Source organism: Paracraurococcus ruber, from assembly GCF_004353985.1.
In the GTDB taxonomy this organism is placed as follows: Bacteria; Pseudomonadota; Alphaproteobacteria; order Acetobacterales; family Acetobacteraceae; genus Paracraurococcus; species Paracraurococcus ruber.
In genome coordinates this window covers 1-45526 of sequence record NZ_SMOA01000025.1, presented here as the reverse complement: position 1 = coordinate 45526, position 45526 = coordinate 1, and the positions used below count along the sequence as shown (strand labels likewise).

42 protein-coding genes and 1 tRNA gene are annotated in these 45526 nt (G+C 73.2%); 18 read left to right on the top strand and 25 right to left on the bottom strand.

The features are described 5' to 3' along the window. Positions 1-114: 114 nt before the first annotated feature. The 6 genes from E2C05_RS07605 to E2C05_RS07580 form a co-directional block, all read right to left on the bottom strand. Positions 115-702: a TorD/DmsD family molecular chaperone gene (locus E2C05_RS07605; protein ID WP_133219012.1), complete on the bottom strand. Its 588-nt coding sequence runs from the start codon at positions 700-702 to the stop codon at positions 115-117. Positions 703-848: 146 nt separating this feature from the next. Continuing rightward, positions 849-1544, bottom strand: coding sequence for a DUF3306 domain-containing protein (locus tag E2C05_RS34160; RefSeq protein ID WP_200305271.1), 696 nt, complete (start codon positions 1542-1544; stop codon positions 849-851). Further along, positions 1541-2065: a DUF3305 domain-containing protein gene (locus E2C05_RS07595; protein ID WP_133219011.1), complete on the bottom strand. Its 525-nt coding sequence runs from the start codon at positions 2063-2065 to the stop codon at positions 1541-1543. The genes E2C05_RS34160 and E2C05_RS07595 overlap by 4 nt, the downstream gene beginning before the upstream one ends. Beyond that, the gene (locus E2C05_RS07590) at positions 2062-3081 is read right to left on the bottom strand and encodes a DUF6352 family protein (protein WP_133219010.1); all 1020 of its coding nucleotides are present in this window, start codon (positions 3079-3081) and stop codon (positions 2062-2064) included. Before E2C05_RS07590 ends, E2C05_RS07595 begins: the two co-directional genes overlap by 4 nt. After that, positions 3078-3605 carry a DUF6505 family protein gene (locus tag E2C05_RS07585; RefSeq protein WP_240046639.1) on the bottom strand — a complete coding sequence of 176 codons (528 nt, stop codon included), beginning with the start codon at positions 3603-3605 and terminating at the stop codon, positions 3078-3080. The genes E2C05_RS07590 and E2C05_RS07585 overlap by 4 nt, the downstream gene beginning before the upstream one ends. Before the next feature lie 89 nt (positions 3606-3694). After that, complete coding sequence (locus tag E2C05_RS07580; RefSeq protein ID WP_274607240.1) at positions 3695-4348, bottom strand: biotin/lipoate--protein ligase family protein; 654 nt, start codon at positions 4346-4348, stop codon at positions 3695-3697. A 216-nt stretch (positions 4349-4564) separates the two neighbouring features. Between E2C05_RS07580 and E2C05_RS07575 the strand changes: the two genes are divergently transcribed. Then, positions 4565-6625 (top strand): 4Fe-4S dicluster domain-containing protein, encoded by a 2061-nt coding sequence (locus E2C05_RS07575; RefSeq protein WP_133219007.1) that lies wholly within the window; start codon positions 4565-4567, stop codon positions 6623-6625. Between the two features lie 180 nt (positions 6626-6805). Here E2C05_RS07575 and E2C05_RS07570 read toward each other — a convergent pair whose 3' ends face one another. From E2C05_RS07570 to E2C05_RS07540, 7 genes are all read right to left on the bottom strand, one after another. Beyond that, positions 6806-7231, bottom strand: a complete 426-nt coding sequence (locus E2C05_RS07570) for a GFA family protein (RefSeq protein ID WP_133219016.1) — start codon at positions 7229-7231, stop codon at positions 6806-6808. Between the two features lie 84 nt (positions 7232-7315). Continuing rightward, on the bottom strand, positions 7316-8647 hold the full coding sequence (locus E2C05_RS07565) for a dihydroorotase (RefSeq protein ID WP_133219006.1): 1332 nt from the start codon (positions 8645-8647) through the stop codon (positions 7316-7318). Between the two features lie 251 nt (positions 8648-8898). After that, positions 8899-10659 (bottom strand): asparagine synthase (glutamine-hydrolyzing), encoded by a 1761-nt coding sequence (asnB, locus tag E2C05_RS07560; protein WP_133219005.1) that lies wholly within the window; start codon positions 10657-10659, stop codon positions 8899-8901. Next, entirely contained in the window at positions 10659-11720 is a 1062-nt protein-coding gene (locus tag E2C05_RS07555; RefSeq protein ID WP_133219004.1) for a glycosyltransferase, read from the bottom strand. Before E2C05_RS07555 ends, asnB begins: the two co-directional genes overlap by 1 nt. Positions 11721-11848: 128 nt before the next feature. Further along, entirely contained in the window at positions 11849-12865 is a 1017-nt protein-coding gene (locus tag E2C05_RS07550; RefSeq protein ID WP_133219003.1) for a glycosyltransferase, read from the bottom strand. A gap of 10 nt (positions 12866-12875) precedes the next feature. After that, the gene (locus E2C05_RS07545; RefSeq protein WP_133219002.1) at positions 12876-13700 is read right to left on the bottom strand and encodes a glycosyltransferase family 2 protein; all 825 of its coding nucleotides are present in this window, start codon (positions 13698-13700) and stop codon (positions 12876-12878) included. A 94-nt stretch (positions 13701-13794) separates the two neighbouring features. Continuing rightward, a complete protein-coding gene (locus E2C05_RS07540) occupies positions 13795-14718 on the bottom strand; it encodes a glycosyltransferase family 9 protein (protein ID WP_133219001.1) in 924 nt (307 codons plus the stop codon). A gap of 78 nt (positions 14719-14796) precedes the next feature. Here E2C05_RS07540 and ygfZ point away from each other — a divergent pair, with 78 nt between their 5' ends. Genes ygfZ through E2C05_RS07525 form a run of 3 tightly spaced genes read left to right on the top strand, consistent with a single transcriptional unit; the run spans position 14797 to position 16540 of the window. Beyond that, on the top strand, positions 14797-15624 hold the full coding sequence (ygfZ, locus tag E2C05_RS07535) for a CAF17-like 4Fe-4S cluster assembly/insertion protein YgfZ (RefSeq protein ID WP_240046635.1): 828 nt from the start codon (positions 14797-14799) through the stop codon (positions 15622-15624). Between the two features lie 27 nt (positions 15625-15651). Further along, on the top strand, positions 15652-16086 hold the full coding sequence (locus E2C05_RS07530) for a DsrE family protein (protein ID WP_133218999.1): 435 nt from the start codon (positions 15652-15654) through the stop codon (positions 16084-16086). A 19-nt stretch (positions 16087-16105) separates the two neighbouring features. Next, a complete protein-coding gene (locus tag E2C05_RS07525; protein ID WP_133218998.1) occupies positions 16106-16540 on the top strand; it encodes a methyltransferase family protein in 435 nt (144 codons plus the stop codon). Positions 16541-16940: 400 nt separating this feature from the next. Here E2C05_RS07525 and E2C05_RS07520 read toward each other — a convergent pair whose 3' ends face one another. Further along, entirely contained in the window at positions 16941-17669 is a 729-nt protein-coding gene (locus E2C05_RS07520) for an HAD family hydrolase (RefSeq protein ID WP_133218997.1), read from the bottom strand. Beyond that, positions 17633-18304 (bottom strand): phosphoribosyltransferase, encoded by a 672-nt coding sequence (locus tag E2C05_RS07515; protein ID WP_158291995.1) that lies wholly within the window; start codon positions 18302-18304, stop codon positions 17633-17635. Before E2C05_RS07515 ends, E2C05_RS07520 begins: the two co-directional genes overlap by 37 nt. A gap of 504 nt (positions 18305-18808) precedes the next feature. On the opposite strand from E2C05_RS07515, the gene E2C05_RS07510 reads away from it, so the two are divergent. Next, positions 18809-19426 (top strand): WcaF family extracellular polysaccharide biosynthesis acetyltransferase, encoded by a 618-nt coding sequence (locus E2C05_RS07510; RefSeq protein WP_200305432.1) that lies wholly within the window; start codon positions 18809-18811, stop codon positions 19424-19426. Continuing rightward, a complete protein-coding gene (locus tag E2C05_RS07505; protein WP_133218995.1) occupies positions 19423-20316 on the top strand; it encodes a glycoside hydrolase family 16 protein in 894 nt (297 codons plus the stop codon). Before E2C05_RS07510 ends, E2C05_RS07505 begins: the two co-directional genes overlap by 4 nt. 126 nt (positions 20317-20442) lie before the next feature. Here E2C05_RS07505 and E2C05_RS07500 read toward each other — a convergent pair whose 3' ends face one another. Beyond that, positions 20443-21345, bottom strand: coding sequence for a hypothetical protein (locus tag E2C05_RS07500; RefSeq protein ID WP_133218994.1), 903 nt, complete (start codon positions 21343-21345; stop codon positions 20443-20445). 218 nt (positions 21346-21563) lie between these two features. Here E2C05_RS07500 and E2C05_RS07495 point away from each other — a divergent pair, with 218 nt between their 5' ends. The 4 genes from E2C05_RS07495 to E2C05_RS07480 all read left to right on the top strand — a co-directional run bounded on the left by E2C05_RS07495 (position 21564) and on the right by E2C05_RS07480 (position 29159). Next, positions 21564-22994: an oligosaccharide flippase family protein gene (locus E2C05_RS07495; RefSeq protein ID WP_275670494.1), complete on the top strand. Its 1431-nt coding sequence runs from the start codon at positions 21564-21566 to the stop codon at positions 22992-22994. A 111-nt stretch (positions 22995-23105) separates the two neighbouring features. Then, the gene (locus tag E2C05_RS07490) at positions 23106-26228 is read left to right on the top strand and encodes a family 16 glycosylhydrolase (protein WP_133218992.1); all 3123 of its coding nucleotides are present in this window, start codon (positions 23106-23108) and stop codon (positions 26226-26228) included. A 171-nt stretch (positions 26229-26399) separates the two neighbouring features. Further along, positions 26400-27677, top strand: coding sequence for an ATP-binding protein (locus E2C05_RS07485; protein WP_133218991.1), 1278 nt, complete (start codon positions 26400-26402; stop codon positions 27675-27677). A 294-nt stretch (positions 27678-27971) separates the two neighbouring features. After that, a complete protein-coding gene (locus E2C05_RS07480; protein ID WP_133218990.1) occupies positions 27972-29159 on the top strand; it encodes a glycosyltransferase family 4 protein in 1188 nt (395 codons plus the stop codon). A gap of 28 nt (positions 29160-29187) precedes the next feature. On the opposite strand, the gene E2C05_RS07475 is transcribed toward E2C05_RS07480, so the two are convergent. The 4 genes from E2C05_RS07475 to E2C05_RS07460 all read right to left on the bottom strand — a co-directional run bounded on the left by E2C05_RS07475 (position 29188) and on the right by E2C05_RS07460 (position 34378). Further along, positions 29188-30315 carry a hypothetical protein gene (locus E2C05_RS07475; RefSeq protein ID WP_133218989.1) on the bottom strand — a complete coding sequence of 376 codons (1128 nt, stop codon included), beginning with the start codon at positions 30313-30315 and terminating at the stop codon, positions 29188-29190. Between the two features lie 7 nt (positions 30316-30322). After that, entirely contained in the window at positions 30323-32464 is a 2142-nt protein-coding gene (locus E2C05_RS07470; RefSeq protein WP_158291993.1) for a GumC family protein, read from the bottom strand. A gap of 82 nt (positions 32465-32546) precedes the next feature. After that, positions 32547-33233 carry a sugar transferase gene (locus E2C05_RS07465; RefSeq protein ID WP_133219014.1) on the bottom strand — a complete coding sequence of 229 codons (687 nt, stop codon included), beginning with the start codon at positions 33231-33233 and terminating at the stop codon, positions 32547-32549. Between the two features lie 89 nt (positions 33234-33322). Next, positions 33323-34378 carry an NAD-dependent epimerase/dehydratase family protein gene (locus E2C05_RS07460; protein WP_133218987.1) on the bottom strand — a complete coding sequence of 352 codons (1056 nt, stop codon included), beginning with the start codon at positions 34376-34378 and terminating at the stop codon, positions 33323-33325. A 495-nt stretch (positions 34379-34873) separates the two neighbouring features. On the opposite strand from E2C05_RS07460, the gene E2C05_RS07450 reads away from it, so the two are divergent. Continuing rightward, complete coding sequence (locus E2C05_RS07450; protein ID WP_133218985.1) at positions 34874-36001, top strand: hypothetical protein; 1128 nt, start codon at positions 34874-34876, stop codon at positions 35999-36001. A gap of 489 nt (positions 36002-36490) precedes the next feature. On the opposite strand, the gene E2C05_RS07445 is transcribed toward E2C05_RS07450, so the two are convergent. After that, a tRNA-Ala gene (locus E2C05_RS07445) sits at positions 36491-36566 on the bottom strand. A 138-nt stretch (positions 36567-36704) separates the two neighbouring features. On the opposite strand from E2C05_RS07445, the gene E2C05_RS07440 reads away from it, so the two are divergent. From E2C05_RS07440 to E2C05_RS07415, 6 genes are all read left to right on the top strand, one after another. Continuing rightward, entirely contained in the window at positions 36705-37016 is a 312-nt protein-coding gene (locus E2C05_RS07440; protein ID WP_133218984.1) for a YggT family protein, read from the top strand. 35 nt (positions 37017-37051) lie between these two features. After that, positions 37052-37318: a DUF167 domain-containing protein gene (locus E2C05_RS07435; protein ID WP_240046632.1), complete on the top strand. Its 267-nt coding sequence runs from the start codon at positions 37052-37054 to the stop codon at positions 37316-37318. Next, entirely contained in the window at positions 37315-38166 is an 852-nt protein-coding gene (gene folD, locus E2C05_RS07430) for a bifunctional methylenetetrahydrofolate dehydrogenase/methenyltetrahydrofolate cyclohydrolase FolD (RefSeq protein WP_133218982.1), read from the top strand. The genes E2C05_RS07435 and folD overlap by 4 nt, the downstream gene beginning before the upstream one ends. Positions 38167-38287: 121 nt before the next feature. Beyond that, positions 38288-38578 carry a hypothetical protein gene (locus tag E2C05_RS07425; RefSeq protein WP_133218981.1) on the top strand — a complete coding sequence of 97 codons (291 nt, stop codon included), beginning with the start codon at positions 38288-38290 and terminating at the stop codon, positions 38576-38578. A gap of 266 nt (positions 38579-38844) precedes the next feature. Continuing rightward, entirely contained in the window at positions 38845-39720 is an 876-nt protein-coding gene (locus tag E2C05_RS07420) for a DMT family transporter (RefSeq protein WP_133218980.1), read from the top strand. A 107-nt stretch (positions 39721-39827) separates the two neighbouring features. Beyond that, the gene (locus tag E2C05_RS07415) at positions 39828-41909 is read left to right on the top strand and encodes a methyl-accepting chemotaxis protein (protein ID WP_133218979.1); all 2082 of its coding nucleotides are present in this window, start codon (positions 39828-39830) and stop codon (positions 41907-41909) included. 79 nt (positions 41910-41988) lie between these two features. On the opposite strand, the gene E2C05_RS34580 is transcribed toward E2C05_RS07415, so the two are convergent. The 3 genes from E2C05_RS34580 to E2C05_RS07400 all read right to left on the bottom strand — a co-directional run bounded on the left by E2C05_RS34580 (position 41989) and on the right by E2C05_RS07400 (position 43357). Then, positions 41989-42183 carry a calcium-binding protein gene (locus tag E2C05_RS34580; RefSeq protein WP_133218978.1) on the bottom strand — a complete coding sequence of 65 codons (195 nt, stop codon included), beginning with the start codon at positions 42181-42183 and terminating at the stop codon, positions 41989-41991. Between the two features lie 145 nt (positions 42184-42328). Continuing rightward, positions 42329-42964 (bottom strand): FMN-binding negative transcriptional regulator, encoded by a 636-nt coding sequence (locus tag E2C05_RS07405; RefSeq protein WP_133218977.1) that lies wholly within the window; start codon positions 42962-42964, stop codon positions 42329-42331. A 162-nt stretch (positions 42965-43126) separates the two neighbouring features. Next, a complete protein-coding gene (locus tag E2C05_RS07400; RefSeq protein ID WP_133218976.1) occupies positions 43127-43357 on the bottom strand; it encodes a hypothetical protein in 231 nt (76 codons plus the stop codon). Between the two features lie 187 nt (positions 43358-43544). On the opposite strand from E2C05_RS07400, the gene E2C05_RS07395 reads away from it, so the two are divergent. Further along, a complete protein-coding gene (locus E2C05_RS07395) occupies positions 43545-44510 on the top strand; it encodes a Bug family tripartite tricarboxylate transporter substrate binding protein (protein WP_158291992.1) in 966 nt (321 codons plus the stop codon). A gap of 135 nt (positions 44511-44645) precedes the next feature. On the opposite strand, the gene E2C05_RS07390 is transcribed toward E2C05_RS07395, so the two are convergent. Further along, on the bottom strand, positions 44646-45526 hold an 881-nt coding region (locus tag E2C05_RS07390; protein WP_205082759.1), incomplete at its 5' end, for a potassium channel family protein.

Sequence of the window (45526 nt, the reverse complement as noted above, 5' to 3'; positions counted from 1 at the left end):
GCGCCGCCGGCGCCGGCCGCCGCGGCCGCGGTGCCGATGCCCAGCGCCCGCAGCAGGCCCCGCCGCGCCGGCGCCCGATCCTCCCTTTCCTTGCTCATCGTTCCTGGTCCCCGGTCATGGCGGCAATTCCGCCGCCGCTTGTTCGATCTCCACGGCCAGCCGCCCCAGCCCGCCCACGGCGCGGTAGAACCGGGCGGGCGCGGCGCCTTCCAGGTCGGCGAAGAACCGGCCGGCCCAGGGGCGGAGATGGCGCTGGAAGAAGGGCCCGGCCGCCGCGGGGTCGCCGAAGCGGCCGGCGATCAGCCCCGCCAGCGTCTCGCAGAGGAAGGCGATATGGTCCTCGGGCTCCGCCACGCCCTCGCCCCGCGCCACGCCCAGGCGGCCGAGGTCGCCGCGCAACTCGGCCAGCGGGCGTTCATGCAGGAAGCCGGTCAGGTAGTAGGAAGCGTAGGGGAGCAGTTCGCCGCGGCCGACGCCGATGAACAGGTCGAAATGCTCCCGCTCCACCGACACCGGGTCGGTCGCGCCGGCGGCGGCGGCCAGCGCCTGGATGGCCTGCCCGACCGGGTTGGGATTGCCGGCAAGCGCCGCCAGCCGCCGCAGCAGGTCCTGCTCCGGCGGGGCGGCGAGCAGGCGGCCGAGCAGGGCGAATAGTTGCGCCCGCTCGACATCCACCAGATCGATCTGTGCGTCCCCGGTCATGGTTCTTTCCCGATCCTGATACCTGACGTCACCGCTTGGGCTTGGCAAGACGCTTCTTCACGGCCCCGCGCGGGCCGGGCGACCGAAGGGTCCGTCGGGCGCCGCCCCCTTCCCGGGCCTGCGGCGCGGGATCCTGGCACGGCGTCTCAGGCGGGGCGTGCGCTGCCATGGCGGCGGGGGCGCGGCGGTGGCGGCTCCGGTTCCGGCGTCCCGACAGGGTCGGCCATCGCCTGCGACGGGACTGCGGCAGCGGCCGGACGCGGCAGCGCCGGGTCGGCCAGGGGCGATGCGACCTGCAGCGGCGCCGGCGTCGGCGCGGCCTCCGCCTCGGTCGCTTCGGGCATGGCAGCCGGCTCGGCCGGCGGCTCCGCTGCCTCGGGCGTGGCCATGCCGACCGCCTGGGCCAGCAGCCGCGTCAGGTCGCCGCCCAGGGCATGGGCGAAACCCGGCACACCATCGGGCGCATTGAAATCCCAGGCATAATCGGCCGGGCCGACATAGCTGCGGATGACCGGGTCCAGGCTCCAGGCCCGCCGCAGCGCGGCATGGCGCAGCGCGGACGGCACCTCCGGCCGGAGGAAGGCGGCGATGTCGCTCTCGGCGGTCAGGCTCTCGACCGGCGGCAGGCTGTCCGGGTCGAATGCCGGCTCCGGCAGTGGTGGTTCGGCGGCCGGTGCGGCGGCGACCGGCGGCGGATGCGGCCCGTCCACGGGCCGCGGCGCCGGCGCGAGGTCGGGCGCCGGGGCGGCGACCTCCTCCACCGGCAGGCCCGCCGCGGCGGCGCGCTTGCGGCGGGACCAGCGGCCGAAGAACCCCTCGCCCGGGCGCTCCTCCTCGCTCATCCCTCCCCGTCCCCGCCGCCGCGACGGCGCGACATCGCCTGCGGGTCCAGCCGGTCGCGGCGCCGCTTGTGGAAGCCGCGTTCGACATGATGCTGCGCGACGAACGTCTCCGCCGCGGCGCGCAGGCCGGGCGGCAGGGGCAGGCTCTCCAGCAGGTCGTTGCCGGATTCCGCGTAGGTCTCGGCCTCCCCGGGGTCGAGCGTGACCAGGTGCAGGTCGAACCCCGGCTCCCCCGGCCCGGGGCGCAGCACCACCCAGACCAGGGGCGGCGTGGCGGCCAGGTTGTCGCGGTAGTTGGCGGTGTCGGTCGGGTGCAGCGTCACCTCCGCCGTGCCGGCGAAGAACAGGCTGCGGCCGGCTTCCTCCCGCAGCAGGGTCCAGGGCGGGACCGGCGGCGCCTCCTCCAGCACCTCCACCGCCCGCCAGGACCATTCGGCCCAGGGGGTCACGCCCGGCCGGCGCTCCGCCAGCACGGCGACCGGGATGCGGAGGGTGCCGGGGACTTCCAGGCGGCCGGTCATGCGCCGGCCTCCGCCGCGACCAGGGGCAGGCCGACCAGGTTCTGCGGCTTCATGCGCACGCGCTGCGCCGCATCCATCGCCAGCGCCAGGTAGACCGGCCGGCCGGCGGCGCGCGGCAGCACCCGCGTCGCATCGGCGAATTCCAGCACGCCCAGCCAGAGGATGCGCGCCAGCCGCGCCTGCGCCACCGGCCGGCCATGCCACAGGTCGTTGGCGATCGCCGTCGCCTCGGTGTCCAGGCCGACATGCCAGGTCCAGGCCGGATCCTCGATCACCGGGGCGGGGCGGATCGTCACCGCCTCCCCGAAGACATGCCCGATGAAGCGCTCCAGCGCGCGGGCCATGCCATGCTGGCCGGGCCGCCCCTCGGCAATGTCGAGGGCGAGGTCATGCGCGTCCGAGCGGGCGCGGTAGCCTGGCGCCAGGGCGTCGGAGAGCACATCCAGCTCCACCGTCCGAGGCGGCGCCCCGGCCTCGGTCAGCAGCCGGCCGATCGTGCCCAGGTCGCCATCGGCGGCGCGGGCATCGAGATGCTCCTCGTCGGCCAGCAGGGTCGCACCCTGGTGGATGGCGGCGCGCTGCGGCCGGAACAGGAGTTCGCCGGCGCGCAGGGTGTAGGCGTCGCTCTCCCCCTCCAGCGCCGCGCGGGCGATCAGGTGCGTCAGCATCTGCAGGAAGAGCGGCGGGATGCCCGCGACGTTCCCGCGGAACAGCGACAGCCAGGCGGCTTCCAGGCTGGCCTGGGCCTGCACCCGGTCGCGGAACCCCAGGAAAACCTGCCAGTTCTCCCGCGCATCCGCGTCGGCGAGGGCGGCGAGCTGCGCCGGCGGCACCGGCCGCAGCGGGTCGGCGAGAAGACCGGTGTGCAGGGCCAGTTCGGCATCGCAGGCCTCCTCCGGCGGGAGGAGCTCCGGCCGGGCGAGGAAGGCCCGCCAGAGATCGGGCGTCGGCACCAGGCGCCCGGCGGCGTCGCGGTCGCAGAAGAGGTGGCCGGAGGCGACCCAGAAATCACTCATCGCGGGGGCAGGCTCGTCAGGTCGGGATGTTCGGGCGCCTCGCCCTCGCTCTCGAGGATGGCGAAGACCGGCAGGCGGCCGAAATCGCCGTGGGGGGTTTCGCGGCGGTGCAGGGTGCGGAAGCGCTCGCGCACGGCACCGTCCTCCATGCTCCGGGCCAGGGCGAGGACGGTGCCGGGCGGATGGCCGCAGAGGGAGGCGGCGAAGGCGATTTCCTCCTCCGCCGCGGCGCGGGCGGTGGCGGCGTCCGGCGCGCCATAGGCGGCGCGGATATGGGCGGCCAGCGCCGCGGTGGCGGCCTCGCGGTCTTCGGGCGTGGCCTCGGCCACCTCGACCAGGGTCGAGAAGCCGAAGCTGCCCAGGCCGAGGAAGCCGGCGCGGAATTCCTGCCGGCGCTTGCCGGTCAGGGCCTCCGGGTCCTCGTCCCAGAAGTCGAAGCCGCCGGGCACCGCCCATTCGCCCGGTTCGGCGGCGCGGCCGAACACGACGAGGTCCGAGGGATCCAGCCGGATGGTGCGGGGCAACCGCGAAAGGGGGGGTTCCAAGGGGGGCTTCGCGCCCTTTGCGGGATTGGCGGCACCGCCGCCGATGGGCGAGCCACGGTCTCGCGTGGTCATGGTGTCAGGCCCCGGCGGCTGGTGGCGCCGTCCCGTTCGATGACCAGTTCGCAGGTGTTCGGGTCCACCCCGCGCCGGGCGTCGCTCGCGTCGAGAAGCCGCGCGAGGTAGCGCTCGATCAGCCGCTTCGGCCCACGGGCCTGCCAATCGTCCAGCGCGGCCATCAGGTGGCGGGCCCAGCCGGCGGTGAGGTCGGGCACGCTCAGCCCCTCCCATCCCTCCTCCGCCAGGCCGGTCAGGTCCGGCACCTCGCCGGGTTCCATCGGCAGGGTCAGCGTCACGCGGGCCTCCATGCCCAGCACCAGCCAGTCCGGCACCGCGTCCTCCGCGGTGCCGGGCGGGGCGGCCAGGCGCACCACGCCGCAGCGGGCGCCGTTCACCAGCAGGATGCCGGGCCAGGCGAATTGCACCGGGATCTCGGGCGGGCCTTCGGCGGCGAGCGCATCGGCCAGGGCATTGGCGCCGGCCAGCAATGCCAGGCGGGCGGCGGCCAGCGGCAGCTCGGGTTCCAGCACCACCGCAGCCTCGGCCCGGACGGAGGAGCGCACCCAGGCGAGCAGCCCCGCCCCGCGCTCCGGCGCCAGGGCCTGGGCACGGGCCATGGCATCGCCGCCCTCCCGCAGCGGGAAGGAGGCGAAGACGGTCGGCAGGGGCGGCAGGTCCGAGATCGGCGCGGCTCCGTCGGGTGGGTCGCAAGGGCAGGGTGGCGCGCATATATGGGCTGCGGCCCGCCGCGCCCAGGCGCCCCGGCATCCTGGCGCGCGGGCCGGCGGAGGGCGCGCGCCCTTCCCCACCCTCCCCCATTGGACGGGCAGGCCAGCCGCGCCGACCGGCATGGCAGCGGCCGCCCGAGGACCACAGGCTGCATGAGCGAGCGGGACGCCAGGATCGAGTTCGTCTGCAGCTGCGAGGACACGATGGTCCTGGACGGCAAGGCGCTGGCCCGCGGCTGCGCGGCGCGCGGGACGGAGCTGCGCATGGCCGAACAGCTCTGCCGGGCACAGCTGGACCGCTTCCTGGTGGCGCTGGGGGAGGGGCGGCCGGTGACGGTCGCCTGCACGCAGGAAGCGCCGCTCTTCGGGCAGGAGGCCGAAGCGGCCGGCGCCACCGCGCCGCTGGCCTTCGTGAATGTGCGGGAGACGGGCGGGTGGGCGAAGGACGGCGCCGCTGCCGGCCCGAAGATGGCGGGGCTGCTGGCCGCCGCCGCGGTGCCGCTGCCGCCGACGCCGGTGGTGCCGCTGCGGAGCGAGGGCGTGGCCCTGGTGCTGGGTCGCGACGCGACGGCGCTGGCGGCGGCGGAGCGCCTGGCGGACCGTCTCGACCTGACGGTGCTGCTGACCGGGACGGAGCCGGTGCAGCCGGCGCGCGCGGCCGCCTTCCCCGTGCTGCGCGGCAGGGCCCGGACGGCGACCGGGTATCTCGGCCATTTCGAGGTGGTGGTGGATGGCTATGCCGCGCCCTCCCCCGCGTCCCGCGCCGCCTATCACTGGGGCGCGGCGCGGGACGGGGCGACGAGCCGCTGCGACCTCCTGCTGGATCTGACCGGCGGCCCGCCGCTGTTCCCGGCGGATGCGGTGCGGCCGGGCTACCTGCGCGCCGATCCCGCCGATGCCGCGGCGGTGGAACGGCTGGTCGCCGAGGCGTGCGGGCTGGTCGGCGAGTTCGACAAGCCACGCTTCGTGACCTTCGATGCCGGGCTTTGCGCGCATAGCCGCAACCGGCGGGTGGGCTGCACCCGCTGCCTGGATCTGTGCCCGACCGGGGCGATCACGCCCGGGAAGGACAGCGTGGTGATTTCCGCCGAGATCTGCGCCGGCTGCGGCGCCTGTGCCGCGGTCTGCCCGACCGGCGCGGCGACCTATGCCCTGCCGCCGCCGGCGACGACGCTGGCACGGCTGCGCGCCCTGCTGCTGGGCCATGCCGAGGCGGGCGGGCGCGACGCCGTGCTGCTGCTGCACGATGCCGGGCATGGGGAGCCGCTGATCGACGCGCTGGCGCGGCATGGCGACGGCCTGCCCGCACGGGTGCTGCCGCTGCGGGTGAACGAGGTCTCGCAGCTGGACCTGGCGACCTTGGCGGCGGCATTTGCCTGGGGCGCCGCCGGGCTGCGGGTGCTGCTGCCGGGCCGGCGCGCGCATGGGACGGAGGGGCTGCGCCGCAACCTCGACTATGTCGGCGCGGCGCTGGATGGGCTGGGGCTGGCGGCGGCGCTGCCCCGGGCCGCGACGGTGGAGACCGACGATCCCTTCACCCTGGCCGAGGCGCTGGCCCCCGCCCTGGCGCTGCGCGCGCCTGGGGCGCCGGCGCAATTCCTGCCGCTCGGCACCCCGCGGGAGGTGCTGCGGCTGGCGCTGCGCGGGCTGCATGCGGCGGCGGGGGCCGCGGCACCGGCGGTCGTGCCGATGCCGGAGAAGGCGCCCTCCGGCCTGGCGCGCGTCGCGGCGGAGGGCTGCACGCTCTGCCTCGCCTGCACCATGGTCTGCCCGACGAGCGCGTTCTCGGCGAACCCGGAGACGCCGCAGCTTCGCTTCCTGGAGGATGCCTGCGTGCAATGCGGCCTCTGCGCCGCGACCTGCCCCGAGAAGGTCATCACGCTGGAGCCGCGGCTGAACTTCGCCGAGACGGCCGCGCAGCCGCAGGTGGTGAAGGAGGAGGAGCCGGCGCTCTGCACACGCTGCAGCAAGGCCTTCGGCACGCGCAGCAGCATCGACCGGGTGAAGGCGAAGCTCGGCGCCGGCGGGCACTGGATGTTCGCGGACCCGCAACGCCTGGCCGTGCTGGACATGTGCGAGGATTGCCGCGCCATCGAGGCGACCTTCGGCGGGCTCGACCCCTATGCCGGCCCGCCGCGGCCGGTCACCAAGACCACGGAGGACTGGCTGCGGGAGGCGGAGCGGGCCCGGGCCGCCGCCGCCCGCGAGGAATAGGGCGGCCGCGCGGTCCCTTGGACGCGCAAGCCCCTCGCCGTTGCGGATTGCGGCGCGGACGCATGCGATCCGGCCTGCGATCCGCGCGGCTCACCCCCCGCCGACGGGCCTGTGCCATCGCGGCACGTGCTCGCCTGACGACACGCGCCTCGCCGCAGCCGCCCGCGGCCAAGGGGGACGCTACTCCGTCGCCATCTCGCCGGAGCCGCCGAACTCCTTCGGCACATCCAGGAATTTCGGCAGGCCGTCACGGATGGGCAGCACCGTCTCGGCGTAGAAGACGTGCAGGCCCGGCTTGAAGGGCAGGTCCGGAATGGTGGCGGCATAGACATCCACCAGGTTCATCGGCGGGTGCCGCGTCATCAGGTGGCCGCCGCACTGCGTGCAGTATTGCCGATGGCTGTTGTCGGTCTTGGCGAAGGTGCCGATCTGCGCTTCCCCCTTCGTCACCGTCACGGCCTCCGGCGACCACAGGGTGAAGGCGTTCACCGGGCCGGCCGACCAGGACCGGCAGGACCGGCAATGGCAATAGCCCATGCCATGCGGCTCGCCGGTCACCTCGATCTCGACCGCGCCGCAGAAGCAGGCGCCCTTGTAGCTCGGCATCGTGTCCACCCCCATCGCTGGCGGCGCAGCCTGGACCGCGCCGGCGGCGCGGCCAAGCCATGCGAAAGCACAGGGCCGTGACGGTCAGTGGCCGCGCGCGTCCAGATACGCCACGCCCTGGCCGCTGGGGCTGCCGAGCACCGCGTCCTCCCGCATCGCCACCTGGCCGCGCAGCACCGCCATCGCCGGCCAGCCGGTGCAGCGATGCCCGGCGAAGGGCGTCCAGCCGCAGGGGGAGACGATCCAGCTTTCCTCGATGGTCCGCTGCTTCCGCATGTCCACCAGGGTGAAGTCGGCGTCGTAGCCGGCCGCCAGCCGGCCCTTGCCCACCACGCCATAGACGCGTGCAGGGCCCGCGCACATCAGGTCCGCGAGGCGGGAGAGCGAGAGGCGCCCGGCGCTGACATGGTCCAGCATCAGCGGCACGATGGTCTGCACGCCCGTCAGCCCCGCCGCGCCGTCCGGCCAGGGGCGTTCCTTGGCCGCGCGGGAATGCGGCGCATGGTCGCTGCCCACCACATCCACCGTGCCGTCGCGCACCGCCGCCCAGGCGGCGTCGAGGTGGCGCTGGTCGCGGATCGGCGGGTTCATCACGGCATAGCCGCCAAGGCGGTCATAGGCCTCGTCGGTCTGGGTCAGGTGGTTCAGCAGCACCTCCACCGTGCAGACGTCGCGGTAGTCCCACAGATACGCCAGTTCCTCGGCGGTCGAGACATGCAGGATATGCGCGGGGCGGCCGGTCTTCCGGGCCAGCGCCATCAGCCGCCGCGTGCCGAGCAGGGCGCATTCCACGTCGCGCCAAACCATGTGGTTGCGGTGCGGCATGCCGGACGTGAATTGCGGCTTGCGTTCCTGCAGGCGGTACTCGTCCTCCGAATGGTAGCAGATGCGGCGGCGGCCGCTGCGCATCACCGCTTCCAGCGACGCATCGTCCTCCACCAGGAGATCGCCGGTGCTGCTGCCGGCGAAGACCTTCACCGCGCAGACATTCGGCTGCAGTTCCAGCGCCGCCAGTTCGGCGATGTTCTTCTTGCTGGCACCGACATAGAGGCCGACATCCACCCAGGCGCGGCCCGCCAGGTAGTCGCGCTTCCAGTCCAGCCTCTCCCGGTCGGTGATGCTGGGCGCGGTGTTCGGCATGTCGAACACCGCGGTCAGGCCGCCGAGCAGCGCGGCCTTCGTCCCGGTCTCCAGCGTCTCCACGGCCGCATCGCCCGGGTCGCGCAGATGCACATGCGCGTCGATCAGCCCGGGCAGCACATGCAGGTTGCGGCAGTCGATCTCCTCGGCGGCCGTGGCCAGGCGCAGGTCGCCCAGGGCGGCGATCCGGCCGTCCCGCACGCCGATATCGGTGGTCTCCACGCCCCAGGGCAGCACGCAGGCGCCGCCGCGCAGGATCAGGTCGTAGGATGCCATGGGCGGGGTCCTCCTCGGGGCCGGGTTCCGCCTGTCCTATAACAAGCCGCGCGCAGGCCGACGATGCCGCCCCCGGCGGCCAAGGCGGCCGGCACGCTGCCGTCGGCGCAGGATGGCCATCGTCGCCAGGAAGCCCGCCCAGGTCGGGCAGCCACGGCCGGCCGCGGCACGCCGCGTGCCCGGCGGCAGCCTAGCCGCGCGGACGCGAAGGGCGGCACGCGCCTGGCCGGGCGCGCCGGTGCGTCGCGTCGTCAGCGCGCCGCCAGCACCTCGAACACATCCCCGGTGCCGCGCCGCCCCTCGACATGGCGGCGGTGCCAGAGCGCGTAGAACAGCAGGTGCCAGGCGGCGAAGCCGCGATGCTTCTCGCCGCCGGCATGGCGGAACAGGGCCGCGACCCGGTCGGGCCGGGCGATCTCCGCGACGCCTGGCTGCGCCGCGACCAGGGGCCCCAGCCGGTCTCCCACGCGCTCGATCCAGGCGCCGATCGGCACGGTGAAGCCCTGTTTCGGGCGGAAGGGCTCGGCCGCCGGCAGGCGCTGGGCCAGCCATTGCCGCAGCAGCCACTTGCCGGTGTGGCCCTGCACCTTCAGCGCATCCGGCAGGCGGAAGGCGGCGGCGGCGATGCCGGGGTCCAGCAGCGGGGTACGCCCTTCCACGCCATGCGCCATAAGGCAGCGGTCCAGCTTGATCAGCAGGTCGTTCGGCAGCCAGTCCGCCACGTCCAGCGCCTGCGCCGCCTGCAGCCGCGTGCGGCCGCCGGTCGCCGCCGCGGCCTCGGCGGCGCCGATGCCGTCGCGCCAGCCGGTCGGCGCCTCCCGCAGCACCTGCAGCCGGTCGAAGCTGCCGCGGGCGCGCGGCGCCTTGCCGCCCAGCCACCAGGGCCGCATGGCGGCGCGATAGCGGCCATAGCCCCCGAACAGCTCGTCGCCGCCCTCGCCGGAGAGGACGACCTTCACATCCTCCCGCGCCCGGCGCGCCAGGAACCAGGTGGGGATGATGGCATAGTCGGCGGCCGGGTCGTCCATGGCGCCGACGATCTCCGGCAAATGGCGCCAGACCATCTGCTCGGTGACCGCCACCGTCACGTGCCGCGCGCCGGTCGCCGCCGCCAGCGCCGCCGCCTGCGCACGCTCATCCGCCGCGCCGGGCACGTCGAAGCCGGCGGTGAAGGCCAGCACCGGGCGGTCGTTCAGCCGCGCCATCATGGCCAGCACCGTGGCGCTGTCCACGCCGCCCGAGAGGAACATGCCATAGGGCACGTCGCTGCGCTGGTGCAGCAGCACGCTCTCCTCCAGCGCGGCGTCCAGCCGGGCCAGCGCCTCGGCCTCGGTCGCCGCTTCCGGCCCCCCTTCCGGCAGCGCGGCGCGGTGGCGGCGTTCGGTCACGGCGCCGTCCGCGATCACCACCGTCTCGCCGGGCAGCACGCGGCGGATGCCTTCGAAGATCGTCTCCGCGCCGGTGGTGAACTGCAGCTGCAGCAGCTCGGCCCGCGCCGCCGCGCGCACCCGCGGCTGCACCAGGCCGGCGGCGATCAGCGCCTGCGGCTCGGACGCGAAGGCGATGCCGCCCGCCACGTCCGCGATGTAGAGCGGCTTGATACCGAAGGGATCCCGCGCCAGCACCACCTGCCGCGCCGCACGGTCGGCCAGCGCGATGGCGTACATGCCGCGCAGCCCCTCGGCGAAGCCGATGCCGTCGCGCCGCCACAGATGCAGCGGCGGCTCGCAATCGCTGTTGGTCGTGCAGCGCAGCTGGTTGGCCTCGCGCAGTTCCCGGTAGTTGTACACCTCGCCATTGGCCACCAGCGCCGCCGGGCCGGCGAACAGCGGCTGGTCGCCGGTGACGAGGTCGATGATCGCGAGGCGGGTATGCGCCAGCGCGACGCTGCCCGCGACATGGTGGCCGGCGCCGTCCGGGCCGCGATGCGCCAGCGCGCGTGCCAAGGCCTCCAGCACGGCGGTATCGGGCTTCTCGCCCTGGCGCAGCGCGAGGCCGGCAAGGCCGCACATCAGCGCGCCTCCCCATGGATCGGCACGCCGTCCGGCGCATCATCGGCCCGCGCGCCTTCCGGCGCGACGGAACGCAGGAATTCCCGCCAGCGCGCGAGCACCGGCGCCTCGGCATGGGCGCGGGCGAATTCGGCGCGGCCGGCCGCGGCCAGGGCGGCGGCGCGGGCAGGATTCGCCAGCAAACCGGCGATGGCGGTGGCGAGCGCGGCCGGATCCTCCTTCGGCACCAGCAGGCCGGTCTCGCCCGGGCGGATCAGCTCCACCGGGCCCTGCGCCGCGGCGGCGACGACGGGCGCGCCGGCCGACCAGGCTTCCAGCACCACATTGCCCAGCGGTTCGTGGCGGGACGGGCAGACGAAGACATCGCAGCCGCGCAGCAGCGCCCCCGCATCCTGCCGCCAGCCGAGGAAGGTCACGCGCTCCGCCACGCCCAATTCCCGTGCCAGATGTTCGAGCGAGGCCCGCTCCTTCCCCTCGCCCGCCAGGGACAGATGCGCCCCGGGCAGCCGGGCCAGCGCGTGCAGCAGCAGGTCGAAGCCCTTGTTCGGGTGCAGCCGGCCCAGCGCCAGCAGGCGCTGGGCGCCGGGCAGCGCGACGGGCGCCACCCCGGCATAGTCATGCGCGAAATTCGGCACGTAATGCGCCCGCGCCGCCGGCCAGCCCTGGCGCACCAGCCAGTCCCGCAGGTCCTGCGTGTTGCCGACCAGGTGGTCGCAATGGCGGTAGTATTTCAGGTCGTAGTAGCCGCCGAGCCGGCCCACCAGCGTCCAGGGCGCGCCGCGCCGCTTCACCGCGCCGGCGAAGCGGCCGGCACGGTTGGCCCAGGCGACGACGACCCGTGGCGCGAAGGCGGCCAGCGCCCGGCACAGGCGCGGGCGGGTCATCAGGTCGAAGGGGCCGCCCATCGGCAGTTCCACCGGGTCGAGCCCGCCGGCGCGAAGCCGGGCGGCGCGGCCGGGCTCCGCCCGGATCACCGCCAGCACCTGCTCGCCGACCGCGTGTTGGGCCAGGGTCAGGCGTTCGTAGAAGGCCTCGGCGCCGCCGACGACCGCGCCGGCCATCACATGCGCGACGCGGAGGGGCCGATCGCGGAGGACCCTGCCCTCCGCAGCATCGCCGGCGGCGGCGCCGATCGACCCAGGGCCAGGGGGCCCCTGGACCCCTCGGGCCTGGCTCGGGCCGGGGCGGCTCATGCCAGCGCCTCGAAGCAGGCGGCGACCGCGTCCCAGGTCGGGCCGGGGCCGCGCGCCAGGGCGGCACGGTGCATGGCATCCCAGGCCAGGCGGTCCGACAGCAGCCGCAGCGCGGCCTCCGCGAAGGCGCCGTCGTCTTGCGCCACCACGCCCGTCACGCCATCCGCCACGCGTTCCGGCACCGAACCCAGCGGCGTCACCACGGCCGGCAGGCCCAGCGCCTGCGCCTCCGCCACCGCCAGGCAGAAGGTCTCCCCGGGATCGCCGCGATAGAGCATCACCCGCGCCGCCCCCAGCCTTGCGGCGAGCAGCGGGCGCGGCAGCGGGTCGAACAGGCGTACGCCCTGCGCGGCCAGGGAGGCGGCCCGGGCCAGCACCGGCGCCGCGCGGGTGGCGAGGCGGGCATCGCCGCCATAGGTGGCCGCGCCGGCATAGAGGTGCAACTCGGCCGAAGGAAGGAGCGGTCGGATGCGCCTGGCCCAGACATCCAGCAGCCAGTCCAGCCCCCGCAGCGGGTTGGAGGCGAAGACGGCCACCGGCGGCGGCGCCGGCCGCGGCGCGGGCGGCGCGTCGAAGGGCGGGGCGAGGGCGAGCGGGATCTCGATGGGGCGGAAGGGCAGGATGCGCGGCAGGCTGGCGCTGTGCGAGGGCCCGAGCGTGACGAGGCGCGGCCAGGCCGCCAGGAGCGGCAGCAGATGCCGCGGCTTGCGCAGGTAGCCGCCGGGATTGTGCAGCCAGAGCACGCGGCGGCCCGCCGGCAGCGCCCGGAACAGCCGCGGCAGGCGATTGGCAAGGACGAGATCACAAGCCGCGCCGCCGGTGGCCAGCGGGGCCCAGCGCAACCCGTCCCGCGTCTCGGGCGGTCCGTCGCCGGCACGCAGTTCAAGGTCGTGCCCGCGCCGGACGAAGGCCTGTGCCAGGAGGGCAAAGGCGGTCTCGACCCCGCCCAGCGGTCGCGCCGCCAAGTCGCCGGGCCCGAGACGCGGCCCCTCCGTCGCCATCAGGATGCGCAAGCCGCCCCGCTCATCCCGGCGGCGCCGGGCGGTGGCGCTCCGGCTCCAGCCGCGCCTTCAGATGCGACAGCAGGGGGAACAGCCCGGCGCAGAGCGCGATCAGCAGGCCCCAGCCGCCTTCCCTGTACCCCTTCCGGCCGATGTAGCATTTGACGATGCGGGAGGCGCAGCGGCGGAGATTGTCGGGCAGCGAGCCGATCCGCCCTTCCGCCAGCAGGTCCGCCGCCTTGGCCGAGGAATAGCGGTCCAGCCGCCGCAGCATGTCGGAGATGTCGCGGTCCACCTCGTGCCGGATGCCATGCGCGGTCAGGCGCTCGCCCTCGGTGCCCGTCCAGTCCAGGCCCGGATGCACGCGCTGGCCGCGCCAATGCTTGGCGCCCTTCCGGAACAGGATGGGCTTGAGCGTCGTGCCGAAGCTGCCGCCCCAGCCATGCAGGATCAGCCGGTCGCCCACGTAATTGTCGATGCGCACGCGGTGGTACTGGTGCGCGGAGGCGGCGATGACGCGCCTGATCTCGTCCCACAGGGCGGGTGGCACCCGCTCATCGGCATCGACCTCCAGGACCCAGTCGCCGGTGCAGGCGGCGATCCCGGCATTGCGGCGCGCCCCTTCCAGCTCCCAGCCGCCCTCCAGCACCCGGGCGCCCTGGGCGCGCGCGATGTCGGCGCTGGCATCGGTGCTGCGGTCCAGCACCACCAGGATCTCGTCCGCCGGCGCCAGGCTGACGAGGCAGGCGGGCAGCCGCGCGGCCTCGTTGCGGGCGACGACCAGGGCGGACAGGCGCGGGGCGGCCGCCGCGCGGGCCGGCGCGGCGACGGTCGCGGTCGTGCTCATGCCGCTGCCCTTGCCGCCGGCAGGGGGCCGGGGGACGGCAGGGGCAGGCCGCGGCGACCCCGGCGCGCTGCGGGGGATGTCGGGCCTGGCATGGTCACGCCGCCGCCCGCCTGTCGAGCAACCCCTGCGCCGCCGCCAGCGCCGCCTCCAGCGTCAGGCCCGGCATGGAATCCAGCGCCGGGCTGCCGGGCGCGACGGCGGTCGCGGTGCGGCGGCCGGCGGGGGCGTATTCCTCGACGCGCGAGGGGCCGAACAGGCCGAGCGTCGGCGTGCCGGTCGCGGCCGAGAGATGCATCAGCCCGCTGTCATTGCCGACGAACAGGGCGCTGCGGGCCAGTACCGCCGCCACCTCGGGCAGGGAGAGCCGGCCGACCAGGTCCACCGCGCGGTCGCCCAGCGCGGCCAGCACCGGTGCGGCCATCGCCGCCTCCTGCGCGCCGGGCCCGCCCAGCACCGCGGCGCGGGCGCCGGCCAGCGGCGCGCCGGGCGCGGTCAGCGCCCGGAACAGGGCGACGAAGCGGTCCGCCGGCCAGACCTTGCGGTCCCAGTTGGCGGTGGGGCCGAGGGCGATCCAGAGCCCCCCCTCGCCGGGCAGCAGCGCGGCGGCGCGCGCCCGGTCGGCGGCGTTGAACCAGGCGACCGGCAGGGGCGGCGGGTCGAGGCCCAGCAGCGCCCCGAGATGCGTCAGCCGATGCCCCTTCTGCCGGCCGCCGCGCATGACGAAGCGCTGCCCTGCCCGCAGCATCCAGGCGAAGGCCGAGCCGCGGAGGTCGACCACGATGTCCCAGCGCTGGCGCCCGACCTCCCGCCACAGCTCCCACCAGTGCAGCCGGAAGCGGCGCTTGGCCAGCACGATGGTCCAGGCGCGGTTCGGCATGCGGGCGAAGACGCCCTCCGCCGCCGGGCCGCAGGCGACCGCGACCTTGGCATGCGGATGGGTGCGGATCAGGTGGTCCAGCAGCCCGGTGGACAGCACGGCATCGCCGATCCGGGTGGAGGAGATGAAGAGGATGCGCACGGCCCGGCGGCTGTAGCATGTCCGCGGCCCGCGCCCTACCCGTTGCAGCGCCGCCCCCGCCGCCCCCATCTTCCCGCCATGCCGATTGCCGATCTTCCCGACCGGGGCGTGGTGGAGGTGGCGGGCGAGGACCGCGTCGCCTTCCTCCAGGGCCTGCTCTCCAACGATGTCGCCCTGGCCGCCCCCGGGCGGGCGGTCTTCGCCGCGCTGCTGACCCCGCAGGGCAAGTGGTGGGCCGACATGCTGGTCCTGGCGGCGGATGACCGCCTGCTGCTGGATTGCGAGAGGGCGCAGGCCCCGGCCCTGGCGCAGCGGCTGGCGCGGTTCCGGCTGCGATCCAAGGTCACGGTCCACGATGCCTCCGGCGCGTTCACCGTGCAGGCGGGCTGGGGCGGCGCGCCGCTGCCGGCGGGCATCCCGGCCGCGCCCGACCCGCGGCTGCCGGAGGCCGGCTGGCGCGCCCTGTCGCCGGCGCCGCTGCCCGCCACCGACGCGACTGCCGAGGATTGGGACCGCCACCGCCTCGCCCTTGGGCTGCCCGACGGGTCGAAGGACCTGGTCCCGGAGCAGACCGTGCTGCTCGAGGCCGGTTTCGACGAGCTGCACGGCATTTCCTGGACCAAGGGCTGCTACATGGGCCAGGAGCTGACGGCGCGGACCAAGTATCGCGGACTGCTCAAGCGCCGGCTGGTGCCGGTGGCGGTGGACGGGCCGCTGCCGGGGCCCGGCACCCCGGTGCTGGCCGGGGAGGCGGAGGCGGGCGAGATGCGGTCCGGCCGCGACGGCATGGGCATTGCGCAGCTGCGGCTGGAGGCGCTGGACGGCCGCCCGCTGCGCTGCGGCGACGCCGCGCTCCTGCCGCGCATCCCCAGCTGGATGATGCTGCCGGCGCGCGAACCGGCCTAGGCTGGCGCGGCAGGAGGGAGGATCGCCATGCAGCGCCGGGGGCTCGCCGCCGGGATCGCGTTCGCCGCCGCCGGGCCGGCCGCCGCCGCCCCGGCGCGGCAGAGGGTTGTCTACCATGTGGGCGATGAGGGCGGGCCGGAGCATGCCGCCTGGCGCACCGCGCTGGGCAACATGCGCAACCACCTCGACGCGGTGGGCGACGCCCGGCTCGACCTCGCCTGCGTGCTGAACGCGACCGGCGTGCGGCTGCTGCTGCGGGCGGCGGAGGATGCGGCGATGGCGGCACAGGTCGCGGCGCTGCGGGCGCGCGGGGCGCGCTTCCTGGTCTGCGCCAACAGCCTGCGCGGCCAGTCCCTGGCGCGGGAGGCCCTGTTCGCGGTGCCGGAGGCGGATGTGGTGCCGGCGGGGGTGGTGGAGCTCGCCCGGCTGCAGGCGGAGGGCTATGCCTATATCCGGCCCTGAAGACAGGCATGGCCCGGGCGTGCGGGTGCCGCCGCCGCTGCTGGTCGGCGGGCTGGTGCTGCTGGGCTGGCTGCTGCGCGGCCTGGCGCCGCTGCCGGCCGGGGCGCCGCAGCCCGGCCTGGCCTTCGTGGTGATGGGCCTCGGCCTCGCGCTCTCGGTCTGGACCGTCGCGGTGATGGTCCGCGCCGGCACGGACCCCATGCCGCACAAGCCGGACCAGGCGCTGGTGGAGCGCGGCCCTTTCCGGCTTTCCCGCAACCCGATCTATCTGGGCTTCCTGCTGGTGGCGGCCGGCATCGCGCTGCGGCTGGGCGATCTCTGGCCCTGGCTGGCGGTGGCGGCGAGCTTCCTGGTGCTGGACCGGCTGGTGGTGGCGCGGGAGGAGGCCTATCTGCGCCGCCGCTTCGGCCCGCCCTACGAAGCCTATCTCGCCCGGGTCCGTCGCTGGATCTGATGCCGCCGTCCTGACGTCGCCATGCCGGTCTCGCGCGCCGTGGCGCCGGCGCGGCAGGCACGCCGTTATGCCGGGCGGCGTGCCGCCAGGGTGGCCCAGCTTCCGTAGCGAATGGCCGCCGCGCAGGCTTTGCCCGTCAGGCGCGGCGGCTGGCACGGACGGCCATCGCAGCCCTGACCATGGCATGCCGCCGGGCGCGGCGCTGGCGATCCTGCCGCATGCCAGGGTCTTGGTCGGCTTCCCCGCCTGATCGAGGTGCTGCGGCCCGCGCCAGGGTGGCCGGCCGCAGGGAGCCTCGGCCGAAGCCCCAGCGCGCGGCGGCCCGGGATGCAAACGCCACGCCGATGCCGGCGCATGGCCGGCAAGGCCCCCGCTGCCACACGGCGTTGCGGGGGCATCGTCACGCCGGATCGCCCCTGCGCCGGGCGAAGGCCTGTCGCAGATGCCGCATCACCATCCGCGCCGCGTTGAAGGCGTGCAGGCTTTCCTTCCGGGTATGGAGCCCGGTGCGGCGCCAGGGCGCGACATCGTAGCAACGCCGCGTCAGAGCCACGCAGGCCGGGCCATCGCCCGCCGATTGCCAGTGCCGGATTGCCGCGACGGCATCCGCGACGTCGAAGCTGACCATCCGGGGACCATCGGCGACGAAGCCCGATGGCGCGTGCAGCCGCAGGCCGACGCCATGCCGCCCGAGTGCGTCCAGATTGTCCACCCGATCATCGATGAACGCCATGCGACCGCGGGGCACGCCATGCCGTGCCTCGACAACCGGCAGGATCCAGCTCTTGCAGAGGCCGCGCCGCAGCAACTGCATCGGTCCCCCGGTCCGCATCGCCGCCAGCAGAAGGTCCTCGGCCGCCATGATGTCCTGGACGGGTCCATCGGGTCCGAGGACGCCCGCGGCCGCCAGGATCCGGCGGGCCTCCCGCCGCGAGCGGTGGGTCAGGACGACGATCGGACATCCGAGATCGCGGAGCGTCTCGCGCAGGTTGTCGTGCAGCAGGAGGATCTCCCGCTCCCGGCTCTCCGGCGGCATTGCCTCGTAGACGACCACGCCATCGAGGTCGAGCAGCAGCAGGGACGCATCCCCTTTCATTGCCAGAGCACCAGTCCGTTGCGGCGCAGCCACGCCTCGAATTCGGCATAGTGCGGGCTGACATTCGACCAGGGATAGTACTGATCCTTCCTGTGCAGCCAGATGTCGGGCTGCCAGGATCCGGAATCGCCTTCCCCCTGGTACCAGCAGATGACCGCCGTCCGGATGCGGCGTGCCCCGGCATCCTGGATCCGCTGCCGCACATACCGGAGCGAGGCGCCGGTATGGATCGCATCATCCACGATGACGACATCCCGGCCCGTCACGTCGAAGCCGAAGCCGTCCTGGCTGACCTCCAGGGTTTCGTGCCGGGTCTGCAGCAGCCGCCACAGCGGCATCAGCACCGGCAGCGTCACCAGCCAGTTCGGCAGGCCGAGCATCTGCTTCAGGCGGAAGAGATACTGCTTGTAGCGGCTGCCGATGCGCCTGACCTGCACGATCTCGAACGGCACGCCGAGCTGCCCGGCGACGATCTTGGCGGGGACAAGGGCACCATTCGCCAGCCCGACGACGAGATCGGGCACGCCGCCGGCCGCAGCGATCTCGGCCGCCAGATCCTCGGACAGGCTGACCGCTTCCGGCATGGTCATGTAGATCTTGTCCCGGGCCGCGGCGTACTTCCCGTAAGCGGGGGAGCGTTCGCGTTCGAGAATGGTCGAATGAGCCATGTCGAAGATCCCTGTTGCAAATCGGGCGCGTCGCAGCAGCCGCCGGCAGGCGTGATCCGACCCCCGGCTGCATGGGCCCGGATGGCGGCCGCTACCATGTCGGCGTCCCCTCGCCATCGTGCCGCAGGCTGCAGGAAACTGCCGCGTCCTGCAGACACATCGCGCCATCCCGTCGGCGATGGCAGCCGGACCGCAATGCCCCTGTCGCATGCCAGGACGCGACGCGCCATCGCCGTGCCGACGCGCATCGATACGCGATGCCGCCATTGGCGATGAGAACCCGCATCGCGCGCGGAAGGCTTTCTTCCCGGCGGGATATTCAACCCCCGTCCTGCGCCCGCCTGGCTAAGGCGTCGCCAGGTGCGGTCCTGCATCGAGGGCGCCGGGGCGCGGACGCCGCGATGACACGGCCTCCGTCACAGCTTCGTTGATCGGGACGCCACCGCCTTTCCATCCTCCGGTCTCGATGGCCACCTTGGCCCTGCCACGGCCAGGGACGGCATGATGCTCGCACGACCGGACAGCGAAACCGCCGCGCCGCCAGCGCCGCAGATGCCCGGCGATGCCGCGGTGCAGGACCTGTCGCGCTTCGTTCTGCCGCGTGGCTTCCGCGGCCGCTCCGCCGTCTATGTCCAGTTCTGGTGGATCATCCAGTCGCTGCTCTTCCGGACGTCCCCGCAGATCTGCAAGGGCTGGCGGCGGTTCATCCTGCGCTGCTTCGGCGCGGAGATCGGGCCGCGGGTGCAGGTCCGCCCTCGCGTCCGCGTCACCTATCCCTGGAAGGTCCGCATCGGCGCGCATGCCTGGGTGGGCGACGACGTGGAGATCTATTCCCTCGGCCCGATCAGCATCGGCCGCAATGCGGTGGTATCGCAGGGCAGCTATCTCTGCGCGGGAACGCATGACCATCGCGATCCGACCTTTCCCATCCGCGGCGAACCCATCGTGATCGAGGATGAGGCCTGGGTGGCGGCCGGCTGCTTCATCGGCCCCGGCGTCACCATCGGCCGCGGCGCGGTCGTCGGCGCCCGTTCCGTCGTGCTGTCGGACATCCCGCCGGGGATGATGGCGGCCGGCCATCCGGCCCGCGTGCTGGGCCCCCGCATCCCGGCCGGCCGATGACGGGCGCTGCCGTCGGCGGCATCCCCCGCCGCGCGCTCGGCGCGCTGCTGGCCGGCAGCGGCGCGGCGCGTGCGGCGGAGACGGCACCGCGCAGAGGCGCTTTGCGCTTCGCCATGGAATTCGACGATCCGCGCCGACCGCTGCTGCGCCGCCAGGGCGGGCCCTTCGATCCCTATCACGCCTATTTCAGCGCCGTGCCGGATCGCTACTGGGGCGAGGAATCGACGGTTGCGACCGACCCGTCCTTCGAGCCGGCGCCGGTCAATCCCTTCACCGTGGCCCGCGGCTTCCTGCGCATCGAGGCGAAGCCGGTGCCGCCGCGCTACGCCGCCACCTCACCCAAGCCCTATGTCGGCGGCGTCCTGACCACCGCCAACGGCCCGCACTGGGCCCGCACCACCGGCGGGTTCGAACAGAAATTCGGCTTCTGGGAGGTCCGCTGCCGCATGGCGCGGACGCGCAGCTTCTGGAGTTCCTTCTACCTGAACGGCGGCATCCGCCATGGCAGGGACCTGACCTCGGGCGAGATCGACATGTTCGAGTGCCTGGGGCACCAGACCCGCTCGGTCTACCAGACCGCGCATGACAACTGGTCCAAGCCCAAATGGACCAACCACCAGGAATGGCACGCGCCCTTCGACTGGTCGGAAGGCTTCCATACCTACGGCCTGCTCTGGGCGCCGGACCGCATCGTCTGGTATGTGGACGGCGCGGAGACCTATCGCGCCACCGAGCCCATGGTGGCCGCGTATCGCGAGCGGTGCGGCCCGATGTTCATGGTGATCGGCCTCGGCATCGGTGCGCCGCAATCCTGGCCCGGCCCGCCGGACGACAGCACGGTCTTTCCAGGGCAGTTCGACATCGACTGGATCCGCGTCCACGCGGTCTGAGGCCGGGCGGCAAGCGGCACGACGACAGGCATTCGCATCGTCGGGCCCGGCTGGGGCGACCATCGGCGCATGCAGGCCGATCGCAGCATGGGGGTCGCTGCCCGGCCCTGATCCGCGCCGGCGGCGCTATCCCACCGTCCGGCCGTGCCGGGCCCCGTACCGCAGCGGCCCATGCCATGTGCTGCCGCTGGTGGTGCGGATGTCGAAGCTGTTCGCCTTCGCGGGCCCGGCCAGGTGCAGCACCCCAATCGGGGCATGCGGCGGATAGGGCGCGCAGAAGCGGCCCGCCGTCGCATCCCACATCGGGGTTGCCAGGTTGCAGATCCAGTTGCAGGTCGCTGGCAGGAAGGTGGCCGGCAGGCGGTCGAGATAGATCGCGGCATTCAGGCCGAACTGGTCGTGCGGCGCATCGTCGCCCGTGCGGTCGATCGCCGACTGGTAGCGCCGGCACCAGGCATCCCAATGCGGCGCCTGCGCCGCCATGGCGAAGACGCCGTTGTTGATATGGGCCCGCAGGCCGAGGCGGAGCCCATTCCCCAGCCCGTAGCCGCGGATGAAATGCTTGAACTGCCAGGCGATCAGCCAGGGCCAGAAACGGTAGGCCGGGTCATCCTGGCGGACCATGGCGGCCCCCTTCGCCCACGCCCCGTCTTCCAGCGCCTGCAGCGCCGCCACATCCTGCAGCCAGGTGTCCGCGTCGAGCCAGACATAGAGGCCAAAGTCGGGGAAGACCTCCCGCAGGAAGGGCCGCGCCAGATACCCCATGCGGGCGAGGCCGCGGTCGGGCCGCTGACGATGGCGCAGGCGGGTCTGCGGCGCGCGTACCAGCACGCCCCGCCCTTCCAGCCAGTGTCGCTGATCCGGCGCGAGACCCAGATCGAGGAAGCCGATGCTGCGGTCGTTGGCGCCGCCGGCCAGCAGCGATTCGATGAGGTCGCGCGCGAAGGGGAAGAAGGCGTCGTCCGATCCCGTGACGAGGATGCTGCCGGCGGTGCCCTTGGCGGAGCTTGTCGTTGTCGCAGACGGCATCCTGGAATTTCGCAGCACCTGCCATGATCGCCCGACCCGGGCGGGCGCAACACACCACAGCCGCTGCTCCGAGGCAAATCGCTCGCCTCGCGGTTCCGCGACTGTGAGAGTCCCACCGGACCGGCGCGTGCTAAGCGCGCCGTGACCTAGGCCGCGCCAGCCAGCGCGAACGCCAGCCAGCGCGAACGGGCCAGGTCCATGCACCGATCGAGGATGCCGTGCCGCCGAACGGACTGAACCGGCGCTCCGTCGCCTGGATCACAGCGGAGACCATGGTCAACACGCTGCTGATGCTCGGCACCATGCTGCTGATGGCGCGGCTGGTCGGGCCCAGCGAGTTCGCCCGCGCGGCCCTGCTGATCGGGCTGGTCCAGCTGGTCAATCTCTATGTCGAGGGCTTCTTCCACGATGCCCTGATCCAGCACCGCGAGGCCGGCGAGGATGCCTTTGCGTCCGCCTTCTGGGTCGTCCAGTGGGCAGGCTTGCTCGGGCTGATGGTCGCTGCCGGCGGTTGCGCCCTGGCGGGTCCTGGATGGGCCCGGGACGCCGCGCTTCTGCTGGCGGCGGCGGCATCGCTGCCCTTCAGCGGCGCGACCGGCATCATGAATGCGCGCCTCCGCCGGGAATTCCGACACGACCGGGTCGCGCAGTCGACGATCCTCTCCCGCCTGCTGGCCGCGAGCGCCGGCATCGGCGTGGCGGCAGCCGGCGCGGGCGCCTGGGGGCTTGTCACCCAGTTCACGGTCGCGGCTGCGGCAAATGCCGCGCTGCTGGCCTGGCGGTCCGGCTGGCGGCCACGCCGCACCCTGTCGGTCGCCGCGCTGCGGCCGCTGGTCCGCTTCGCGCTGCCGAATGCGGCAATGCACACGCTGTCCGGCGCGCGGCTGCAGGGCTTCACGATGCTGGTCGCCGGGCTGCTGGGCCTGACCGCGGCCGGCTATGTGAACATGGCCTTCCGGCTGGTCACGACTCCGCAGGTTATTCTCAATCTACAGTTGATGAATCTCGGCTTTCCTGTGCTCGCCCGGCAGCAAGCGGATCGGGTGGCCCTGACCGAGGCATACCGCCTGGTCACCAAGATGGTGACGACGGCGGCGTTGCCGATCTTCGCTGGTCTCGCGCTCGTGGCTGGTGATGTCGTTCCCCTGGTGCTGGGACCTGGCTGGATGCCCAGCGTCCCGCTGCTGCAGATCCTCGCGCTCGGCGCCGCCCTGGGCTTCCTGCGGCTTGCCGGCTCCTTCCTGCTGCGGGCGTTGGGGCATGTGCGCTTCTCCTTCCACAACGCGGTCATTCAGCTGGTGCTGACGCTGGGTGGCTTGCTGCTGCTGCGGCCCTCGGACCCGGCCCAGGCGGTGGTCCTGTGGGTCCTGCCGGCCATGGTCACGGCCGCTGCGACCCTGCCCATCGTCAGGCGAGTCGCGGGCATCGACCTCACGACGCAGCTTCGGGCCGTTCTGCCATCGCTCACGGCGACGCTGGCAATGGCCATGGCCGTCCTGTCGCTGCCGCAGTTGCCGGTCGCGGCGGATCTCGTTTGCAAGGCCCTTGTTGGCGCCACGACCTTTGCCACGGCGCTGCTCCTGCTGGACCGGGATGCGCGCGACGTGGCGCGACGCTTCCTGCACCGGGCCGAAGCCCGCCCCGGCTGACGTCGACGCCGCACCTCACGACGGCGCGGCGCGCATGACACAGTCAAATTCGATTGCCGACTATCAACCTCAAGTTGTACAACTTGCGTCGGCAATCAAATAGCGGTGTGCATGTCCAGCATCCTCCCGCCCGCCAGCGGCGCGGCGCGTAACTGGCTCGTTGCAAGAAGCCCCGGCACGTTCCTCCAGGGGACCGGCGGCAACGACAACCTCAACGCCCAGGATCCCAACACGACCCTCATCGGCGGCGCCGGCGACGACACCTACGTCATCGGCTCGCCCCTGACCGGCCTGATCGAGAAGCCGGGCGACGGCATCGACACCCTGGAAATCTGGACGTCCGAGGCGATGCCCGGATACGTCCTTCCGGCAGACCTTTCGATCGAGAACATCACGCTGAACGGCACCGTCGCCGCCTGGGCGACCGGCAATGCCCTGGACAACCGCGTCACGGGGAATGCCGGTCCCAACGTGCTCGATGGCGGTGCCGGCGACGACCTGCTCACCGGCAATGGCGGCCGCGACATCTTCGTCGTCCGCGTCGGGCAGGGATCCGACACCATCACCGACTTCGCGGCGGCCGGCCCCGGCGCGGACCAGGTGCGGCTCGAGGGCACGAGTTTCCGGGACTTCGCCGATATCCGCGCCGCGCTGCGGCAATCGGGCGGGGACGCGGTCCTCGACCTCGGCGGCGGCCAGTCGCTCACGTTGCAGAATACCGCGATGGTGGGGCTGACCGCGGCGAATTTCCTCCTGCCGATCGATATCGGCACGATGGTGCAGACCTTCGCCGACGGCTTCGATACCCTGTCCCGCCGCAGCGCCGGCAGCGGCACCTGGACGACGCGCTATGTCTGGGGCGGCGACGACGCCTATCACAATGCCCTGCAGGGATCCCAGGAAGCACTGGTGGACCCCGAGTTCCGCGGCCTGCCCAACACCCAGGCGGCCGCGCCGCTCGGCCTCAACCCCTTCAGCCTGGCCAATGGCAAGCTGACGATCACGGCGTCGCCTGTTTCCGCGTCGGCGCAGCCCTATCTCGGCAACTGTGACTTCGCCTCCGGCGGCCTGACGACGGAATCCACCTTCAGCCAGACCTACGGCTACTTCGAGATGAAGGCAACCCTGCCAGCCGTGCAGGGTGCGTGGCCCGCCTTCTGGCTGCTGGCGGCCGATTTCAGCAAGCCGGCGGAGATCGACGTGCTGGAAAGCCTGGGGGTGCAGAACGGGTCCGTGCATGTGCAGACCCACGCGGCCGATGCTGCGGCGATGGATGGCGGCTGGGTCCCTGTCGGCGACATCACGCAGGAACACCGCTACGGGGTGCTCTGGACACCATATACCCTCAGCTTCCTTGTCGACGGCCAGGTCGTCCACCAGGCCGCGACCCCGGCCGACCTGAACCAGCCCATGTACATGCTGGCGACCCTGGGCATGGGCGGATCCTGGGGTGGCCAGGTCACCCCCGGCTCGACCGCCCAGATGACGATCGACCAGATCAGTGCCTGGCAGTTGCCGGAATACACCCTCGAGAAATACACCTTGCTGGAGAGCGCCGGTCCCACGCGCACCATCACGGGCAGCCGCGGTGCGGAGAGCCTGTCCGGCACGGATGCCGCCGAACTGCTGATCGGCGCGGGCGGCATCGACACCCTCGCCGGCGGCCTGGGCGACGACACCTATGTCGTTTCCGACCCGCGGACCGTCATCCTCGAACAGGCCGGCGGCGGCGTGGACACGGTGAAGTCCAGCGTCAGCTACCAGCTCCCCAATCAGGTCGAGAACCTGATCCTGACCGGTTCTGCGGCCAGCAGGGCGACCGGCAACGACCAATCCAACATCATCACCGGCAATGCCGCCAACAATCTCATCACCGGCGGCAAGGGCAACGACATCCTCAGCGGCGGCGGGGGGAATGACCAGTTCGCCATCAGCCTCAACGAAGGCTCCGACATCATCACCGACTTCTCCGCCGGCCCGGGGGCCGGGGATGTCGTCGTCCTGAACGGTTTCGCCTTCTCGAGCTTCGCCGATATCCGCGCGGCGCTGAGCCAGCACGGCGCGGATACCTGGCTAACGCTGTCGACGACGCAGACCCTGGTCTTCCGCAACCATGCCATCGGCGACTTCGTATCGGACGATTTCGCCCTGCCGCTCCGCCTGCCGGTGAGCGCCGCGTCCTTCCGCTGGTACAGCGGAACCGGTGCCGATGAGGCCTTCTATGGCACCTCGGCGCCCGAGACCTTCCAGTCGCATGGCGGCCGCGACACGCTCGCCGGTGGCCTGGGCGACGACGTCTACGAGGATCCCATTGGCGCGCTGGTGCTGGAAAAGCCGGGCGAGGGCATCGATACCGTGCGGATCTGGAGCGGCGGCGACTACACGCTTCCCGACAATGTCGAGAACCTGGTCATGGAGACCGGCGGCATCGGTCGGGGCAACAAGCTGGCCAACATGCTGATCGGCAAGGCCGGCAGCGACACGCTGATCGGTGGATCGGGCAATGACGTCCTCATCGGTGGCGCCGGCAACAATCTGCTGGATGGCGGAGCGGACCGGGACACTGCCGACTACGCCGATCTGGGCGCCGGACAGCGCCTCTCGCTCGTCGCCGATGCATCCGGCCTGCGCCTGTCCGGGGCCAATGGCCTCGGCGGAACGGACACCATCCAGGGGGTCGAGGTGATCCGCTGCGGCGCGGCCGATGACATCGTCGATGGGACCAGGCTCACCCTGGCCATCATCGTCAAGGGCGGCGCCGGCCAGGACATGCTCACCGGCGGATCGGCGACCGATGCGCTGCAGGGCGGCGATGGCGCCGATCTGCTTCGCGGCAATGCCGGTGCCGACACTCTCTGGGGCGAGGCGGGTAATGACACGCTCATCGGCGGCAGTGGCGCGGATCAGCTTGTCGGCGGCAGCGGCGCGGACCTCTTCACCTTCCTGCAGCGGTCGGACAGCATCGTCGCCGCACCCGACCTCATCCTCGATTTTTCCGTGGCCCAGGGCGACCGCATCGACCTGTCGGCCATTGATGCGGATCCGGCGGTGCCGGGGCACCAGTCGCTCGTCTGGATCGGCAATGCCGATTTCACGCCGGGCCTGGGCGGCCAGGTGCATCTGCGCCAACAGGCAGGCAGCACCTTCCTGGAGGTGAGCGGCAGCAACGGCATCGACATGGCGATCCAGTTGAAGGGACTCATCGCCCTGACGATGGCGGATCTCATCCTGTAGCCCACCGCATCGCCGCACATGTCCTGGCCGGCGAACAGTGCCGGCCGGATTCACCCTGGGCGGCAGCCCTGCGCATGACGCGCTCGTTCCCTGGCGTCGAATGCCCTCCGCGCCGTAGATGTCCTATCCTGGGCATTGCGGCATCGGGCCGCAGATGGACGAAAGGGATCGATGCTGGGTTTCCTGCGCAAGCGACCGCAGCGGAGCCTGCCGGCACAGGCCCCGGCGCGTAAGCCGGCGCCCGAGCCGCGGGTAGCGCTACGGCCGGTCGGCGAGGTCTTCACGCCGAGCCGGCCGCAGCGTGGCGGCGAGGCCTTCGTGGGGCGGGAGCCGGAGCGCGAGCGCATCCGCCAAGCGCTGGAGGAGGACCACGTCCACGTGGTCATCTATGCCGACCGCGGGCATGGCAAGACATCGCTGGCGAATTGCGTCGCGGCGGAATTGCGGGCCCGTGGCGCCATGGTCGCCCGATACGCCTGCGAGGCGGAAAGTGAGTTCGACGAGATCATGCGCGGGTTGATGCGCGACCTGCCGTCGTCCTTCCTGGCCGTGCCGACCATGGCGACCGAGGACCGCCCCGGCTGCGAGGCGGCGCTGCCCGCGGGGGAAGTGCTGCCGGCCGCCGTGGCGTCGGTGCCTCGATGGCTGGTGGCCGGACACCTCATCCTGATCGTCGACGAATTCGACCGGGTCCGCGACGAAGCCACCCGGACCCGCTTTGCCGATGTCATCAAGCGCATCTCGGACAAGGGTGCGCCGCTGTCCTTCGTGATCGTCGGCGTGTCGGCCAGCCTCGAAGCGCTGCTGGGCCGGCACCCCTCAATCCGGCGCAGCATCGCCGGGGTGAAGCTGCCGCTGATGACCGTTCCGGAAATGGAAGCCATCATCGAACTCGGCGAGCGGGATGCCGGCGTCATCTTCCTGCCGGAGGCCCGGCGCGGCGTCACCCTGCTGGCGGGGGGCGTGCCGTATCTGGTGCACCTGTTCGCGCTGCGGGCCGTGCAATCGGCACGGGCCCGCGGGGTGCGGGTCATCAGCCTGCGCGACCTGCGGGAGGCGGCCATCCGGATCGTGCGCGATTCCGAGCCGGACACCGTCGCCCGCTGCGAGGATCTGGTCCAGCAATTCGGCGTCGATGCCGTGGCAGAGTTCCTCAGCCGCTTTGCGCAGCCCGCGGGGTCGGGCGGGGACCAGGCTGGAATGACCGGCGCGGAGGTGCTGGACGCCGCCGCGCATGACCTTGATTCGGTGCTCTGGGACCGGCTGGTCGAGGTCGGTGCGCTGTTGCGCACGGACAAAGGCGGCACGGCGCTGAGCGACTCCGGCATCGGCTTCTATCTCCTGCTGCACGCCCTTTCCCTCGGCGAGGATGCGACCGAGGACGAGCGGCCGGAGGCGCGCCTCGTCGCCGGCAATTCGGGGCAGGAGGATTGGCTGGCGGAGCGCTGAGGGCCAGCAGCGGCGTCGGGACGGTCCCCACGGCGTCGGGACGATGCCGCGGCCGAAGGCGGCGTAACCTCGTGCCGCGGGCCCATCCGTGGCCATCGCGGATGAGGTTCGGGCGGGCCTCGCCCCGGTGCGACCGCGGCATGGCGTCCGGTCCGTGCCGGATGGCTGGATGGCGTGCATCGCCTTGGCGGCGCGGCGCGGGGATCCGCGGCGGCACGCAGCCCCCCCACCGCCTCGCCGGGATGGCGCAGGCACCGCCGGGGCCGATCGGATTGAGGAAGGAGCAGGAGCAGGATGCGCATTGCGGTCCATGATTATGCCGGGCATCCCTTTGAGTTCGACCTTTCGAGGGCTCTCGCCGCCCGCGGGCATACGGTCCGGCATTTCTGGTTCGGCGGGGACCAGGGCCCGAAGGGCGATACGGAGCGGCGGCCGGAGGATCCGGCCGGCTTCTCGGTGGTGCCGGTCCAGATCAGCATGGCCTACAGCAAGGACCGCTTCCTGCGCCGCGTGCTGGGCGACGTGCTCTATGGCCGCGCCGCCGCCCGCATGATCGCGGCGTTCGAGCCCGACCTGGTGATCTCCGCCAACACGCCGCTCGAAGCGCAGGGGGCGATCCAGGCGGCGGCGCGCGCCCGACGCGCCCCCTTCGTCTTCTGGCTGCAGGACTACTACAGCGTGGCCATCCGCCGCCTGCTCGGGCATCGCTGGCGCGGCGCCGGCAAGGTGGTCGCGGCGCGCTATGAACGGATGGAGGCATCGCTGCTCCGTCGCAGCGAAGGCGTGGTGCTCATCAGCGACGATTTCCGCCGCTACCTGCCATCGTCCGTCGCCGGGTCGGACCGCGTCTGCACCATCCCGAACTGGGCGCCGCTGTCCGCCCTGCCCTTGCGGCCCAAGGACAATGCCTGGGCAAGGCGCCACGGCTTCGCGGGCCACTTCGCCTTCCTCTACACCGGCACCCTGGCGCTCAAGCACAATCCGGCGCTGCTGGCCGGCCTCGCGGCCCGCATGGCCACGGACCGGGCGGTGAAGGTCGGCGTCGTCTCCTCCGGCGTCGGCTTCGAGCGCCTGAGGGCGGCAGCGCCCTCCCTGGACAACATGGCATTCCTGCCGCCCCAGCCCATGCCGGACTTCCCGGACGTGCTGGCCAGCGCCGATGTGCTGGTCGCGGTGCTGGAGGAGGATGCGGGCGAGTTCTCCGTCCCGTCCAAGGTGCTCAGCTATCTCTGCGCCGGGCGCCCCATCCTGCTCGCGGCGCCGCGCGGCAACCTGGCGACGCGGATCGTCGAGGAAGCGGGCGCGGGGCTCTGCGTCGCCCCGGGCGATGCCGCGGGATTCGAAGCGGCCGCCGTCAGGCTGCGGGAGGATGCGGCGCTACGGCAGCGCTGCGGCGCCGCCGGGCGCGCCTATGCGGAAGCGCATTTCGACATCGGCCGAATCGTCCAGCGCTTCGAGTCCTTCTTCGCCACGATCAACTGACCTCCGGCGCGGCCCAGGCCGGTGCCGTCTACGCGCCGGCGCGGGCCGAACGGCCGATGGGCGGATGGCTGGCCGGGGACGTCGCGGCCGCGGGGGCGGAGGCCGGCCGGTCGGCCAGGAGGGCTTGCTCGAGCGTTCCGGCAACCGCATCCCAGGTGAAGCGGGCAGCGCAGCGGCGCTTGAACTCCGCCAGGCGCTGCCGCAGCAGCGCGGGATCCATCGCGGCCAGTTCCGCGACATGCGCCGGGATGTCCGCGGCCGTGGCGATGCGCCGCAGGAAGAAGCGGTGATCGGGGATCTCCGCGATGTCGGCGCCGACCTCGGCGAAGGACAGCACGACCTGGTTGGCGGCGATATGGGCCAGCGTCTTCAGCTTGTGGCCCGCTTCGAACCGGTCCGTCACGATGCCGAAGCGGATGCCGTCCGCGATTTCCTCGGCCGTGGGCGGCGGCAGCGGGGGGAGGAGCCGTTCGATCTCCGCCGGCCACCCCTCGCCTCGCACCGGCAGCCGGACCGGCAGGGCGGCGTAGTCCCGTGCGAAGCGCAGGAGGTCCCGCCGCTTGGGACGCCAGTCGAAGGTGCCGGCCACGACCAGCTCGGCCCGCAGCATGGCGTCTGGCGCCAGGGGCGCCAGCGGCGGCATGCCGGGGATGGTCAGAAGGGTATGCGGCCGGGCCGGCAGGGCCCGGACATGCGCGTCGTCCGCCTTGGCCAGCGTGGCGATGGCCGCCCAGCGGTCGGGCCGGTAGGTGGCACGCTCCCAGCGCGCGGCGCCGGCGGCCAGGATCCGGGCCAGGGGATTGCGCGGGAAGATTGACCGGAGCGACCGGCTGGTGACGTTGTGCAGGACGAGCAAGGCCGGCACCGGGCCGGACGGCCGCAGCCCGTCCAGCGGCTCCCAGGACACGATGACGGCGTCCTGCGCGGCGGCGGCGGCGGCCAGCGCGGACCGGTTCGCCGCATCCTCGAACCAAGTCCGGTAGTGCGGCACCCCGCGCAGCCGGTTCAGCACCTGCCGCAGGCGGCCGAGCCGCCGGGGATGCCAGAGCGCCACCGCATGGCCGCGGGCGCGAAGCGCGGCGATGGTGCGGCGGTCGAATACCTCGTCCCCCGCCCGCTCATCCTCCGGCGCCTTGCCCACCCACAGGATCCGCATGGTGGCGTCAGGCGTCCCGCAGCAGCGCGATCACCGGATCGCGCGCGACGGCCCGCAGCCAGACGGCGAGTTCCGCCACGGCGGCACGGTCGCTGCGGCGCAGATCGACCAGCAGCACCGTCAGGTCCGCGATGCGGGCCAGCATGAAGGTTTCCGGGGACTGCGCGCCGGCGGCCGACAAGGCCACCAGATTGTAGGTGTCGTTCGCTTCCACCAGCAGGTTCTGGATGCGCGCGGTCGGCTCGAAGCCGGCGGGTTCCTGCGGCACGGCCCCGGTCCCGCGCGGCAGGATCGCCAGCCGGCTGTCCGGGTCCGGCCGCACGGCATCCCTCAGCCTCGCGGTGCCCGCCAGGACTGCGGCCAGGTCGCCGGCCGGCGCATCCGGCAGCCCGTGCTGCGGCACGGCGGGCCTCGGCCGGCTTTCGACCAGCAGCGCATTGTCGCCATCGGCCGATGCGGTCCGGCCGAAGGCCAGCGCCAGGGACGCCGCATCGGCGGGATCGGGCGATACGAAGGCGACCGTGCAGGGGGCTGCGGCGCTGCGCACATGCCAGGCCCGGCGGCGCAGCAGGCTCAGCGCATTCGCTTCCGGGCTGCTGCGGCGCTGCAGCACGCGCGCAGGCAGGCCCGCGAAGGCGCGTGCGCGATTGCCGAAGCGGCCGACCTGCAGCGGGATCACCGCCGCCACCGGAAGCTCCGTCAGCGCCGCCACCTCGTCCTCGTCCTCGAAGCCGCGATGGCCGCGGCCGCGCAGCAGAACCAGCGTGCCGCCCAGCGCCATGCCCGCCACCGTCCCCATCACGCCGCCGAGCAGGGGCTTGGGCGAGGAGGGCAGGGCCGGCGGGACCGCCTCGCTCACCAGCCGGAGCCCGGGCGCCTGCCCGCCCTTCTGCGGGTCGAGCGAGGTCAGCTCCGCCTGCTCCTGCAGGTTCTGGTAGAGCACCCGCTTCGCGTCGACCTCCTTCTCCATGTCGGCCAGGCGGTCCTGCAGCGCGCCGGCCCGGGCGGCCTCCTCGCGCGCCCTGGCAAGCTGCTGGGCGGTCGCCGCCTCCCGGTCACGGGCCGCCTGGTAGCGCGCCTGCAGCGATGCCACGGTGCGCCGCACCTCCTCGGTGATCTCGGCGCGGATCGCGGCCAGCTCAGACTGCGCGCTCTGCCGGTCCGGATGGCGCGGGCCGTAGCGGCTCTGCACCTCGCCCCATCGGCGGGCCGCCGCCGTCTCCTGGTCGCGCAGCCGCGCCATGGTGGCGGAGCCGACGACATCGGCCAGCTCGGCCGTGGCGCCCCGCCGGCTCAGCGTGGTCGCGCCCTCCCAGGCCGCCTGGGCCTGGATCCGGTCGGACGATGCCTGCGCCGCCGCCGTCGCCAACTCCTCCAGCTGCTGCTGGCCAAGGCTGCCGGCGCGCAGGGTGACCAGGCCGTTCTGCTGCCGCATCGTGCGCAGCTGTGCCTCGGCGGCATCCAGCTCGCCGCGCAGCGCCGCCATGCGGCCGCTCAGCGCGGCATTGGCGTCGCGATTGGCGCTGAGGCGGGCGGCCGACCGGTCGGCCAGGTAGCGCCGCAGCAGGGTGTTGACGAAGCCCGAAGCCTGGTTCGGGTCGGGCGATGCGAAGGTGACGGTGACAAGGAAGCTGCGCTCGTCGTGCTCGACGCGCAGGCGGCGCTGCACCTCGGCCAGCACGGCCTCCTGCTGCTCCAGCGCCGGATCGCCGCGGGTCGCCGATGGCGCGCCCAGCCAGCCCGCCAGCCAGGCCTTCACCGGCGCCAGCAGGCCCGGTGGCCGCAGCGCCGGGTTGAACACCGGGTCCTGATCCAGGCTCAGGTCCTGCGCCGCGGACCGGAGCAGCATCGGGGAGCGCAGCACGGCCGCTTCGGTCCGCACCCATGGCATGGGGTCCGGCGCCGCATCCGATGCCACCGCGCCCTGAAGCTGCGGGATGGCGAAGCGCTGCGGCTCCGCCGAGACGATGGCGCTGGCGCTGTAGCCGGGCGTCAGCCGCTTCGTCCCGGCATAGGTGATGACGCCGAGCAGGACGCCACAGCCGATGATCGCCCACCAGCCCCGCCGCAGGGTGCGGAGGAGCTGCAGGCCGTGGATGCCAGGCGGCGCGGCAGGCTGGGTGCCGAGGCCGGGAATGGCTATGTCCATCGCGGAAGGGCCTTCCATGCAGGCTGCGGGCGGGCTGGCGCGGCCGGGTTCGGGGCCCGGGCGCCGGGATGCGGCGGCTGGCTCAACAGGCGCCGCGTCCCCGCAGCACCGCCGCCGGCGTCCGCAGCAGGATCGCCAGGTCGGTCAGGATCGATTGCTCCTCGACATAGGCGAGGTCGAGCAGCACGCGGGAATCGTAGGAGGTGTCGCTGCGGCCGCTCACCTGCCAGAGACCCGTGATGCCGGGCCGCACCGAGAGATAGGCGGCCTGCGCACCGAGCCGCGCATAATGCCGCTCCAGCTCCTCCCGTACCACGGGGCGCGGACCGACGAGGCTCATATCGCCGCGCAGGACGTTGAAGAGTTGCGGCAGTTCGTCGAGCGAGGTGACCCGCAGGATGCGGCCGATGCGCGTGACGCGCGCATCGCGGGGCAGCTTGCGCTTCGTCTCCCAGGCCGCGCGCATCTGCGGGTCCTGCAGCAGGTCGGCCAGGACGCGGTCGGCTTGCGGCACCATGCTGCGGAACTTGTAGCAGCGGAAGCTGCGGCCCTGCCGCCCGACCCGGGTATGGGCGTAGAGGATCGGGCCGCCGTCCAGCGCGACGGCCGCCGCGATCAGCGCGCAGGCCGGCGTCAGCAGGACGAGCATGATCGAGGCGCCGAGCACGTCCACCAGCCGCTTGCAGGAGGTCCGCAGGATGGAGCCGGCGCGACGGGGTGGCGGCTGCTGGTCTTCCGGCCCGATCCGCGGCCAGTTCTCTGTCAGCATCGAGGACACGCGGGGATCTCCGGAAGCGGCAGCCGGCGTGGATCCCGCATGGGCCTGGCCATGCGGGATCGCCACGGCGATGCGGGCCGTCAGGCCTCGGGGCCGGGCTGGGCGAGTTCACGGACGGGCGCGCGCGGACGTGGCGCGGGCTGCACCGGCACCGGCCAGGCATCGAGCGCGGCTTCGCGCCGAACCTGCGCCTCGACCCAGGCATAGGTCCGCTCGAGGCCTTCCCGCAGCGACCGGCTGGGCGCCCAGCCCAGCGTTTCCTGCACCAGCCGGTTGTCGGAGGTGCGACCGCGCACGCCCTGCGGTCCGGGCACATGCCGCACGCTGATCCGCTTGCCGGCGATGTCGGCCACGAGCTCGACGAGCTGGTTGATGCTCACCATTTCATCGGAGCCGATATTCACCGGGCCGGGAAAGCCGGACCGCATCAGGCGCAGCGTCCCCTCCACGCATTCGTCGACATACAGGAAGGATCGCGTCTGGCGGCCATCGCCCCAGATCTCGATCTCCCCGCCGCTGCGCGCCTGCGCCACCTTGCGGCAGATGGCGGCCGGCGCCTTCTCGCGGCCGCCGGTCCAGGTGCCTTCGGGCCCGAAGATGTTGTGGTAGCGGGCGACGAAGCTCTGCAGGCCGTGGTTCCGCCGATAGGCGGAGTATATCCGCTCGCTGAAGAGCTTCTCCCAGCCGTATTCGCTGTCCGGCGCGGCAGGGTAGGCGGATGCCTCGCTGCAGACCGGATTGTCGGGATCTTCCTGGTTGTAGGCCGGGTAGATGCAGGCCGAGGATGAGTAGAAGACCCGGCCGATCTGCCGCCGGCAGCACTCATCCACCACGTTCAGGTTGATCGTGGCCGAGTTGTGCATCAGCCCCGCATCGTTCTCGCCGGTGAAGATGTAGCCGGCCCCGCCCATGTCGGCGGCGAGCTGATAAACCTCGTCGAAGGCCTGGTCGACCACCTCGCGCACCAGCAGCGGATCACGCAGGTCGCCGACGACGAAATCGTCGGCCGGGCAGGAGGAGAACTCGTTTCGCTTGAGATCAACCCCGCGGACCCAGAATCCATCCGCTTTCAACCGCTTGACCAGATGACCACCGATGAATCCACCAGCGCCACAGACAAGGGCAGTTTTTGCCATGCCTGACTTCCCCTTTATTGCAATCTAGAACTGGAAGAGTCTTTCTTGATTGGCTTTCTGATGTTTCCCGACGGCTGATCGTGATGTTATTCGCAATTGATTTGTTGCCGTTGATTTGCCGCGTATGTGGGGAAACTGCCCTGCATGCTCATGTTCTGGAAGCCGCGTTTTGGTCCATCGCTTGGTAAGGAACATCACGTCTCAGCGAAATTGCCCAATGGCGCGATGTTGCCGGAAGCAATAAACGCTCGGCGCTCACTAAAAATAATCCCGAGATTGAAATAATATTCAGCTGCTTTACTTGAAGGCGTCGACTCGGATCTGCACGGACCCGGCTGGCAGGGATTTTGGCTGGCGGCACGGCTTGTCCTGCCGTCGGCCGGGCGCGATAGGACGACCATGCGAAGGGCAAGCAGTTCCTGGCCTGCGGCAAGCCTGCCCAGGCCAGACCGCAGCGCGCGCGACGCCTGGCTGCTCAGGCTCGGCGTCTGGCAGATGGGCATTGCGATCTACCTGCAGAAACTCGCCATCCCCGGCAGCGGCCGCTCGGCCTCCGTCGCCATGCTGCTGTTCATGGCGTGCCTCATGCTGGGCCATGTGGTGGGCGCCTTCGCGCTCGATGCGCGGCGGCTGCTGCTCTATTTCCTCTTCTGCGCGGTGGTCCTGCTGTCGCAGGCGACGCAGCCGGAGATCTCGCTCGCCAGCATGGTGCTGCTGCTGCTGCTCTATGCGCAGCTTGTCTTCCGCGCCGACATGGGCGCGGCGCTGCATCGCCGCTATCTCCGGGCCTACCAGTCGCTGATGGTGCCGCCCGCGCTGGTCGCCCTGCTGCAGCTCGCCTGGCAGTTCGCCTTCGGCTTCGGCCGGACGCTGAGCATCGAGGACGTGCTGCCCCGCGACCTGCTGCTGTCCGGCTTCTATTACGAGGCGCCGCTGTTCTTCGGCACCCTGTTCGTCCGGCCGAACGGCTATGTCTTCCTAGAACCCTCCTTCCTGTCCGCCTTCCTGGCCTGTGCGCTGCTGACCGAGTTGTGCGTCTTCCGGCGATGGCGCTTCGTCCTGCTCTACGCGGCCGCGCTGGTCGGGTGCCTGGGCGGCACCGGCGCCTTGATGGCGGTGCTCGGGGCGCCGTTCGTGCTGGCCCGCCTGCCGCCGCGTCAGCGGCTCGTGGTGATGTTCGCCGCGGCCATCGTCCTGATCGGCCTGGTCGCCTGGAAGGGCGAGTTCCTGCTGATGCGCCTGGAAGGCTTCAGCGTCCAGGGCAGCAGCGAGCGGGGGCGCGTCATCCAGCCCGCCATGCAGCTGCTGCATCTGCTGGGCGAGGAGAATGGCTTCTTGCTCGGTCGCGGCGCCGGCCAGGTGGAGGACGGCATCGCCAGCTGGCCGGTCGTCAAGCTGCTGTGGGAATACGGGGTGCTTGCCGTCATCGCCTTCCTCGCCCTGATGCAGCGCGCGGTGACGTGGCGGCTCAACCCCTGGCTGGTGCTGCCGCTGATGGTGGTGTTCCACCTGACCGGCGGCTACCTGCTGAACCCGGTGGCGGTGATGCTGCTGATCATCTTCTGCACGCTGCCGACGCCGGCGGATGCGGCATCGCCGGGCCGCCACGCGGCCGCGCGATGACGGCGGGCGATCCAGGACGCAAGGGCCGGGGTCTGGCCCGCGACGGTCGGCGGCCGCGGCGCGGGCCTTTCGGGCGTCCCGGATCACCGCCGCCCGCGCGATGGCGGGACGGGGCCACGGGCCCGGCGGGGGGCGGTTGTCCAGGGGCGGATGACGTCCCCTCGCGCTCGACGCGTGTCGGATCGAACCCGCGAGCCGGGCCGCCTCCCCCGCCGCTTCGGCGCGGCAGGGTCACGCGCTCGATGCCCGATCCTCGTTCCGCGCCCTGCCCGGGCCCTTGGCGGCGGGGCGTGACCGCGTCCGCCGCAGGTCGGCATCGGCCAGCCTCGCGGCCGGCGACGGTGCCAGTTCGCGACCCTATCAGTGGAGTCGGATGCATGCTCCGCGGGAACGTGTGGCCGCGGTGGCGGGCGAAGACACGGCCCGGGTCCAGTGACCGGGCACGGCGGCGCACGCGATGCTAGGGCGCGGTCTTAGGCTGGGAAGGGGTGGTGGAGCTGAGCGGGATCGAACCGCTGGCCTCGTCATTGCGAACGACGCGCTCTCCCAACTGAGCTACAGCCCCTTAGCCACCGCCGCGGGATGGGGCACCGCGGGGAGCGCGGATTTGCCCTGCGACGCGGGGAGAGTCAAGCACCGTGGCAAGCTTGCCGCCGAAAGGCCGGAACACTAGTTTCCGGCCGCGTTTTGGCGGGGTCGGCGGATGTTCCTGGATGTGGTGTTCTTCCTCGCGGGCGCGGTGCTCGACCTGCTCTGGTGGGCGGTCCTGCTCGCGGTCGTCATCCAGCTGCTGATCCAGTTCGGCATCCTCGATACCCGCAACCGCCTCGTCTGGACCGTGTCGGACTTCCTGTACCGGGTCACCGAACCGCTCTTCGGCCGGGTGCGGCGGGTGATCCCGAATTTCGGCGCGCTGGACCTTTCCCCCCTGGTGGTGCTGCTGGGCATCACCGCCTGCCAGTTGCTGCTGGGCGCCATCCGGAACTACCTGCTGCTGGGCGGGATGTATTTTTGAAGCCCTGGTGGCGGCCTGAAACCGGCGGCGTCCTGGTGCGGGTGAAGGTCCAGCCCAGGGCAAGGCGCCCCGGGCTGCAGGGCTTGGCCGACGCCGCGGATGGCCCCCGCCTGAGGCTCGCCGTGGCCGCGGCGCCGGAGGATGGCCGCGCCAACCGCGCGGTCTGCGACGCGCTGGCCGAGGCGCTGGGCGTTGCGCCATCGGCAGCGACGGTCGCGCAGGGCCCGGCGGCACGGGAGAAGACCATCTTCGTCGCCGGCGACCCCGACGCGCTGGCCCAAAGGCTGGAGACCCTGGCATGAGCGCGCGGATCATCGACGGCAAGGCGGTGGCGGAACGGCTGCGGGCCGGCCTCGCCGCCCGGGTCACCGCCCTGCCCTTCCGCCCGGGTCTGCGGGTGGTCCGCGTGGGCGACGACCCGGCCAGTGGCGTCTATGTGCGGAACAAGGACAAGGCGGCCGCCGCCGCGGGCTTCGACAGCGCCACCATTCAGCTGCCGGCCGTAACCACCGAGGCCGAACTGCTCGCATTGGTCGGTCGGCTGAACGACGACCCGGCGGTGGACGGCATCCTGGTCCAGTTGCCGCTGCCGCGGCAGATCCGGCAGGACGCGGTCATCGCCGCCATCGACCCGGCCAAGGACGTGGACGGCTTCCATGCGGTCAATGCCGGCCTCCTCGCCACGCAGCAGCCGGGCCTGGTCCCCTGCACGCCGAAGGGGTGCCTGCACCTGCTGCGGGAGGCCGGCGCGAGCCTGGCCGGCGCCCGCGCCGTGGTGCTGGGCCGCAGCCAGATCGTCGGCCGGCCGATGGCGCAGTTGCTGCTGGCGGCCGACTGCACGGTCACCATCGTGCATTCCCGCACCCGCGACCTGCCGGCGGAATGCCGCCGCGCCGAGATTCTGATCGCCGCGGTCGGCCGGCCGGAGATGGTGCGCGGCGACTGGGTGGCGGACGGCGCGATCGTCATCGATGTCGGCATCAACCGCCTGCCGGATGGCCGGCTGGTGGGCGACGTCGCCTTCGCCGAGGCGGCGGCACGGGCCGAGGCCATCACCCCGGTGCCGGGCGGGGTCGGGCCGATGACCATCGCCTGCCTGCTGGAGAACACGCTGGAGGCGGCGCTGCGCCGCCGCGGCGTCGCCGGTTGATGCCCGCCGCCGCATGCCGTGGCCGGCGGCCGGCCAGGATGGCCGGCCACGCCGGCGTCGAGCCCGCCGGCTGGCAGGCGACCCCGGCCGGCACCGGGCCGACCACCGGCCATCGCGGCCGATGACCTCCGGCACGATCCTGCACCGGGTGCTGCAGGCGGTTGGGGTGCTGGCCCTGCTCCTCTGCGCCCAACTGGCCTGGGGCGCCACGCCCTGGGGCGGGGAGGGCTGGTCGCGCGCCCGGATGCTCTATGCCGGCGCCGGCGCGGTTTCCGCCCTCGCGCTCGTCGCCATCGGCGGCATCGGCATCGCCCTGGCGCGGGCAGAGGCGCAGCGGGCGGCGCTGGAACGGCGGCTGGCGGAGATGCAGGCGATGCTGGCCGATCTGGCACGGCGGTCCCCGCCCGGCTGACCGGCCGCTGCGGCGGCAGCCATCGCCACCCGCCCTGCGTTGCCGGCCCCGCGCTGCACGGCAGCACCGGGCGGCGGCCGGTCCAGTGCCCCGGTGGCGGGATCGCCGCTGATCCCAGTCCCGCCCCCCCGGGTGGGGCGACCGCAAGCGCGGGCGGCAGGCGCGGAAGGCCGCCAGCGCCGTGCCGCCCGATGAAGTGTCAGGCAGGGGTCGTCCGGCCGGGGGCCTGAGTCCCTCCGCGACCCATCGAAGGGAGGAAGGCCGGGATGGCGGGGCTCGGCCTCGGGCTGCTCTTCGTGGCGATCTGGGCCAGTGCCTTCACCGCCGCGCGGGTGGTGGTGCTGGACTGGCCGGCGCTCTGGGGCCTGGCAGCGCGCTTCGCCCTGGTGATGCCGGTGCTGCTGGCCATCCTGGCCTGGCGCGGGGCCGCCTGGCCGGGCCGCGGCGACGCCGCGCGGCTGGCCGCCATGGGACTGCTCGGCACCGGCCTCTACCTCGCGGCCACCTGGGAAGCCTCCACCCACCTGCCCTCCGGGCTGGTGGCGCTGCTGGCCGCCACCGCGCCGCTCTTCGTCGCGGTCGGGGAAGCGGCGCTGCTCCGCCAGCGCATCCCGCCCCGGGCCTGGGCCGGGCTGGCGCTGGGCTGGCTGGGCGTCGCCATCCTGGGCGCCGGGCGCGGCGCCGGCGATGCCCTCACCGGTGCCGCGCCCGGCACCGCCTTGGGCGTGGCACTCGCCCTCGGCGGCGCGCTCTGCCAGGCGGGCGGGCTGCTGGCCTTCGCGCCGGCGCGGCGGCGGCTGGACCCCTGGCTGGCGAATGCGGCGCAGACCGGCGTCGCCGCCGCCACGCTGTTGGTGCTGGCGGCGGCGGTGGAGCCGGCCCTGCCCGGTCCGCCCGGCCCGGCGGTGCTGGCCGGCCTGGCCTGGAGCGTGCTGCTGGTGGGGGTGGGCGGCTATGCCCTCTACTTCGTAATGCTGGAACGCCTGCCGCCCGCGACGGCGGCGGCGCTGCAGCTTCTTGCCCCGCCCGTGGCCGCGCTGTTCGGCTGGGCCCTGCTGGGGGAACGCTTGGCGGCCAGCGACCTGATGGGCGGGGCCGTCACCCTGGGCGGCCTCTGGCTGCTCCTGGGCGCCCGGCGCTGATCCAGCCGGCGGTCCGCCGGCCGGGCCGCCAGGCGGCGCGGCGTTAACCGCGTCGAAATCCGCCGGTGCCACGGAAGCAGCCGACGACCCCCGGCCCTGGATCCGCCATGCTGCAGCATCTTTCCATCCGCGCCCTGCTCGGCGCCACGCTCGGCCTTTCGGCCCTCCTCCTGCTCGGCTTCAGCGGCGATATCCTGCTGTCCGCCCGGCGCCATCTTTCCGATGCCACCCAGGTCAGCCGCACGGCGGAGGTGGTGCGGCACCTCTTCGCCACGGCCGCCGCCCTGCGGCTGGAGCGGGGCGAGGCGATCATCGCCCTGAACGCCCAGGCCCCCTCCCCCGAGAATCCGCGCGTCCTGGCCGCCCGGCGGCGGGCCGAGCCGGCGGCGGCCGCCGCCTGGGCGGCGCTGCAGGCGGCCGGCTTCGCCGAGGACGCGACGCGGCTCGCGGCCGAGCATGCGCGGGTGGCGGCGCTGCGGCAGCGGGTGGACGCGGCGCTGCGCCTGCCGAAGGACCAGCGGGACGCGGGCCTGACGAAGGAATGGGGCGATGCCGCCATCGGCCATATCGGCAACCTGCTAGCGACGACCGAGGCGCGGGAGAACGGCATCCTGCTCGGCCAGCCGATGGTGGACATGATGGTCGGGCTGCGGCGGCAGGCCTGGTCGCTTCGCCTCGCGCTCGGCAACAAGCTCCTCGGCATGCTCAGCGCCATGTCGGCCGGCCGCGGCTGGACCCCGGCGGAATCCGCCACCCTGCTGGCCGAAGCCGGGCAGGTCGCCGGCGCCTGGTCGGCGCTGGCCCGCGCCGCGTCCCTGCCGGTGCTGCCGCCCGCGGTGCGGGACGCGATCGATAAGGCGCGGCCGCTGATCGAGGGCGCGTTGGCGGCGGAACGCAACGCGGCGGTCGAACCGCTCGCCGCCGGGCGGATGCCGGAAGGCATCGTTGTGACGGCCTTCCAGGACCGGCAGGTGGCCAGCCTGACGGCGATCGAGGCCATGGCCTTCGCCGCGGTGGACGCCATGGTCGCGGCGGCGCGGATGGAGGAGGCATCGGCCTGGCGCCGCCTCATCCTCGGCCTGCTGCTGCTAGCGGTGGCGCTGGCGGTCGGGCTGGGCGGCATGCTGGCGGCGCGCGGCCTCGTCATCCGGCCCATCGCGGCCATGACGGAGGCGATGTCGCGGCTCGCCGCCGGCGACCGGACGGTGGCGGTGCCGGCGGCGGACCGGCGGAACGAGGTCGGCGCCATGGCGCGTGCCGTGCAGGTCTTCCGCGACGGGCTGGTGGAGGCCGACCGGATGGCCGAGCGGGAACGGGCCGAACAGGCCGCGCAGCGGCAGCGGGCGGAACGGCTGGCCGCCCTGACCGCCGCCTTCGAGGCCGAGGCGGGCCGACAGACCGATGCCCTGGCGGCCGCGGCGGCGGCGCTGGAGCGGCAGGCAGCCGCCATGACCGGCGTCGCCGGCCGCAGCACGGAGCAGTCGGTCGCCATCGCCGCCGCGGCAGGGTCGGCCAATGAGGGGGTGCAGTCCGTCGCCTCGGCCTGCGAGGAGTTGGCCGCCTCCGTCTCCGAGATCACCCGGCAGGTCGGCCAGGCGCATGACGTCATCCGCAGCGCGGTGACGGAGGCGGAGCGGAGCGACCGCGTGGTGCGGGACCTGGCCGAGGGCGCCGGCCGGATCGGCGAGGTGGTGACGCTGATCCGGCAGATCGCCGGCCAGACCAACCTGCTGGCGCTGAATGCGACGATCGAGGCGGCGCGCGCCGGCGAGGCCGGCAAGGGCTTCGCCGTGGTGGCGGGGGAGGTGAAGACCCTCGCGGCCCAGACCGCCAAGGCGACCGAGGAGATCGGCGGGCAGATCGGCCAGATCCAGTCGGCGACCGGGGATGCGGTGACGGCCATCCAGGGCATCGCCGCCACCGTGGCGCGGGTCAGCGAGATCGCCGGCAGCATCGCCGCGGCGGTGGAGGAACAGGCGCGCGCCACCCAGTCGATCAGCGGCGACGTGCAGGGCGTGGCGGTAGGGACCGGGGCGGTGACCGGACGGATCGGGGAGGTCAGCGCGCTGGCCGACCAGACCGGGCAGTCCGCCACCCAGGTGCTCGACGCGTCCTCCCAGCTGTCGCGGCAGGCAACGGCGATCCGGGAAGCGGTGGACCGCTTCCTGCGGGACGTGAAGGCGGCCTGACGCGCCTGGCCGCGCGATGGCCCCGGGACGGCGGGCAGCCGCGCGCCGTCCCGGGGCACCGTCCCGCCGCCGGGGCCGGCTAGTTGCCGGAATAGTCGGCGGCATCGGTGCCGTCGCCGCCGTCCAGGGTATCGTTGCCGCCCCCGCCGATCAGCGTGTCGTTGCCGCCCAGGCCGAGCAGCCTGTCATTGCCGGCGAGGCCGTTGAGCCGGTCGTCCGCGACGGCGTCGCCGGTCAGCGTGTCGTTGCCGGACGTGCCGTTGAGGTTGGCCATCGCCTGGGGGGGGGGTCGCCACGCCGCCACCATGGCGGTTCCAGCCCCATCCGTTACCAGACCCGGCCGGCGGGCGGAACCTACCGGCGGTTGTGGGGGACGGCCCCGCTCCGCCTGCCGGCCGGGGTGGCCATCCGGCGCCCGTTCAGCGCGGCAGGGCCGCCTCGCGCATCGCCTCGGCGACCGCCCGGTCGCGCGCATCCCCGCTCGCGGCCAGCCCGGCCACCGCGCCGGCGCGGTCCTCCGCCGCCCGGTTCTGGCTGAGCTTGCGCTTGCCTTCCAGCCGCTCGATCCGCAGCGAAAGGCCGACGATGCCCTTCAGCTGCGCAGCGACGAAGGGAGCCGGTGCGTCGCTCACCGCCCAGGGTCGGGGCTGCGCCGCCTCCTGTTGCTGCGTCAGCAGGGAGACGATGGCGTGCAGCCGGGCCGGGTCCTCGATGATCTCGAGCGGGCCCTCGGCATGCACCGCCTCGTAATTCCAGGTCGGCACGACCCGGTGGTGCTCGGCCTTGGACGGGTACCAGTTGGGCGAGACATAGCCTTCCACCCCCTGGAAGATGGCCAGCGCCCGGCCGGCGCCGCGCAGGGCCTGCCAGTGCGGGTTGGCGCGGGCAAGGTGGCCGAGCAGCACCCCGTCCTCCTCCACCAGGGTCATCGGCAGGTGGGTGATCTCCGGTACGCCGCCCGCGCCATTCGAGGCGAGGATGGCCAGGCGGGCCTGGCGGATGATGGCGAAGAGGATATCCGGGCGATCCTCCCGGAAGGCGGGCGGGGTGTACATCGGGCAATGCTGCCGTAACGGCCCGGCCCGTCGCAACGCCGCTGCGCGCGGGGCGGGGTTGCGCGCAGCGAAGGATCGGCGGGGGCTGCGGGCGGCGGGGGCGCCCGCAGCGTCAGGCCAGCCAGCCTCCCCTCGGCCCTTGGGGGTCGAGGCCCCAACGAGTCAACGGTCGGGCTTGCCCGAGTCCTTCTCCGTCTGCATGGCCGCCGCCTCGGTCTGCGCCCGGTCCTCGCCGCCATAGCCTCCCTTCGGCACCGCCTCGCCCGCATTGCCGGCCTCCGGGGTCTTCTGCCGGTCCGGGGCGCCGTTGCTCTTCTCCTGCTCGGTCCAGCCCGGCTCGCCGGTACCCTTGCCCGGCCCTTCGCGTGGTCCCTTGTCCGTCGTCCCGGCCATGCATTCCTCCTGTTCGGTCCGATGGCGGAACGCCGGGGTCGGTCGGCGGTTCCGGCGGACCCCGGCCCGCGCCGCCCAGACAGGCTGGCGCGGCAGCGGCCGGAGAGGACGGGTGCGCCACCCGCCGCCGCTTGACGCGGCGGAGCGCACCGGGAAAGCCTGCCCGGAACCCAGGGGAAACCGAGCCATGCCGGATCGCCGCCGCCTCCTCGCCGCCGCCCTGCCGTTGCTCGCCCTGCCCAGGCTGGCCCGGTCGCAGGCCACCTGGCCGGACCGGCCGGTGCGGGTGATCGTCGCCTTCGCGCCCGGCGGCCAGTCCGACACCGTCATCCGCCTGATGGCGCCGCGGATGCAGGAATCCCTCGGCCAGTCCCTGGTGGTGGAGAACCGGCCGGGCGGTGGCGGCTCGCTCGCCGGCGCGCTGGTCGCGCAGGCCCCGGCGGATGGCTACACCCTGCTGTTCGACAGCTTCGGCTTCCTGATCGTGCCCTTCCTGGTCAAGGGGATGACCTACGATCACGAGAAGGCCTTCGTCCCGGTCGCCCAGGCGGTCTCGGCGCCCTACCTGCTGGTGGTCAAGCGCGGCTTCCCCGCGAAGACGCTGGCCGAGTTCATCGCCCAGGCGAAGAAGAACCCCGGCATAAGCTACGGCACGCCCGGCACCGGCACGGTCGGGCACCTGGCAGGCGCGCTGCTGGCGAGCCGGGCCGGAATCCAGCTGGAGCACATCCCCTATCGCGGCGGCGCCGACAGCGCGCGGGACCTGGCCGCCGGCACGCTGGACGCCGCCATCGGCACCATCAACAGCTTCCGGCCGCTGATCGAGGATGGACGGGCCGTCGGCATCGCCCTGACCAGCGGGGAGCGACGCGGCAGCCTGAACCTGCCGACCATCGCCGAGAGCGGCTTCCCCGGCTACGACCTGACGAGCTGGAACGGGTTCTTCGCGCCGGCGGGCACGCCGGCGCCCGTGCTCGCCCGGGTGGAAGCGGCGGCGCGTCATGCCCTGGCGGATGCGGCGGTACGGCAGCGCCTGGCGGTGGCGGGCAATGACCCGGCGGTGGAGGGCAGCGAGGCCTTCGCCGCCCGGATCCGGCGCGAGCGCGAGGTGGTGCGCCAGATCGTGCAGGAGACGGGGATCAAGCCGGAATAGGGGCGGACGCCGCGACGGCCCGGAAGGCTGGCGGCGCCCGACACGGGGCGCCGATGCGGGTGGCGCGCGCCAGGGCCGGCGCGGCGGACCGGCCAGGCGGGATCCCGGCGCATGGCCGGGCTCCGGCGCCCGGCGTCAGGCGGCGCCGTCGTCCGGGATGTTCAGCAGCCGGCCGCAGGCCTTGCAGTGCACCGCATCCGGCTCATGCCGCTGCAGCCCACAGGCGGGGCAGGGATGCCGCACCTTCACCGGCCGGAACAGCGCCTGCGCCAGCCGCAGGAACAGTGTGACGCCAGCCAGCATGATGACGACCGAGAGTAGCCGCCCCGTGGTGCCCGGCAGGGTGATGTCGCCGAAGCCCGTGGTCGTCAGCGTGGTGACGGTGAAGTAGAGCGCATCGGCATAGTTGCGGATGCCGGGGTTGGTGCGGTGCTGCGTCTCGAAGACCAGGCCGCTCATCACGAAGAGGAAGACGCCGAGCTGCGCGGCGGCGAGCACCGCCTCCTCGTTCTGGCGGAAGAAGGGCAGGTCGCTGCGCAAGGTGCCGATCAGCCGCACCGAATGCAGCAGCCGCAGGGTGCGCAGCACGCGGAGGAAGCTGGCCGCGCCCGGCAGCAACGGCGCCAGCAGCAGGGAAACGATGGCGGCGAGGTCGGCGAGGTTCAGCGGCTGCGCCAGCGTCCGCAGCGGCACGCCGCTGGCCGCGATGCGCAGCGCGAATTCGGCGAGCAGCACGAGGCCGAGCAGCACGTCCACCGTCAGCACCCAGGGCGTGACCGGCAGGAAGGAGGCGAGGATGATCCAGCCGACGCTGAGCAAATCGAGGCCGAGCAGCGCGTAGCGGAAGCGCCGGGCCTCGGGCGTCGTCGCCTCATAGAGATGCCGCAGCATGGCCCGCAGGCCGTGCCGGCGCGCCAGGTCCCGCACCCGGCTACCGCCGGCCGCCGCCGGGGGCGAGGATCGCTGCGCCGGCACCGGCGGGCCGCCGCCCGGCGGCGCGGGCGGCAGGCCCGGAT

Coding starts and splice junctions, on each gene's coding strand:
- E2C05_RS07605 (WP_133219012.1), bottom strand. CDS start 702: ATGACCGGGGACGCACAGATCGATCTGGTGGATGTCGAGCGGGCGCAA.
- E2C05_RS34160 (WP_200305271.1), bottom strand. CDS start 1,544: ATGAGCGAGGAGGAGCGCCCGGGCGAGGGGTTCTTCGGCCGCTGGTCC.
- E2C05_RS07595 (WP_133219011.1), bottom strand. CDS start 2,065: ATGACCGGCCGCCTGGAAGTCCCCGGCACCCTCCGCATCCCGGTCGCC.
- E2C05_RS07590 (WP_133219010.1), bottom strand. CDS start 3,081: ATGAGTGATTTCTGGGTCGCCTCCGGCCACCTCTTCTGCGACCGCGAC.
- E2C05_RS07575 (WP_133219007.1), top strand. CDS start 4,565: ATGAGCGAGCGGGACGCCAGGATCGAGTTCGTCTGCAGCTGCGAGGAC.
- E2C05_RS07570 (WP_133219016.1), bottom strand. CDS start 7,231: ATGCCGAGCTACAAGGGCGCCTGCTTCTGCGGCGCGGTCGAGATCGAG.
- E2C05_RS07565 (WP_133219006.1), bottom strand. CDS start 8,647: ATGGCATCCTACGACCTGATCCTGCGCGGCGGCGCCTGCGTGCTGCCC.
- asnB (WP_133219005.1), bottom strand. CDS start 10,659: ATGTGCGGCCTTGCCGGCCTCGCGCTGCGCCAGGGCGAGAAGCCCGAT.
- E2C05_RS07555 (WP_133219004.1), bottom strand. CDS start 11,720: ATGGCCGGCGCGGTCGTCGGCGGCGCCGAGGCCTTCTACGAACGCCTG.
- E2C05_RS07545 (WP_133219002.1), bottom strand. CDS start 13,700: ATGAGCACGACCGCGACCGTCGCCGCGCCGGCCCGCGCGGCGGCCGCC.
- ygfZ (WP_240046635.1), top strand. CDS start 14,797: ATGCCGATTGCCGATCTTCCCGACCGGGGCGTGGTGGAGGTGGCGGGC.
- E2C05_RS07530 (WP_133218999.1), top strand. CDS start 15,652: ATGCAGCGCCGGGGGCTCGCCGCCGGGATCGCGTTCGCCGCCGCCGGG.
- E2C05_RS07515 (WP_158291995.1), bottom strand. CDS start 18,304: ATGGCTCATTCGACCATTCTCGAACGCGAACGCTCCCCCGCTTACGGG.
- E2C05_RS07510 (WP_200305432.1), top strand. CDS start 18,809: ATGCTCGCACGACCGGACAGCGAAACCGCCGCGCCGCCAGCGCCGCAG.
- E2C05_RS07505 (WP_133218995.1), top strand. CDS start 19,423: ATGACGGGCGCTGCCGTCGGCGGCATCCCCCGCCGCGCGCTCGGCGCG.
- E2C05_RS07500 (WP_133218994.1), bottom strand. CDS start 21,345: ATGCCGTCTGCGACAACGACAAGCTCCGCCAAGGGCACCGCCGGCAGC.
- E2C05_RS07490 (WP_133218992.1), top strand. CDS start 23,106: ATGTCCAGCATCCTCCCGCCCGCCAGCGGCGCGGCGCGTAACTGGCTC.
- E2C05_RS07485 (WP_133218991.1), top strand. CDS start 26,400: ATGCTGGGTTTCCTGCGCAAGCGACCGCAGCGGAGCCTGCCGGCACAG.
- E2C05_RS07480 (WP_133218990.1), top strand. CDS start 27,972: ATGCGCATTGCGGTCCATGATTATGCCGGGCATCCCTTTGAGTTCGAC.
- E2C05_RS07475 (WP_133218989.1), bottom strand. CDS start 30,315: ATGCGGATCCTGTGGGTGGGCAAGGCGCCGGAGGATGAGCGGGCGGGG.
- E2C05_RS07470 (WP_158291993.1), bottom strand. CDS start 32,464: ATGGACATAGCCATTCCCGGCCTCGGCACCCAGCCTGCCGCGCCGCCT.
- E2C05_RS07465 (WP_133219014.1), bottom strand. CDS start 33,233: ATGCTGACAGAGAACTGGCCGCGGATCGGGCCGGAAGACCAGCAGCCG.
- E2C05_RS07460 (WP_133218987.1), bottom strand. CDS start 34,378: ATGGCAAAAACTGCCCTTGTCTGTGGCGCTGGTGGATTCATCGGTGGT.
- E2C05_RS07450 (WP_133218985.1), top strand. CDS start 34,874: ATGGGCATTGCGATCTACCTGCAGAAACTCGCCATCCCCGGCAGCGGC.
- E2C05_RS07440 (WP_133218984.1), top strand. CDS start 36,705: ATGTTCCTGGATGTGGTGTTCTTCCTCGCGGGCGCGGTGCTCGACCTG.
- folD (WP_133218982.1), top strand. CDS start 37,315: ATGAGCGCGCGGATCATCGACGGCAAGGCGGTGGCGGAACGGCTGCGG.
- E2C05_RS07425 (WP_133218981.1), top strand. CDS start 38,288: ATGACCTCCGGCACGATCCTGCACCGGGTGCTGCAGGCGGTTGGGGTG.
- E2C05_RS07420 (WP_133218980.1), top strand. CDS start 38,845: ATGGCGGGGCTCGGCCTCGGGCTGCTCTTCGTGGCGATCTGGGCCAGT.
- E2C05_RS07415 (WP_133218979.1), top strand. CDS start 39,828: ATGCTGCAGCATCTTTCCATCCGCGCCCTGCTCGGCGCCACGCTCGGC.
- E2C05_RS34580 (WP_133218978.1), bottom strand. CDS start 42,183: ATGGCCAACCTCAACGGCACGTCCGGCAACGACACGCTGACCGGCGAC.
- E2C05_RS07405 (WP_133218977.1), bottom strand. CDS start 42,964: ATGTACACCCCGCCCGCCTTCCGGGAGGATCGCCCGGATATCCTCTTC.
- E2C05_RS07400 (WP_133218976.1), bottom strand. CDS start 43,357: ATGGCCGGGACGACGGACAAGGGACCACGCGAAGGGCCGGGCAAGGGT.
- E2C05_RS07395 (WP_158291992.1), top strand. CDS start 43,545: ATGCCGGATCGCCGCCGCCTCCTCGCCGCCGCCCTGCCGTTGCTCGCC.